The following is a 43233-nucleotide window of genomic DNA, read 5'->3' on the forward strand; positions in this document are numbered from 1 at the left end:
TGAAAACCGGCGAACGTTAATAGCGTTCCCAGGGTTCGAATCCCTGGTTTCCCGCCAAGATTCATACGAAAGCCTCGCGAAAGCGGGGCTTTTGTGTTTTTGGGGTTTGGGTGGAACGCGACGGTTTTTCAGAGGCGTTCCGAAACTTTTGGGTAGGCGTTCCGAAACTTTGCCTATTTTGATGGTTTAGCAGTGGCGCCAATCCTCCTGTAAACCCGCTTCGTGATCTCCTGCTTGCTGTGTCCCAGTAGCAGGCTTGCATCGCCAATATCGATGATTTCCGATGCTGCTTTAGGTCGGATGTCGCGAAACTGAAAACCGCCAATCTTTGCGGCGAGCAGCGGATCGCCCTGTTCGATTGCTTTGGCGCAAGCTTTTTCCCGCGCCTTGTCCCAGCGCAAGCGCAGCATTCCCTTCGTCATCCGCTTTCCGTGCCTGTTTATCAGCAAGTACTTCGAGAGGTGACCGGCATTCCTCTCCGTAATTTCCCGAATCAACCTACCCAAGCTGTTTTCTCCCTCCTCTGTGCACATCAGGATCCTTAGCTTCAGCCCTGTCTTGCCTTGCGTGACCAAGAAGTAATCCCCCTCAACGTCGTCCCTGCGCATGACGATCACGTCTGCTGGCCGCTGGCCTGTCAGGTAGCCCAGGTCCATGGCTTCCTTGAGTTCCGGTTCAGCCATCCCGTAGACCGCATCCCAAACCGCGGCGTTGGCGTAGTAATCACGTGGTGTTTCCTTGTTCTTGCGGATGCCCTGGCACGGATTCTCCCGCTCGGTCAGGCCCCATTCGCGTGCCATGTTGAACACGTGGGAGAGTAGGGCGATTTCCCGATTGGCCCGTACCCTGGCGGTGCGGGCGTCGCGGTATCCGGCGATGCTGGCTGGTGTGATCGAGTCGATGGGCGCCCCGTCGAACATGGGCCGCAATTGTTTGAGCTCGGCCAGGTTGTCTTTCTGGGTACGCTCGCCTTTTTTCGGAATGACATCGCGGACGTATCGATCAAAGATCCCCTTCATCATCGTCAGATCGGCTGGCTTTTCCTTGGACTCAAGCTCTGCCCACTTCAATCGGGCTTTGCTCAAGTCTCCCCCAAGCGGGATCTCCTTTCCCGTTGAGTCTCTATAGTAATAACCAACCCACACCTTACCGTTCTTGCGAGGGCGTTTTCTACGCACCATTCCCGGCGGTAAGTCCCTGTTTTCAGTGTTTCGAGGTCGCATCTCAGTTCACCCTGGAGAAGTCAGGGGTCCAAGCTGGTCTCGCCTGCGGTGTGCTCTGTTCTGCGAACGTTGGACTGGTCATGCCAAGCTTCATGCGAGCGTACATGCGCCCGACCAATGGCCGACCACCACGGCTCTCAACGAATACCCAATTGCGGTCGTTGAGCCATCTCCGTTGATGGGCACGCTGCTTGTATCCAGTCAGGTCGGCCAGTTCTTCGTCCGAGAAAATTTCAGTTTCTAAAGTTCTGGTGAGTGAGTGGTGCGTATACCCCACAACAGGCTGCGCGAGCGGGCGTTCCTGAGCGTTTAGCGTTGCATCAGCGAGCGCTGCCCCGCGCAGCTTTTCGTGGGGTATAAGTGCCTCGGCAGTGGCGCTGAGAGGAGCAATAATGCCTGCTGCTGCGCAGCAGAGACTGTTTGTTTCTAGCGTGTCGCCACCATTGGCTGTGCGGAGCAAAGCGGACAGGGCGCTGGTGTTGTCCTGGTGGTTCTTCATGCCGCTTTCCTCCGGTGTTCGATAGCGAGTTGGTCCATAAGGCGCTGGTGGTAGGTGAGTCGGGCTTCTGCGGCAGGCCATGGGCGAATGGTTTCGGCCATGGGTTCGATGCCGACCAAGCAATCCCAGATAGCCGGATCGGTTGGCATGAGGTCGCGGCGCTCTGTCGCCAGTGCAATCAGGTCGGCCTTGTAGATGCAGGCGGGGAGTTCTGGAGCGATGTCGAACCGCTCGCAAACGCGCCACCAGATGCAGTCCTCGAAGTGCTGGAAGGCGCTAATCCACTGCTTGAGGGGCCGAGTCATGTCGCCCACGTACGCCTCGGCGGCATCGTGGAGCAGGGCCGCGAGCTTGTACTCTTCCGGCACCAGCTCGGCGACGATGCAGCTGTGCTGGGCCACGCTGTAGAACTCGCGGGTGTGGCCGTTGAAGCGGCACAAGTGGGCCAGCGAGTGCGAGATGTCCCGTGGGTCGATCATGTCAGCGTCGGGCTCGAACAGGTCGAAGCGTTTGCCGGTGGAGGTGAGGATCCAGTTCATGCGGCTTCCCTCACAAGATCGGCCAGCAGCAGGGCGTTGGCGGTGGTTTTGTGCAGCTGACGCAGGGAGTCATGGCCGATCAGCGCTTTCAGCTGGCGGTCGAGCTCCTTGTTGTAGCGGGTCAGTGCGCGCAGTTCCTGGGTCGCCTTGGTGTGCTGCTGTTGCAGGCTACCGGCGGCTTGGGGTGTCAGGCGTAGCATTGGGACGGCGCGGTTCATGCTGCTTTCTCCTGTGCAATTACCTCCAGAAGAGCAGCCATGCCGAGGGCTTTATCACGCAGGTCGAGGGCTTGAAAGGCCTGGCTTTTGGAGTTCATTGCTCGAAACGTGTCTGCAGCAAGTTTGAGTTTCTCCGCAATCGCCAGAAGGAGCAGGCGATCTGCCTCGCCGAGTTTCGCTGCTGCCAAGGCACGGGTGTAATGCTGGTAGAGGGATTTGTGGTTGTCCCTGGCTTGTTCGAGCAAGAGAGTCAGATTCCGGATCGCCTCTGAGTGGTCCGACTGTTGAATGCACTTTCCCTCCTCAATGCCTTCAGCTCGGCCATCAATAATGCCGCCCTTGTAGCCGACCCAGTAGAGGATCGCGAGCCCGGTAAAGATGGTGATCAGTGCGCAGAGTTGAATCGCAGTCATGTGGTGTGCTCCTGGTAGTTTCGTGGCTGGTGGTGGCAGCCGTCTGGGTTACTGGTCGTGCTCGGTTGAGTCGTTTTGTGGCCGAGGCATGTCTTCGTCCGCTCGGTAAGCGCGGATGTCGATCAGTGCTGCGACGTGTTTGATGTGGGCATACCGGATCGCCTTGACGCTGTGGTCCAGGGTGGTCACCGGCAGCTGAATACGCCCGTTGGCGATCGCCTCGGTGAAGGTCTTTTCGTTGAGGTTCTTGAAGTAATGCACGCGCAGCTTTTCCAGGGGGATAAGCACGTCGCCGAAGAGTTGGTGCAGCATCTCGACGGTGGCACTATCCGGGGCGGGTAGCAGTCGTAGCGGTGTCTGGCTGTTGTTGCTCATGGGCTGCGGCCTCCTTGCGTTTGAGTCGTGAAGGGTGGTTCCAGGCGTTCAGGCAATGGCGTTTGGTCAGCTCCCGCAGATGCTCCGGCACTTCGAGGAGCGCAGCGTTGCGCTCCTCGCGTGTGCCCATGGCGACGATCTGGCGGGCGAACTCCCTAGGCCACGTCACGGTTGTCTGCCGGGATGGCTGGCAGTTCGAGCCCTAACTGGTCAGCGAGCCAGCGGATGCCGGCTTGTCGGACCTTGGTCGACTGGCTGTACTGCATGCCGGCGGTTGCGTGATACCAGTTGCTGTCCTTGACACGCAGGTACTCGCGATCCCGCACCGGGAAGGCCGGCAGGTTGCGGTCGTTCAGCAGACCTTTTTCGCGCATTAGTGCAATCAGCTTTGGGCGTGTCAGGCCGAAGTACTTGGCGGCTTTTTCAAGGCTACGTTCCATCGCGATCTCCTAGGCTGCATGCGCGGCGGGAGTCGCCACGGCAGCCAGGTGGGTGATGGATTCCGCGACCATGGAATAGATCTCCACGTCGCTGCCGTACACCGTGAAGCACTTGGAGCGCGGCTTTCGGACGCCGATGCTCATGATGGTGGTGATGCCGGCGCGGGATTTGTTGCGGTGGATCGCCAGGTTGATTGGTTGCTCAAAACCCATGTCGAGGCTGAGCGCGCCGCCGGTTCGCACTAGGTCGAACACCTGTTGTCGGTGCTCTGTTTCAAACACACCGTAACGGCGGTCTGCGTGCGGCGTGGCAGGTGCTTCGGCAGGGTTGGAAGGTCCGTTGACGATCTCTTCAATGAAGTCCGCAAGCTTGAGGTGCATCTTCTTGCTGTTGGTCAGGGTCAGCGTGTGGCGTTCGCTGCCCAGCTCAACCGTGAAGTGCGTGTCGGCAATGCGGCGTTCGACTTTCAGGCGAAAGGACAGAACCTGGCGCTGTGTCTCGGTGCGCAGGAGGTGGTTGAAGGTTTCGGTCAGGCTGACCTGGGCCTTGAGCAGGGCAAGGGTGCGGTTGTCGAGTTTGTACTTGTTCATGCCGCTTGCCCTCCGCCGTTCGGATCGAACGGAGCAGGCGCGGTGCGCTGTTTCAGCTTGGGTTTGGACGCGATGAAGGCGCAGCCGCAGTCTTGTGCCAGGCGGCGAATTTCGAAGATGCGGGAGGGGTTAGCAGCGGCCGGGTGGACGTGCAGGGTGGCTGTGGTGTGCATGGTGTTGCCTCGCTCTGTGGTGGAAGAGTGAGGCAAATATCAACCAAAGGTTGATCTTATGTCAATCAATAGTTGATTTTTCGTGGGGAGGTGTTCTGATTTGCTTTTTTTGCGATGATGGCAAAGGAATGGCTCTTGTGGCCAATTTATATATTTAAGGAGACATCGGATGTCAACGGTTGTAGATGCCAAACTGAAGAAATGGTCAGAGCTATCAGATATTTCTTGGGACGATCTTCTGCTGGGGAACGGTTTCAGTATAAATATCCATCAGGGATTTAGATATGACAAGCTCAAGGATGTTGCAAGTCTAGATGTACTCGATATTCCATTGAGTGGAGCCTCTAAATCTCTTTTTGATAATTACGAGACTAGTAACTTTGAGGATGTGTTGCGTGCGCTATATCATGCCTTGATGGTTGATTCTTGTTTGAGTTTGGGGAAGAAGGGAGAGTTGTTGGCTGGGTATGATAATGTTAGAAATGCACTGGCGAATGCTGTTAATTATTCTCACGTCCCTGAAGGTATGAGCGTTGCTGGTCGGATTAAATCCCAGTTTTGTAGCTTTAAGAAAATCTTCACGACGAATTATGATTTGATCCCTTATTGGAGTATTAATTCTACAGGTTTAGGGAGTTTTAAAGATTTTATGTGGGGGGAGGGGTTTGATAGTTCGGAAGTAAAAAATTTATGGGGGAATTCAACTTATCTGTATTTTTTGCACGGTGGTTTACACTTGGTCGAAGATCGATATGGTTTCACGACGAAGCGTAGGTCTACAGGCTTTGGCTCCTTGAGAGATTTATTCGACATAACGCATTCGGAATTGTTTCCATTAATCATTACTGAGGGGCATTGGAGTAAAAAGCTTGCAAAGATAAAAAGAAATGAGTATCTCTCTTTTTGTTTTTCGGCTTTTAGTGAGTCGAAAAATAATCTCCTAGTACTGGGGCACTCGCTTCATGCAGATTATGACAAGCACATCGTTGATGCTGTTGCTCAATCGCCTAGAAAACATATTGCTATCAGTGTATGGCCAGGAATGCGGCCTGCAGAGATAATTTCTTTTAAAGCTCGAATCAATGAGTCTGTGTCGGCCTATACGAAATTTGTGTTTTACTTCGACTCTACCACCCATCCTCTGACATCAGCGGATATGATAAACATTCCGGGGGGTGTGTAGTTTTGTGTTGGGCTCATTCGGGGATAAATGATCCAACTACCTTGCCGCAGATATGAGTTTCTTCCGTAATGTCTATTATTGGGTATTGCGGATTTATAGGCCTTAAAAACTGACGCCCGGCGTCCTCCACCAACACTTTGAAGGTTGCTTCATTAGTGCGAGGAACTCGGGCGATTACACGATCCCCTGTCTTGGTTTCAGCTTCAGGATCTACAAAAATGATGCATCCCGTTGGGTAGCTTCGACCGGGCCCTGGATTCGTCATAGAGTCGCCAAGTACCTTCAGCGCATAACCGCTGTCGCTGATAGGCACAGGGCATGACAGCCATGATTCGCCGTCATGCTGCTCAAAGTTAGACTCGCACCATGCGCCTGCCTGTACCCACGAAATCAGTGGGACTTTTCCAAATCGCCGAGTAACCTCACGGACATTGCTCTCACCCACATCACTAAGCTGGCGAACATTACTGTCCCCCGTCTGCTCTTTAGGCAGCACGCCATACTCCAACCACTCCCTCCGAACCTTCAGCCATGAACACAGCACAACCATGCTGTCCGCCTCAGGTATGGACTCGCCGTTCAGCCACTTACTGATCGCCTGAGTGCTTTTTTCAGCCCCAACCTTCACCAAATGCTTATGAATATCCACACCACGTCCCCGGGTGCGTACACCGGCATCGTCGAGTGCTTCGTGAAGGCGCGCCGTGAAAGCTGCCCGTAGCTCGTTCTTATCAACCATGAGTTGATACTCTCACAGGGGTTGCGCAATAGTCAGTTGATGTTAATATCAACCGCGAGTTGATAAATGGAGGTTGCCATGCTGGACCCCGCAGATTTTCCGAACGCCATCGCGTTCGCATTTGAAGCAGTAGGCGGCATTGGTGCCGCCGCCAAGGTGTGTGAAAGGAGTTATCAGGCGCTCAACAAATGGCGCCTGGCAGCCAGTCTTCCTCGCACCGATTACACCGGTGAAACCCACTACGCGAAACTGCTGGCGACCGCCGCAAAGCAGAAGGGCAATGCGTTTGACGCTGCCTGGTTGCTCAATGCATCGGCGCCGCAGAAAGCCACAGTGTAGATAGAAAAAAGGCGACCCAAAGGCCGCCCAGTTCCTCCCGGCACACACCACCACAGTGCTGTCGGGTCGCGACGAAGGTAGGAGGGCACACCACATGCAAACCACCTCCCTTTATCGCGCTGCCAAGACACGGATGTCTTGGGTTGCTGCCTTTTCCACCACAGATTAGGCAGCTGTTGCGCCAGAGGTGAGCAACGGATTGTTCGCCTCAGCACGGTGCCGGTTTCGATCCCTAAGATCTGGCCGGCGTTTGGGCCCTTTCAAGCCACGCGGCAAATGTAACACCACTGCATGTCGCGGGGCACTGGCAACTTAGTAGGATTAATGCCATGAGCCGAGTAGCTTTAAGCTGTGTTGATAGAGCGCAAAGGGAAGTCCTGACGCTCGAATTAGCCCTGTACCACGCCGCACGGGATTATCCCGGCGGTGCCGCTGCAATCGCCGCCACCACCGGCCGCAATGCCACCACCTTGCAGCACAAGTTGTCTCCTACCCATCCCTCCCACGCCATCAACATTCAAGAGTTCGGCGAGATCCTCGAACTGACCAAGGACCGGCGCATCCTCGATGCGGTGCATGCCCTGGTCGGTGATACGACCTGGCAGGAGCTGGCTGAAACCTACACCAGCGACATGCCCGAGACCTTGACCACAGGTATTGCCGCGTACTTCCGGCAGGTGGCCGATCTGGCCGACACCTGGGCCAAGAGCATTGGCGATGGCGTTGTGAGTGATCAGGAACTGGCCGAGATTCGCCTGCAGGTGTTTCGCGGTATTCAGGGGCTGCTGGGGATGTTCAACCGCGCCAAATACGTCAACCAGACAACTCGGGGGACGGACCGTGGCTGACATCGCTGATTTTGCAAATGACCTGGTGCAGGAGCGGATCGACCAAGCCGTGGCTGCACGCCTGGCGCTGATGCCCAGCACGGCACCGCATTCCCTGATGTTCTGTGACGAATGTGACGAACCCATCCCTGAGGCTCGCCGCTTGGCACAGCCGGGTTGCACGCTCTGCATTGGTTGCAAGTCTGCTGATGATCTGAGGGCCTCTCGTTATGCTCGATGAAGTGCTCAATCAGTTCGCCGACTACGGCCTCGAACCCGCCCAACCCCTTATCTTCGGCAAACTCACCCGCTGCAAAACCACCCAGGACAAGGGCAAGGAAAAAAACGGCTGGTACGTCATCCACGAACACCGCACCGAAAAAAATGAGATTCTGATCTTCGGCAGCTTCGGTGACTGGCGCTCCGGCGACACCCAAAAAATCAAGGTCAAGGCTGGGCGCATGAGCCCGGAAGAACGCGAAGTCATGCGCGCTCGCCAGGAAGAAGCCAAGCGCAAGGCCGCCGAGATCGCGGCCAACGCATCGCGCCGAGCGGCGAACCGTGCTGCCGGCCTGTTCAAGCGCATGCCCGAAAAGGGCAAGAGCGCCTACCTGGATCGAAAGCAGATCGTCGGCTTCAAGGTCCGCTATGCGCCCCGTACCGGCGCATTTTTGGTGCCCATGTGCAACGTGCGCGACCAGATCGTCGGCCTGCAGGTGATTTTCCCCGCGAAGCAAGAGGACACCGGGCGCGACAAAGCGTATTGGCCCTACGGCATGTCGAAAGAGGGCGCCTTTCACCTGATCGGCCCGCACCCTGAACCAGGTGAGCCGGTGCTGGTGTGTGAGGGCTACGCCACCGGCGCAAGCCTGCACATGGCGACCTCGCTCACCGTCGCCATCGCCTTCGACGCAGGCAACCTGCTGCCGGTCTCCAAGGCCATGCGCGAGCGCTTCCCCGGCTGCCCGCTGATCATCTGCCGCGACGACGACTGGAAGACCAAACGCCCCAACGGTGACGCCTGGAACCCAGGCGAAGAGAAGGCCGCCAACGCCGCGCTGGTCGTCGGCGGTCAAGTAGTCGCCCCGGTGTTCTCCGGCGAGCGCGAGATCAAGTGGACCGACTTCAACGACCTGCACGTCGCCGAAGGTTTGGAGGCCGTCCGCCGCCAGGTGCTGGCGGTGGTCAAGCCACCTGCAGCGGGTGGCTGGAAAGACCAGCTCGCCCGCTCCGAAAACGGCTCCCTGATCGCGCACATGCAAAACGTCGAACTGATCCTGGGCAACGACGAGCGCTGGGCCGGCGTCATTGGCTACAGCGTGTTCAGCTCCAAGATCGTCAAGCTGCGGTCTGCGCCCTTCGGTGGCGGTGCCGGCGATTGGGCCGACATCGACGACATGCGCGTGATGAAGTGGCTCGCGCAGCAATACAACCTGCGGGTCAAAGCCTCCCATGTGATCGAGGCGGTTAGCGTTGTCGCCCACGATCATGCCTTCCATCCAGTGCGTGAGTACCTGGAGAAGCTGGAGTGGGACCGCGTGCCTCGCATCGAAACCTGGTTGACCGACGTGCTGGGCGTCAATGCCAGCGAGTACTCGGCCAAGGTCGGCAAGCGCTGGCTGATCTCCGCAGTCGCACGGGTGATGCGCCCAGGCTGCAAGGCCGACTCGGTGATGATCCTTGAAGGCGGGCAGGGCGCGGGTAAGTCCACGGCCATGGGCGTGCTCGGCGGCGAGTGGTTCATGGACACGCCGTTTGCCCTCGGCGACAAGGACAGCTTCCAGGCGATTCGCGGCAAGTGGATCGTAGAGCTGGGTGAGCTGGACAGCTTCAACAAGGCCGAAAGTACCAAGGCTAAGCAGTTCTTCTCCGCGTCCACTGACACCTACCGCGAGAGCTACGGCCGCAGAACGAATGACGTGCCACGCCAGTGTGTTTTCGTGGGCACCACCAACCAAGAGGAATACCTCAAGGACGCCACGGGCAACCGTCGCTACTGGCCGGTGTTCTGCAACAAGGTCGACCTGGAGCAACTGCGCGAGATCCGCGACCAGCTGTGGGCCGAGGCGTTGTTCTGCTTCGAGGCGGGCGACATCTGGTGGGTGAACAAAGACGAATCCAAGATGTTCGCCGAGGCCCAGGAAGAACGCTTCGTCGTCGACGAATGGGAAGGGCCGATCCTGGCCTGGATGGAAGAGTCGCAGATCGGCGAGACCGCTACCGGCAACGAGATCCTGACCCAGGCGCTGAAGCTGGACTTCGGGCACTGGGGCAAGCCCGAGCAGATGCGTGTCGGCGCGATCATGCACCGGCTGGGTTGGCGCAAGCGGCGTATGCCGGCATTGCCGAAAAGCGGGGTGCGGCCATGGGCCTATGAAAAACCTGCGGGCTGGGGACGTGCGTCTGCGTTGCGGCAGTCGGTGATCGAGGAGCCTTGCTTTGATTAAGCGAATCGACGAGATGCTCAAGCTGTGGGCTCAGGATCTGCATTCGCCTGTGCCGGAAAACGTGGGCGGGCCGAGTGGCGGCAACATGATCGCCATGCTGATGGACTGCAAAGGGGAGTTGATACGTGGCACGCGGGGTAGTCGGGTGCTGCTGGATGAATCGGCGGACATCGAGCTGATCGTCAACAAACACCTGCCGCCGCAGCTGTCGGTCGTCGTGCGCGAGCACTACTGCAATCACGAAAGCTTCCTCTCTCAGAAGATGCTGCACTGCGGGTGCAGTGCGCCGACCTATTACCGACGTCTTCATGAAGCCCACGTCTCCATCGACGGCATGCTGATGGGGAAAGCTGCATGACCCTCGGCATTAATCCGCGTGCTGCTGTCCTACTGTCCGGCCTTGTCCGACTGCCGTTTAGTGCAGTCGGACAGGCGCAGGCCGCGCCGTTGTTGGCCTGTCCTACCGTCCAACCTTCACCCGCCCCACGCACACATAAGCATAGCGGGCACGTAGTCGCGCCCATGGCGCGCACGCGTGCTTTTAGCTTTCTCTCTATACACAAGAAAAAGGAAGTAAAGGTAGGACAGTAGGGCAGAGCCCCGAATTCAGGCGCCTGTAGCTGTCCTACTTCGATCCAGAGTAGTGGGACAGGTCAGGCAGGGCACCAGAAGCGATAGCCGATTGAATGCGTTGTCCCTCCGTTGTACCTGCGTCACACCCACGTCACACCCGTATTGCTCCATGGCATTAAAACCTGCTTGCTGCCATGATAATCCACCTGTAAAAAGTACCCATCTTCGATAGGTGCGACCGCAAGCAGCGGGACACACCACCACACTGAACCCGGCCATTGCGCCGGGTTTTTGCGTTTATGGGGTAGGGCGTTTAGGTCGGAGGGCTCCGCAATGGAAGTACAGATTCGTAACGAAAAGGGAATGTTGATTTGGTCTAGGAATTGCGTAGGCGGATTTACGTCCCCGGCCTACGCATTCGACACGACACTGGAACAGATCAGGGACGCGCTGAACTCAGCACTTGAGGAGTGTATTGGGGAGTTAGCTGTTTCGGATGATGTTGATCGAGTGGCGGATGTTTCCGCTGCCGCCACCTAGATCAATCGTAATGTTCCAATGGCCCGTGCTTGGAGCTGGAATGCGTGCCGGCAACATCTTGTAGAACCCCCCGAAGTATTCGTGTGCTCCACCCCGTTTGAATTTTGAAAAATTCGTATCAGTGGTCAATCGAACATTGCATTGGTGTGAGCATTCGACAACCACGATATCGCCTTGCTCAAGGTATTCACGCGTGTGCAGAAAGTTCATATGGCCTCCTAGCCATTGAGATGTGCGCATTGAAGTTAGCAGAACAATCTTAAAGTGCCATTACGCGGTATCAGTGGCTTGTCCTTATGGAGACAGTTGATGACAAACGAGCAGCAAGCGCTTATTGAGATGCCGATCTGGATGGTGATCGTACTGTCCCTGGTCGGCGGGATTTCCGGCGAGGCATGGCGGGCCGACAAGGCGGGGGTGAGCGGTTGGTCTTTGGTTCGCCGCTTGCTGCTTCGCTCCGGGGCCTGCGTGGTCTGCGGGGTTTCCACCGTGATGTTGTTGCACGCATCGGGCATGTCGGTCCTGGCGGCGGGGAGCATTGGCTGCCTCACCGCGATGGCCGGCGCCGATGTCGCCATCGGCCTGTACGAACGCTGGGCCGCCAAGCGGTTGGGCGTGTGCGATGTGCCTCCCTCGGGGGGAGGTCAAGGGTGAGACGCTGGAGGCCACGGATTACGTGGCCCGCATGCCTTTGCACCAAAATGTGGCGCCGAAAAGTCGCCGGGGACCCTGGCGATATTCGAGGGACACGGGGCATGAAACCCGCGGGAAAGCGTTAGCGGATGGGCTGCCAGCTTACTGAAATTCAATCCATTGAAATTGAAAGGTTTCCATTGAAAACCCGTTGAAAAGGAGGGCTTATGACGGATCCACTGTTCCTGTCTAAAAGCGCTTTCGCGGTTCGCATCGGCAGGACGCCGAGTTACATCACCTGGCTCAAAGGCAACAACCGCCTGGTGCTGTCGCCGGACGGCAAGAAGGTCGATGTGCTGGCAACCGAAGCACTGATCCTCGAAACCGCCGACCCCAGCAAGGCCGCCGTCGCGGCTCGCCACCAGCAAGACCGGATTCAGCGTGACGTTTACAGTCAACTTTCGCCCCTGGTCGAGCCGACTAACACGGCTGCGCCGCAGCAGCCAATCACCGTCAAGGGCCACGACTTCCAGAAGGCTCGCGCCATGCGCGAACACAACCTGGCGCAACTGGCCGAGATTGAGTTGCACAAGGCGCAGGGCTCGCTGGTTGCCAGGGATGCTGTGGAGCTGGGGGCGTACAACGCGGGTCGCCATCTGCGTGACCAGCTGTTCGGCCTGCTGCCCCAGCTGTCCCACAAGCTGGCAGCCATGACGGACCCTTGGGACATCGAAAAACACCTGACGGCGACACTCCGTAAATCATTGGAAGAGGCTGAGCGCATGTCCTCGTCCGACCTTGAACGAGCGATGACAGCGAGTTGACCTATGAACACGGAGTTTCCTGACGGTGACCGTGCGTACCGTGAGGCGTATTTCCGTGGGCTACGTCCCGACCCAGACCTCTGGATCGACGAGTGGGCCGACGAGTACATGCGCATTCCGCGTGATACCGGTGCCCCTGAACCGGGCCAGTACCGCACCGACCGCACGCCGTATGCCCGCGAGCCGATGCGTTGCCTGTCACCGGCCCACCCGTGCCGGCGCGTCGTCACCATGGTGGCCTCGCAACTGATGAAAACGCAGATCGCCTTGAACTGGATGGGTGGCCTGATCCACATGGCGCCGTCCAACATCCTGGCGCTGCTGCCCAGCCTGGGCTTGTCCAAGCGGGTTTCCGGGCGGATCAGCAAGACCATCAAGGCGACCCCGGAGTTGGCTAAGCGCGTGGCTGCCAGCCGCTCGCGGGATGCCCGCAACACCATGGACACCAAGGAGTTCGAGGGTGGCTCGCTGTACGTGACCACGGCAGGCTCGGCGGCCAACTTGTCCGAGCTGTCGGCGCGCTACATTTACGGTGATGAGGTCGACCGCTGGGAAAACGATGTGGGCCAGGAAGGTGACCCCATCGTGCTGGCGGAAACGCGAGCGACCAACTTTGGCCGCAACGCCAAGATCTACTTCTCCAGCTCGCCGACCATCAAGGGTGCCTCGCGGATCGCGGATCTGTTCGAGTCCAGCGACCAACGTTACTACTACGTGCCGTGCCCAACCTGCGGGCACATGCAGGTGTTGGAATGGGAGCGGCTGCATTACAACAAGGACTACAGCACGGTTCACTACGAGTGCGCTGCGCCTGAATGTGACGTCCTGATTGAGGAACATCACAAGACCGACATGCTCGCCCGTGGTGAGTGGCGCGCCCATGGCAGCGGCGATGGCAAGACGGTGGGCTTCCACCTCAACGCCCTGTACTCGCCGATTGGCTGGAAGGACTGGCCCTCGCTGGCCGAGGAGTTCGAAGACGCCAAGAAGGCACAGGCCAAGGGCGACATGGGCCTGATGCAGGTGTTCTACAACACCCGCCTCGCCAAGGTCTGGGACAGCGCGCAAGAGCAGACCAAGGCCGAAGTGCTGGTCGCTCGGGCACGGCTGGAGACCTACACCCTCGGCAGCATGCCGGTGGGCGTGCTGATGCTGACCGGCGCCGTCGACGTCCAGGCCAATCGCCTGGAGCTGATGGTGATGGGCTTCGGAGTCGGCATGGAACGTTGGGTGGTCGACCACCAGGTGATCTGGGGCGACCCAGCCGACGAGCGCACCTGGGCGGTGTTGGACGAAAAGCTCAAGGTTCGCTACCGGCATCCGTGCGGCGTTGCGTTGGCGATCCTCGCGACGGGCGTCGACTCTGGAGGTCACCACACCGACGAGGTGTACCAGTTCTGTCGTGTGCGGCGCTGGCGCAACGTGTTCGCCATCAAGGGCGCGAGCAAACCCGGCAGGCCGGTGATCGCTCAGCGGCCATCCATGGTTGATGTGACCTGGAAAGGCCAGACCGAACGTGGCGGCGCCGAGTTGTGGTTTGTCGGTACCGACACCGCGAAGGACTGGATCTACAACCGCTACGCCTTCGAAGACGGCCCAGGCGCGCTGCACTTTGCCAATGACCTGCCGGACGAGTTCTTCGCCCAGTGCGTGGCCGAGCGCAAGGTCGCTCGATACGTCAAAGGCTACAAGCGTATCGAGTGGGTCAAGGGCAAGGCCGAACGCAACGAGGCGCTCGACCTGATGGTGTATTGCCTGGCGATGGCGCATTACCTCGGCATCAACCGCTACCAGGAACATGACTGGGAGCGGGTGCGACAGGCTCTGGCTCAGTCCGGTTTGTTCGACGATGCGTTGGGCGTCAAGCCTGTGCAGGGCGAGCGTGTCACTGCTGAAGAAACACCGGTACCGGTAGCGGCACGTCAGTCACAGCCTGCACCGCCGCCTTTTGCACCCGTTGCCCAACAGCGACCCGCCGCCCCCCCACAACGCCGCAGCTCCACGAGCGGTTACCTGAAGAGACGCTGATATGTCGTTTACCCCGAAGCACCTCGACGCCATCGAGCGCGCCATCGCACGCGGTGAAAAGACCGTGCGCTACAGCGACCGCACGGTGGAGTACCGCTCCATCGACGAACTGCTCAAGGCCCGCGACGAGATCCGCACGTCGTTGAGCCAAGCCGCCGGGCCGCGCTCTCGCGTGGTTCGGCTTACCCACGGAGGCAAGGGACTCTAATGGCCCGACATTATCCGACGCTGACCCGTAATGGATTCTTGCTGCCGTCGAACATCAAGGCCAGTTACGAAGGCGCCGGGGAGGGCCGGCGTTCGGCCAGTTGGGAAGCCACCGACAACGGCATCAACAGCATCAACACCCCGGCCCTGCGTAACCTGCGGGCACGTTCGCGGGCGGCGGTGCGCAACGACCCGTATGCGTTCAACGTCATCGACAAGCGCGTCAGCAACCTGATCGGCACCGGCATCACGCCCAGGCCGACCACTGACGACGCGGCGCTGCGCAAGCTCAAGCAGCAGCTGTGGGATGACTGGGTGGACGAAGCGGACGCCGACGAGCTGACCGACTTCTACGGCATGCAGGCCCTGGTGGCGCGCACCGTTGAAACGGCCGGTGAGTGCTTTGTGCGGTTGCGGCCGCGCAGCCCGAGCGACGGCTTGGCGGTGCCGCTGCAGCTGCAGGCGCTGGCCCCTGAGTTTGTCCCGCATGACAAATTCGAAACGGCCAAAAATGGCAACGTGATCCGCGCCGGGATCGAGTTCAACCCGGCCGGCAAGCGCGTGGCGTATTGGATGTATCTGTCGCATCCCCGCGATTCATCGTCGCTGAATGCCGGTTACAACCAGTTGGTGCGTGTACCGGCAGCGCAGGTGCTGCACATCTTCGAACCGATGGAGCCGGGTCAGTTGCGCGGTGTACCGCGTCTGGCCCCGGTGTTGAAGCGTCTGCGCAGCCTGGACAACTACGATGACGCGGTGCTGTTTCGCCAGGAAGTGGCGAACCTGTTCGCGGGTTTCATCAAGCGGCCGGCGCCGGAATTAGGGCCACAACCGCGTGATCCGGTGACGGGGCAACCTCTGACCACCGACCGCGACGGCTTCACGCCGATGGTCGCCCTGGAGCCCGGCACCATGCAGGAGCTGGGGCCAGGTGAAGAGGTGGAGTTCTCCAAGCCACCGGACGCCGGCAACAACTACCCGGACTTCATGCGTCAGCAACTGATGGCGGCAGCGGCGGGGTCGGGCACGCCTTACGAGATCCTCACCGGCGACATGCGGGAGGTCAACGACCGGGCGCTGCGGGTGGTGCTCAACGAGTTCCGACGCCGCCTGGAGCAGCTGCAATTCGGCGTGTACGTGCATCAGCTGTGTCGCCCGGTGCGGGCTGCCTGGATGGACATGGCAGTGCTGTCCGGTGCCCTGGTGCTGCCGGACTACGCACAACGTCGGCGCGAATACCTGCGCACGCGCTGGGTGCCGCAAGGCTGGGCCTACATCCAGCCGGTGCAGGACGTACAGGCGCGGCGGATGGAAGTGCAGGCGGGCTTTGGTTCGCGCAGTGAGATGTGTCTGCGTAACGGTTACGACGCGGAAACCATCGACGCTGAAAACGCCGCCGACCTCGCCCGGTCCACGGACCTCGGCCTCAACTACACGACTCTTGATGCCATCGAGACGATTGATGACAAGGAACTACCATGAGCAAAAAAGCCAAACCTCGCGTTTATGACAAGGCTGGCAAGCAGGTCACCGTCGCGGACAAAAGCTGGTACACGCTCCAGGCCAGCGGCGAAGCCGAGCAGCGCAACATCGAGATTTTCGTCTACGGCGAGATCGGCGCCTGGGGCGTCACCGCCAATCAATTCGTGCAGGATCTGCGCGCAATGGATGACGGCGTGTCGCCGGTGATCGTTGCGTTCAACAGCATCGGCGGTGATCTGTTCGACGGCCTGGCGATCCACAACGCGCTGTCGCGTTTGGGCGAGCGCTGCACCGGCCGCATTGATGCCCTGGCGGCGAGCGCGGCCAGTGTCGCGGTGTGTGGCGCTCACCGCGTGGTGATCGCGGCCAACGCCATGCTGATGATCCACAACCCCTACACCTTTACCGGCGGCGACGCCGAGGACTTCCGCCGCGTCGCCGATGTGCTGGACCAGACCCTGGAAGCGATCATCGCGGCCTACAAGGCCAAGGCGCCGGACATCGACGAAGCCGAGCTGCGGCGCATGGTCAACGCTGAAACCTGGCTCACGGCCAACGAGGCGGTAGCGCTGGGCTTGGCCGATGAAGTGGGCGACGGCCTCAAGGTCAGCGCCTGTCTCGGCCAGGGCAGCGTGTTGCAGCGTTTCCAGCATGCCCCGCCTGAATTGCTCGCCCAGCTGGATGAAGAGCCTGACGTCGAGCTACCGGAGCCCGATTCGGCCCCGGTGCTGGACGCGGCAAAACTCGCGCTGATGGTCACGCAAGGTTGTGCAGCAGCGGGCATCAGCAACCTGGTGGATCCGCTGCTCGCTGTCACCAAGCTTGAAAGTGAGGCGGTGATCCAGGCCGCACTGACCAATGCCAAAGCGCTGCACGGTCTGTGTGTCGCGGCCCGACTGCCAGAGCTGACCGGCGAATTCATCACGGCCGGCCTCGACGAAGCCGCCGTCCGCGCTCGTCTCTTCGACAAGCTGGTCGGCAGCGGAGGTGGCTTTGAAATCAACAACAGCCTGCCGCTGGACGATGACCCTGTACCCAAGGTCAATGCCAAGCAGGTTGATACCCACTCGATCTGGGCTACCCGTCAGGCGGCGCAGAACGGAACCTCGAAAGGAGCAAGAGCATGAAAACCGAATCGATGCACGCAGGTGAGTTCCTGCTGTCCGAGGGCGCCGGCAATATTTCCCGCGAGGCGATCAACGTCGCAGCGGGTGCGGCCCTTGAACCGGGCCAGATCCTCGGCCTGATCACCGCCACCAGCGAGTTTGCCCCGTACCAGCCGACCGCCGAAGACGGCACCGAAAACGCCGTCGCGATCCTGTACGGGCCGCTCGGCGAGTCGGATGTTGTCCGTCGCGGTCGCGCCGTGGTGCGCTTGGCGGAGGTCAGCGAAGCACACCTGACCGGCCTCGACCTCGCCGCCGAAAAGGCCCTGGCCGCCCATTTCCTGATCGTCCGCTAAGACGCTCATCCCCGTTTATCCATCCCGCCGCGTGCGGGATTTTTCGTTTCTGGAGAGTACCCCCATGGCCGAGATCGCCATTTTTGAAGACGATGCGTTCAGCGTCTCCTCGTTGACCGCTGCAATCAATGACCAGGAATACCTGCCGGGCCGCATCAGCAGCCTGGGCCTGTTCCGCGAAGAGGGCATCAGCACCCTGACCGTGCAGATCGAGAAGGACGGCGACACCCTGGCCCTGGTGCCGGCGGGTGAGCGTGGTACGTCGGGCCTGGTGGTCGGCGCGACCAAGCGGACGCTGATCCCTTTCAACACCGTGCACCTGCCGGAACGTTTCACCATCAAGGCCGATGAGATCCAGGGCATCCGCGCCTTCGGCACGCGCACCGAGTTGCAGGCGGTGCAGGATGTGGTCAACAAGCGTTTGGCGAAGGCCCGCCGACAGTTGGATGCGACCCATGAATTCCAGCGCATGGGCGCCCTGAATGGGCAAGTACTGGACGCCGATGGCAAGACAGTCCTGTTGGATATTTATAAATCCTTCGGCGTGAATCGCCAGAAGCTGCAGATGGGCTTGAACAGTCCAGACACCGAGCTGCGGGTCAAATGTGGCGAAGCGCTGGATATGCAAGAGGAGGCGCTTGGTAGCGTCACCAGCAGCGGTTCCCGTGGTCTGTGCGGCAAAAACTTCTGGAACAAGCTGATTGCCCACAAATCGGTCAAAGACACCTACCTCAACACCATGCAGGCCGCTGCGCTCCGTGGCGATGCGCGTGAAAGCTTCGAGTTCGGCGGAATTGTCTGGGAGCGCTATCGCGGCAAGGTGGCGGGTGTTTCGTTCGTCCACGACGACAAGGCGCTGCTGATCCCCGAAGGCGTGCCAGACCTGTACATCTCGTGCTTTGCACCGGCTGACTACATGGAAACGGTCAACACCCAGGGCATTCCGTACTACAGCAAGATCGAGCCATTGCAGTTCGGCAAGGGTGTGGCCGGTGAGGCCCAGTCCAACCCGCTGCACCTCTGCACGCGGCCTCGAGCGCAGATCCTGCTGGAGATGTGACCGTGGCCTTCCGCGAGCTGATCGACGACATCGACGACGTGGTGTTTGAAACCCTCGGCGACAGCGCCTTGATCGAAGGCCGCGCCGAGCCGGTGCTGGGCATGTTCTCGGCACCGTGGAAGCAACCGGCGTTCGGCAAGGTCCAGACCGCCATCCGCGAGCCACGCTTCGAGATTCGCGTGAAGGATTCGGAAGGTCTGAGCAGAGGTCTGCGGGTCACGGTCGATGTGCCAGCCCTGGACGGCGGCGGTGACTACGACCTGCTGCAACTGGAACCCAACGGCAACGGCCTGGTGGCCCTGATCCTGAGGAAGCGCCCATGAGTATCGGCAGCTACGTACACCAGACCCGCGACAGCGGGATGCTCAACATTCAGCCATCAGCGGTGCATTCCCAGGCGTTGCGCGAGTTCGGGCAGTTGGTGCCCAAGGCTGCGGCAGCGGCGCAACGTCGTGCGATCAACAAGACGCTTGGCTGGCTGCGCACCCACATCGCCCGCGCCGTGGGCAAGCAGGAACGCATCGCCATCGGCGCCGTGCGGCAACGCCTACGGGCTTACCCGGTCAGCGGCGGGGCGATGCGCGGCAAGTTGTGGTTCGGGGTCAACGCCATCGAAGCCAGCCGCGTCGGCAAGGCTCGGCAAACCCGCGCCGGGGTTTCGGTGGCGGGGCGGCGTTACCAGGGCGCGTTCTTCAAACAGGTCTATGGCGGCAGTCCTGACATCTGGATTCGCACGTCGAGCAAGCACTTCAACGCCACGGACTACCCCGGCAGCACGCAGGGCCGACGCAGCTCCGGCTTCATCGCGGAAAGCGACAACCGCTTCCCGCTGGCGAAAGCCAAGGTCTCGCTGGACCAGGTGCGGCCGCACTTCGACAACTGGGTCAAACAGGCCGATGAGCGCTTGCTGGAGATCCTCAAGCAGGAACTCAACTTTGAACTGCAGAAGTACCTCAAGGGGACCGCCCGTGCCTGATCAACCTTTCAGCCTCGACCGTTTGTATGAGGCCATCGAGCAGCACCTGCAGGATCAGTTGCCGGGCCTTCAGGGCGTTTCGTTCTGGCCGGACCTGTCAGCAGACACCAGCCTCCCCACACCCGTGGTGCTGCTGGAGATGGCCGAGATGGAGCCCGCGCAGGATCTCGGCACGGGTGAAACCGCGCTCACCTGCAAGTTCGAAGCGCGGATTGTCGTCGATTCCATCAGCGTGGATCCGCAGCGTCAGGCGGTGCAGCTGGCCTCCCAACTGGCCGTGCTTTTGCGCGGACAGAGCTGGGGCCTTGAGGTGGATTGCGCACAGTTCATTCGCTCCACCCAGGACTGGACCAAGCCTGAGCTGGACGGTTATTTCGTCTGGCTGGTGGAGTGGGACCAGACGGTTTACCTGGGCGTCGAGGAATGGCCGTGGCCGGACGAACCGCCGGGCACTTTGGTCATCGACCTCGGGCCGGGTGTTGGGCAGATCAAACCGGAGGATCTGCGATGAGCTACGCCACGGCCCAGCATGATCGGATGATCGCTTCCACGGTGATGCCCTGCGTTGTTGTCGCGGTGGACTTGCCAGCTGCCATGGTGCGTGTGAAGTCGGGTGACTGGACCAGCGCCTGGGTGCGCTGGCACAGCCAGGCCGCTGGCAAGGCGCGCCACTGGCGGGCGCCGAGCCTGGGCGAGCAGGGCGCATTGATCAGCCCCAGCGGAGAACCGGCGATGGGCACATTCATCGCCGGCCTGTACGGCAATGCCGGCGCGCAACCGGACAACCGCGACCATGTAGAGGTCTGGCGTTTCGATGACGGTGGCTCGCTGGTCTACGACTGGGCGGCACACAGCTACACCATCGATCTGCCGGCGGGCAACGTCACGGTCAAGGTCGGTGACTCGGTGTTGGAGATAACGCCGGACAGCATGCGGCTGGCGTCGGGCCAGATCCACTTGGTGGGCGTGGTCACAATCGACGGCGCGACCCAGATCAACAGCACGTTGAACACGACCGGTGACATCAACAGCGACGGCAAGGTCATCGATGTCGGTGGCAACACGCCGAACCACAAACACTGACCCATGCCCGCCTTGTGCGGGTTTTTCGTTTTAGGAGCCTCCGTTCATGAGCAAGACCAAACCCGACAGCCAGGATGAGGTGGTGCCCGGCCGCGTTTTCCGCGACACGCTCTTCACCTCGCGCACCCTGATCCTGCCCGATGGCAGCACCCTGGCGGTGACCAAGGCCCACGTGACGGCCACCACCGACGAGCAGCTCGCGTTCCTCAAGGCTCACCCGGAACTGGTGCAGGAGTAACCCGATGATCGGAATGGATCGCCGCACCGGCAAACCGATGTCCGGGCTCGACCATCTCCGGCAGTCCATCGAGGACATTCTCGCCACGCCCGTGGGCAGTCGGCGGATGCGACCCGAGTACGGCAGCCAGATCCGGCGCTTCGTCGACCTGCCGGTTAATGGCGGCTGGAAAAGCGCCGTCCAGGCCGAGGTGGCCCGTTCGCTGGGTCGCTGGGAGCCGCGGCTAAAGCTGGAACAGGTGCAGGTCGTCGCCATCGTCGGTGGCCGCATCGAATTCAAGTTGACCGGTGAATATCAGGGCGAAAGCCTGTTGTTGGAGGTGTCGGCATGAGCACGGTGGATTTATCGGCGTTGCCGGCGCCGCAGGTGCTGGAGACCCTGGACTACGAAGCACTGTACGACGAAGGGCTCGCGGCGTTTCGAGGGTTCATGGGCGACAACTGGTCGGCGGCGCTGGAGAGCGATCCGGTGGTCAAGCTGGTGGAACTGGGCGCCTACGGCAAGATGCAGAACCGGGCACGGGTCAACGATGCGGCCAAGGCCTTGCTGCTTGCTTACGCGGAAAAGGAAGATCTCGATCAGCTCGCGGGCAACGTCAAGCTGCAGCGCTTGGTCATTCAACCGGCCAACCTGCTGGCGGTGCCGCCGGTCGAAGAAGTCCGGGAATCGGACGACGCACTGCGCGAGCGGATCCAGCTGGTGTACGAAGGACTGACCACGGCCGGCCCGCGTAACAGCTACATCTTCCACGCACGCAACGCGTCGGCGTTGGTGGCCGATGCCACGGCGGAAAGCCCGTCACCGGCCGTCGTGGTGGTGACCGTGCTCAGCCTGATCGGCAGCGGTCAGGCGGATCAGCCGCTGCTGGATCAGGTGTACGCCACGCTCAGCGACGACGACATCCGCCCGGTGGGCGACCGCCTCACCGTGCAGAGCGCGCAGATCCTGGAGTACCGGATCGACGCAGTGCTGCACATGATCGGCGCCGGCCCGGAAAACGACGCGATTTTGTCCGAAGCCATCAAGCGCCTCGCTGCCTGGATCAACCCGCGCAAACGTCTCGCGCTGGAAATCGCTCGCTCCGGCATCGACGCTCAACTGCACATCAGCGGTGTCGGGCGGGTCGAGTTGAAAAACTGGGTCGACCTGAAACCGAGCAAATCCCAGGCGGCGTACTGCACTGGCTTCAGCGTGGTGCTCGGAGGATGACATGAACAGCTTATTACCCCTCAACAGCACGCAACTGGAGCGCGCCGTTGAAGTGGCGTTCGCCGAAAAGACCGAGATCCCGTTGCGCTCGCTGTACAACCCGGACACCTGCCCGGTGCAGTTGTTGCCGTGGTTGGCCTGGACCTGGTCCGTCGACCGTTGGGACAACAAGTGGTCGGAAGCGGTTAAGCGCTCGGCCATCCGTTCCGCGTTCTACGTGCATGCGCACAAGGGCACCATCGGCGCCCTGCGGCGAGTGGTCGAGCCGCTGGGTTACCTGATCGAGGTGATCGAGTGGTGGCAGACCACACCGAAAGGCGTCCCCGGCACCTTCGCCTTGAAGGTCGGTGTGCTGGACACCGGCATTACCGAAGATATGTACCTGGAGCTGGAGCGCCTGATCGACGACGCCAAACCCGTCAGCCGGTCCCTGACCGGGCTGGCGATCAGTATGGAAACCCAAGGCGCCATAAACATCGGTGTCGCTCTCTACGAAGGCGACGTAATCGACGTGTACCCACCTGTGCAGCGTGACATCGAAGTCACGGGCTACATCAGCATGGTCGGGCGCGAACACAGCATAGACACTCTGGACGTTTACCCATGATTGATCGCAACTCGCAATTTATGGCGATCCTCACCAACGTGGGGGCCGCGAAACTGGCTAACGCCAACGCTCTGGGCATTCCCTGGAACCTCACAGCGCTGGGTGTTGGCGATGCCAATGGCACCGACCCGATTCCCAACGCGAGCCAGACCAAACTGATCAACGAGCGGCGACGGGCACCTCTGAATCAAGTGATAGTCGATCCCGTAAACGCGGCGGTGATCATCGCCGAGCAGGTAATCCCGGCAGATATTGGCGGCTGGTGGATCCGCGAGATCGGCTTGTACGACGCTGACGGCGATCTGGTCGCGGTTTCCAACTGCGCGCCCAGCTTCAAGCCTGCATTGGATCAGGGGTCAGGTCGCACACAGATTGTGCGGATGAACTTCATTGTTTCCAGCATCGCCAATATCGTGTTGAAGATCGATCCCGCGATTGTGCTGGCAACACGGGAATATGTGGATCGAGCGATTGACGCGGTATTGCCGGCGAATAAAAAAGCCGGAACCTACACCCAGGTCACGATCAACAAATATGGCATCGTCGTATCTGGTGCAAATCCAACGACACTTGCTGGGTACGGCATCACCGATGCGCTTCGGGTAGGCGTGGTAAGTCGTCAGTTGCCCGCGCTTTCTGCACCGCAACCGGGTGGAACCGATGGTTCTGGCGGCGGTGGTGCGCTGCTGATTCGCGAAGCGCAGGAAGTCGAAGGCAGTAAGACTGACTTGGCATATGCGCCGCGTATTGTCTTCACGTGGAAAGGATTGTTCGCCAGGGACATGGCGATGTCGCCTATTGGCGACTTGCTCTGGGGCGGATCGAAGGTATGGACGACCGCCAACCTCAACCTTGACTCGAAGGCCGATAAGGCAACAACACTCGGCGGTTATGGCATCGGCGATGCTTTTACCAAAACTCAAACAACCGCAGCGATTCAAGCTGCCACTACTGCATTGGTTGGTACTGCGCCAGGTGTCTTGGACCAGCTGGGTAAGATCGCTCGGGCGCTTGGCAATGATCCGGACTTTGCCAATGCCATGAACAGCGCTTTGGCTGCGAAGCCTGACAAAGCTACAACGTTGGGTGGTTATGGGATTGTTGTTCCAACTCAATTGCAAGCCGAGACCGGGACAGACAATGCTCTGCCGATGACGCCTTTACGTGTTCTCCAGGCCTTCAACAAGTTTTTAGTTCAAGCCACAGAAGCGACACTAGGTGCGGCAAAGGTAGCTAGCCAGGCACAAGCCAATGCTGGGCTTGACGACAGCGCCATGATGACGCCGCTCAAAACTGCCAAGGCAGCCCCCTCGGTTCGTGGAGCGAGCGGAAATCTGAGGCTCTCCACTACGGGTTCAAATGCCGTGGTTTCAATCACAGCAGATCAGTTGGTGTTGCAAGGCCCGTCAGGTGCAGCATCGACCATAAAGTTGGTCAACCTTGCTGCATCTACAGCCGTTACGGGCGCTGGTGGTCTTGACGTCGGCGTCATTGCTGCCGGTACGTGGTACAGCGTTTGGGTTATCTACAACCCGGCTAATGGTGATCTGGCAGCTCTCCTGTCGACCGGCGCAACGCCTCCGACGCAGCCCTGGGCAGGTGACATTCGCTATGCGCGCGTGGGCTGGATCATGACCGACACGACGGCCAATAAATTTCCACTGGCTATGGTTCAGTTTGGAAATCGGGTGCAGTGGAGGCTTGGAACCAACATTCCGTTTACACGCGGGATGGCTTCAGGGGTTCAGGGGGTGGCGAACCATCCTCCCACTTTCGTGACCGTCAGCGTGGACCCTTTCATACCGCCAACAGCGCGGGCAATTGCTTGCACCGTGCATATTCAGACGGGTCCAGCGGGTGTCATTGCGGCGCCCAACAATGCCTATGGGGGCTATGACTCAGCGACCAACTTGGCACCGCTGTGTGTCACGACGCCGGGCAGCACGCCAATGAATATGAACAGCAGCGCGTTGATCCTGCTGGAGTCGAGGAATATCTATTACGCGAGCGGCAGTTCTTCTGGACAGCTTGTCGCCACGGGCTGGGAGGACAACCTATGAATGGTTTTGCGGTGCGTAACGATGGGATGCCGGGCTGGCGGGCAGTAGGTAGCGATGACGAACTGCTCCCCAACGAAGTATTCACGGAAGTAGAACCTCCGCCACTCATTCAGATTCCGCCCGGCATCGGCGAACTTACCCTCCAGGCCAAAGAGGCTCGCGACAAGTTACTGGCAATAGCGGCCAATCGCATGGGGCCGCTGCAAGATGCTGTGGACACCCACACTGCTACCGAAGAGGAAATAGCGTGCCTGGCGCTGTGGCGGCAATACCGCATCGCCCTGAACCGTATCGAAGGGCAGTCGGACTTCCCGACCGAAATTCTGTGGCCGTTGTCACCTGACGAAGCCAGCACAACGGATTAACCGTCCGTACATCCCGTTCAACCATTAAGCCCCGCCAGTGCGGGGCTTCGTCATTTCTGGAGACCGCACAATGAGTGCAAGTGGATTCTTTCACGGTGTCACCGTCAGCAACGTCGACACCGGTTCGCGGCCTATCGCGGTGCCGTCGTCGTCGATCATCGGCCTTTGCGACACCTTCACCCCCGGACCCGCTGCCAGCGCGTTGCCCAACCAACTGGTGCTGGTCACCCGCGAAAGCGAAGCGGTTGCCGCCTGGGGCCCTGACGCCGCAATCACCCAGGCAATCAAGGCGATCTACGTTCGCGCCAAAGCGGTGATCGTTGCCTGCGGCGTGGCGAAGGTTGAAGACGCCGCCGCGCAGACCTCGGCCATCATCGGCGGCGTCCTGGCGAACGGCACCCGTACCGGCATGCAGGCGCTGCTCGACGGCAAGAGCCGCTTCAACGCACAGCCTCGTTTGCTGGCCGCGCCAAAACACACCGCGACCTTGCCCGTCGCCACGGCGTTGGTTGCCTTGAGCGACAAGCTGCGGGCCATGGCGATTATCGACGGCCCCAACACCACCGACGAAGCCGCGATGGAATACCGCGAAAACTTCGGCAGCAAGCGCGTGTTCCTCGTCGACCCCGGCGTGCAGTACTGGGACACCGAGAAGAGTGCGACCGTCAATGCACCGAGTTCCGCGTGGGTCGCTGGGCTCTTCGCCTGGACCGACTCGGAGTACGGCTTCTGGGCCTCGCCGTCGAACAAAGAGTTCGTCGGCCTCACCGGCACCGGTCGCCCCATTGAGTTCCTGGACGGCGACGAAACCTGCCGGGCCAACCTGCTCAACAACGCGCAGATCACCACGATCATCCGCGATGACGGCTACCGCCTGTGGGGCAACCGCACCTGTTCCAGCGATCCGAAGTGGGCGTTTGTCACCCGCGTGCGGACCATGGACATCGTCATGGACGCGATCCTCTACGGCCACAAATGGGCGGTCGACCGCTCGATCACCAAGACCTATGTCAGCGACGTGACCGAAGGCCTCGCGGCGTTCATGCGTGACCTGAAAAACCAGGGAGCGGTGATCAACTTCGAGGTGTTCGCCGACCCCACGTTGAACACGGCCAGCCAACTGGCGCAGGGCAAGGTGTATTGGAACATCCGCTTCACCGACGTCCCGCCGGCAGAAAACCCCAACTTCCGGGTCGAGGTCACTGACCAGTGGCTGACCGAAGTCCTCGACACCAACGCATAAAGGAGAGCCGCCGATGGTTCCGCAAACGCTCTACAACATGAACGCCCATATCGACGGCGTTGCTTTTAACGGGGAGATGACCAGTGTGACGCTCCCCAAGCTCACCTTGAAAACCGAGGAGCATCGCGCCGGTGGCATGGATGCCCCGGTGGAGATGGACCAGGGCATGGAGAAACTGGAGGCCGGTTTCGCTGGCAAAGGTGCGCGCCCTGAAGCCATGAAGTTTTTTGGGCTCGCCGATCAGACGGCGTTCAACGGTGTGTTCCGGGGTTCCTTCAAAGGCCAGAAAGGTGCGACCACGGCAGTGGTCGCCACCCTGCGCGGCATGCTCAAAGAGATCGATCCGGGCGACTGGAAAGCCGGCGAGGCGGGGGAGTTCAAGTACTCCGTGGCAGTCAGCTATTACAAGCTCGAAGTCGGCGGCCGCCTGATGTACGAGATCGACCCAATCAACTGCGTCCGGGTTATCAACGGCGTCGATCAACTTGCCAGCGTCCGTCGCGACTTGGGCATGTAAGGGAATTAGCTTTCATGAAAACACTGAAAAAGCTGCCGTCCTGGCTTACCGTCGAAGCGGATAGCGCGACGATCACGTTGACGCGCCCCAGCGATATTAACGGCGTAAAGGTCGACCAACTGACCCTGCGTGCTCCGACCTTGCGTGAAGTCCGCGCCTCCGACGCAATCGGTGGCGACGACGAGGTATTGCGCGAAGTGACGTTGTTCGCATCCCTCGCGGATGCCGGCATTGTTGACCTCGACGGACTCAAGCTGACGGACTATTCACGCTTGCAGTCCGCCTACTCGCGGTTGTTGCAAGACGCCGGTATGCCCGAAAACAAGGGCGACACGCCGACCTGGTTAGTCGTTGGCTCCGATGGCGCAGTGGTCACGCTGTCCAAGGCGTATGACATCAACGATATCAAACTCGACCGCCTGACGTTCCGGGCGCCCACGGTGCGCGACGTGCGTACCGCAACTTCAGCTTCCAATGGCGACGACGAACAGCGCGAAACCATCCTGCTTGCCAGCCTCTCTGAATCCAACACCAAGGATCTGGAGGGGCTCAAGCTGACGGACTACCAGCGGCTGCAAGCCGCCTACTTTCGCCTGGTGCAGGATGACGGGGTTTAGCGCCTCCCTGCAGCGACAGGTCGCGAAGCGTTTGGCGACGCAGTACTCATTCGCCGCCAATGAAATCGAGACCATGCCCTTTTCCACGATGATCTGGTGGCTCACGGACTGAGCCCCGCATCCCTGCCTGGAGTGTTCTCATGGCAAACAACCTGGCGCTCGGCCTGGTCATCGGCGGCGTCGTCAGCTCCACGGTCGGCGCCGCCTTCAAGGACGTTGAAGGCCGCATCAAGAAACTCGGCGAAACCGGCACCAAGGCCCGCGTGCTGCAAAGCACCATCGGCGACACGATCCGCCTGCGCGACGAATGGAAAAAAGCCCACGACACCGGTTCAGCTTCGGCCGGTGACCTGCTGCGGAAGCTGGAAGGCAACCTCAAAACCCTGAAAGAGCAGGGCATTGAAGTCGGCAAACTGCGCAAGGAATACCAGGCCCTCGGCCAGGTAGCGCGGGGCGCCGAACTCAAGGCGCTGGGCCACACGCAGATCCAGCAGGGCAAAGAGGGGATGAAGAACTCCCTCGGCAAAGCGGCGGCGCTCACGGCGTCGTTGGCGATCCCGACCAAGGTCTCCGGCGATTACCAGGCGCAGATCCGCCAGATGTCGTTGTGGGCACACACTGCCGGCACAGGCGATGAAGCCGAGCTGGCAGCAAGCATCAGCAAGGTCGCGGCGGAAAAGGGCATCAGCCAGCAACTGTTGGCGAAGTCGGTCGGCGCCTTGATCGAAAAGGGTGTTGAGTGGGACGTGGCTGCCGGTTACGCCGGGCAGATCGCCGACTTGATCGACGGCCAGGGGATGGAGCCCGAAACCATCGCCACGCTGATCAACGCCTTCAAGGAGGCCGGGGTAAAGCAGGCTGACATGGCCGCCTCGCTGGGGCAGGTGGCCGCCGCCGGTGACATCGGCGCGTTCGGTCCCAAGGAGATGGCCAAGTACCTGCCGGCCATGCTCGGCAACATCAAGCGCCTGGGCATGGAAGGCCCCGAGGCGGTGCGCTTCCTCGGTGCCAGCCTGCAATCGCAATTCTCGCAAACCCAGGACGCGGCGGCTGCGGCCACCAACATGAACAACCTGCTCAACGCAGTGATCAGCAGCACCAGCCAGGAACGCTTCGCCAAGGAAGGTTATGACTTGGCCGGCTCGATCCTCGCCGCGACCAAAAGCGGCAAGGCAGCGAACCCGGTCGATGCGTTCATCATGCTCAGCGAGCAGTTGATCAAGAAGCAGGATCCGGCCAAGGCCAAGAAAATCGAGGCGTTGAAGGCCAAGATCAAGGGCTCGGTCGATGGTAGTGCGGAGGAAGCGCAGGCCATGGTCGCGCTGACTGAAGCGGCGGGGTTGGCGACGATTGTCAGCGATCAGAGTGCCAGTGCGGGTTTGCTTGCGCAGATCAAATACGGCGACAAGATCAAGGCCGACATGTCGGTGATCAAGGGCACGGATGGCAAGGCTAAGATCGAGGCGGATGCGGCGAAGGCGCGGGAGACGTCCAACAGGAAGTGGGCGACGGCGACTGCTGGCATTGAATCGTCGATGACGCGGATTGGAGATGCGGTGCGGCCGTTGACTGACCTGGCTGCCGATGGGTTGGCGAAGGTCGCGTATGGGCTTGGGGAGTTGGCCGGTAAGTTTCCAACGGTAATCAGCGGGGCGACGGTGCTGGCCGCTGGTGTGGTCGGACTGGGTGCCGCGATCAATGCGATCAAGATCGGCAAGGGCTTGGTGAATGTGGCCCGTGGTTCGCTGATGGGCAACCCGAATGTGATCCAGCGGGTGTTCGTCACCAACCCTTCCGGCGGTGCTGGTGGGGTCGACGTCGGGGACGGCAAGCGGCGGCGGGGCAAGGGCAAGCGTGGTCGCGGTGGTCGAGGGGCTGTTGGTAGCGCTGCTGCGGCGGCTGCGCCGATTGGTGCGACGGCCAGCCGATTTGCACCCAAGGCGATGATGGGCAAGGGGCTTGGTTTCGCTAAGGTCGGTGCGCCGATGGCGCTGATCGAGGCCGGGTTGATTGCCGCTGACACTTATCAGAACGCCGAAACCCGCGACGAAAAGGCCGAGGGTTATGGCAATGCCGCTGGCACGCTGGCCGGGACACTGGCCGGTGCAGCAGCTGGGGCAGCGATTGGTTCTGTTGTCCCGGTGATCGGCACCGTGGTCGGCGGGTTGATCGGCGGTTTCCTTGGTAGCTGGGGCGGCGGTGAGCTGGGCGGTGCAGTCGGCAAGGCTGCATTCGGCGGGCCGGACGCACCGGCTGAACGATTGGTGCTGCCGGTTCAGCCTTCGCCGTTGCTGCTGCCACCACCTGGTACATCGCCCATGCCGCGATTGGCGCAGATGGCGCCGCCAATAGCGGCAGGTCCATTGAGGCTCAGGGCTCCCGCAGCACCTGGGCCAGCCTTGGGCGACGTGTCGCGTTCGTTGGGTGCTGCCCCGGCAGCGGCGGTTGCTCCTGCCTTGCTCAGTGCCGGGGTTGCCGCGAAGTCGGAACCCCCTCGGATTGATCAGCAGTGGCAATTCTCCCCGACCGTGGGTGTCACGGTGCAGGGCGACGTCAAGGATCCACGGCAACTGGCGCAGGAGATGATGCCGCACATGCGTCAGCTGTTTGAGGAATTCAGCCGGGAGCAGGCACGACGCAACCTGTTCGACGCGCCACATGTTTAAGGGGGAGCAATGATCTATATGGAGCAATTGCAGGCCGGCTTTAAATCCCTGGTCAAGGCCGGGGAGGCTGGCCGGCACAGCATTGACGACATGATCGGCCCGGTGAATGGCGCGATCAGCGAGATCACCGGGGCGGCTGAGGAGATCGCCAGTCTTCCCGGTGTACCGCCCGAGGTTGGTGCAAAGCTGCAGCGCGTCATGCGCGGGATCGGCGCCGCTCAATCCAAAGTCGGGACGGTGCTGGCAACCTACAATAAAGCCACCCGAACGATGACGGGCATTGATGAGCGTATGGGAACGCTCAAGGAACAAGCCTACCGGGCCGGGACGGCAATCAACCAGGTTGCCGGGAAGGTCGATCCCCGGCTGGCAAACATCCTGCCCACCAGCGCCCTGGCGCCCAATGCCACGCCGATGGCGGAAGCGGTCAAACCGTTCCCGCATCTGCTGATTTTGCAGCCGCTGCAAACCAACGCGCAGCCGTTCTACTTCAACTTGGACACGGCAGCGTTCGACGAACTTCGCCGGCAAACAGAGTTCCGCTGGGCCTCGCAAGAGCGCCTCAGTCGTCGGCCGGCGCAGCAGGCCGTGGGCATGGGGGAAGAAAAGCTGAGCCTCAAGGGCGCGATCTTTCCTGCGTTCAAAGGCGGGCTCAAACAACTGGATACCTTGCGTTCCATTGGTGCCCAGCTGCTGCCGTTGAACCTGACCACTGGCTACGGCTTTGTCCTGGGCACCTGGTGCTTGCGCAGCCTGGAGGAAGAGCAGGGCGCGTTGCTGGCAGGCGGGATCCCGCGCAAGCAAACCTTCAGTTTGGAGTTCACACGCTATGGCGATGATATGCAGAACGTCTGACGGCGACCTGCTCGACACGCTGTGTTACCAGCATTACGGGCACCTCAATGGCACGGTTGAAGCGGTTCTGGCTGCCAATCGCCTGCTGGCGGATGAGCCGCAACCCTTGCGTACGGGGCTGCTGATCACTTTCCCCGACATCGAACAGTCGGGTGCCGAGCAGGTGCAGTTGTGGGATTGAGGAAGACAACGGCTGCGCAAGATTGGTAGCATCCGGCCATTACCTAATATGGGTTTTCATAAGGAAGTGATGTGATGGGAAAGAAGTTGATCGCAGGCGCTCTTCTGGGAATGGGCCTTCTGGCTACCTCCTGGGGCGCGATGGCAGCAGACAACCTGTTCAAAAACTACACGTACGGCACTTCGGTCACTGACTTCAAAGAGTCCCAGGGTTACTACGACTGCTCCGAAGACGTGGGGGGCGTTGCTCGCTGCATTGATGATGTGGATTTTATCGGGCACAAGTTTACAGCCGCACTGATTTTTTCCGGATCCAAACTGATCATGCTTTCATTGATCAGCGATTACGATTCTGACCTTCTTGCAACCTCGGTAGGCACGTTGGCAAAGACGTTTAAGCTCTCGATATTGTCAGATGATAAATCTCAATTTGACGTTATTCAGGCCACTGCTAATGCGAAAAGTAGAGATGACCTTTCATCTAAACTATCCAGTTACGAAGGCGGCGCAATGAACAGCGGTACGTTGACGTATACCTTCTATGAAGGCGTCGACAAAAATAAGAAATATCCAACCGTGACCAGTCAGGTTGCAGATTTGCCCGATAATGTGCGCTCGGCTGAAATAATCATAACGGGTGAAGGGCCGGAAGCCGCGCTACTTATCAGGTTTGGTTTTCCAAAGCTGGAGGGGAAGAAAGTGGCTGAAGCCGCAAAGAAACCTATCGAATCGTTCTAAACCATCTGTCACAGAACTAGCCTCGCACTCGCGGGGCTTTTTCGTCTCTGGGGATCTATCTTTGAAACCTGTCTTCAAGATTATTGCTGATGGCGCTGACATTACGGCCTTGATCAATGACCGCCTGTTATTGCTACGTACCCTCGACAAGCCCGGCATGGAGTCCGACGAATTCGAGTTGCGTATCGACGACCGTGACGGCGCCGTCGCGCTCCCCAAAAAGGGCGCCGGGATCGAGGTCTACCTCGGCTACGACAGCAAGGCACTGGCACGCGTGGGCCGTTACACCGTCGACGACATCGAGGTCTCCGGCCCGCCCGACACCCTGGTCATTCGCGGCAAGGCCAGCGACATGCGCGGCAGCGGCAAGACCACCCGCAGCGGTAGCTGGGAAAACGTACCGCTGTCCAAGATCGTCAGCGACATTGCTGCACGTAATGGTTGGAAACCCGAATGCACGGTCGCCACGGTCGTACCTCGGGCCGACCAGTTGAACGAATCGGACTACAACTTCATCACCCGGCTCGCCAAAGGCTACGACTGCACAGCCAAGGTCGCCGACAGCAAGCTGCTGGTGCTGCCTCGCCAAAGCGGCCAGACCGCCAGCGGCAAGAGCCTGCCAGCGATCACCCTCCGGCGCAGTGACGTCAGCCGCTGGCAATTCCGCTTCCTCGACCGCACCACCCAGAAGGCCGTCAAGGCCAAGTACCAGGACAAGAAAACCGGCGAGCTGGTCAACCTGACCCTGGACAACGACGACGCGCCTGCCGGTTTGCCGCCGGTTCACACCGACCGCCACATCCACCCGAACAAATCCGCCGCTGAGCAAGCCGTGAAAGCCCGGCTCGCCGCGTTCAACCGATCGACCGCCGAGGTGCGGCTGGAGATGGTAGGGCGCACGGACCTGTTTGCAGAACGGCAGATCAACGCGCAAGGCTTCAAGGACGGATTGGATGGGGAGTTCCTGGTCGACTCCGTGGAGCAGGTGTTCACCCAGTCCGGCTGGAGCACCACGGTCGAGTGCAACGCAGGGAAGAAGGGCAAGGCCAAGGCGGCCGGCAAGAAAAAGAAGACGTCCAAGGAGGTGAAAGTCCTGGAGTTGTAACTGGCCGTACCTGCTTCACCACCCGCCGCCATCGAGCGGTATTTTTTTGTCTGGGAAAAAGCGATGTCCATTACCGAGCAACAACTGCAACGCATCATGCCCAACGCCCGCCGCCAAGCGGGCGTTTTTGTATCCGCGCTCAACGCGGCCATGACCAACCGCAAGATCGATACGCCGAAGCGGCAGGCAGCGTTCCTCGCCCAGATCGGCCACGAGTCAGGCCAACTGCAATACGTGCGTGAACTGGGGGGCGATCAGTACCTCAGCAAGTACGACACCGGCCCGCTGGCCGCCAAGCTGGGAAACACGCCGGCAGCCGATGGCGACGGCCAACGCTATCGCGGTCGCGGGCTGATCCAGATCACCGGCCACGACAACTACCTGCGCTGCAGCCTTGCGCTGTTCGGCGATGAGCGATTGCTGCGCACGCCGGAACTGCTCGAACTGCCGCAATGGGCCGCTGAGTCGGCCGCGTGGTTCTGGTCGATAAACGGATTAAACGCGCTCGCGGATCAAGAGCAATTCAACACCATCACCTGGCGGATCAACGGAGGCCTCAACGGCCTGGAGGATCGGCTGCAACTATGGGCCAGGGCGAGGGCGGTGTTATGCGTCTCTTCGACCTGATCCCCACGCAATACCGGATTGCGGCGGTCGGCCTGCTGCTGGTGATGTTGGCCGCCGGATCCGCTGCCTTGGCCTGGACCGCCCAAGACTGGCGCTACGGCAAGCAGCTTGAGCACCAGGCCCGGCTCCATGCCGACACCCTCGGCGAGTTATCCCAAGCCGCTGCCGCCCTGCAACGCAAAGAGCAGGACAAGCGCTTCGCCCTGGAGCAGCGTCTGCACAACAACGACGAAACCCACCACAAGGAATTGACCGATGAGCAAACGAAGCAGGCTCGTCTGCGTGATCGCCTGGCTACTGCTGATCTGCGGCTGTCAGTCGTTCTCGCCGCCACCGAAGCCACCAGCAGCTGTGCAGTGCCAACCACCACCGCCACCGGCCGCGTGGTTCATGGCCCCACAAGAGCCCAACTTGACCCAGCGCATGCTCAACGAATTATCGGCATCACCGATGCCGGCGACCAAGGACTGATTGCGCTGGGTGCATGCCAGAGTTATGTACGTGAACTCATAAGGATTCAGTAATAGTGTTTTTCGCGGCTCAGGTGATGTCTTTTAGCTCGTCGAGAAACGTCAGCTCGTTCTCAAGCTGGATGAAGTTGAAGTCTCTGAGTAAATGAGTAGCGTTTTTTCTAAATTGCAACTCAAAGGCTTCGTCTTGTTCAACCCTGCGCCAGAGAGTGTTGAAGCTATCAACGGCAATTATTTTTATGTCGTTGGTGTCCATAAGATAAAAGTTTTCATAGCCGCGTGCGGAAATTGCAGCATGAACAACGTCTTTTTTCTCAGGCCATGAATAATAAAAAATCGTCTTGGGTGGGTTGACCCTGGTTGCGTGGTCTCCGAGAGGAGAGTACGCGTGCAGCAGAGAGCTTCTGGCAGCCCAGAGATCGTAAGGAGAATATTGGCTCCATTTGGAGTGGTGATATTTAACTAGAAAATTTTTGAATCTGTCCTGATTTGTGGTTTTGCCATCGCCTTCTTTGGCTAGTGTTGCGCAAATGTCGATGAATGAATAAAACAATAATAGCGCAGGCATCTTATGACGCTTTGCGAGCGCTTCATAGGCGGCACTTTTCAGGTCGTTAAGCGTTACCAGAGCCAAGAGAGTTTGAGGATTCAATTTTACTTCCTGTTATTTCGTAGCCTACGAGGAGATAGAGTTGATCTCATAGCAAACCAAAAGAGCAACCGGTTTGATGCGTCAACATCTAAACCGGTTGCTGTACCCGCAGATCATCCCTGCAAGTCCAGCCAAGGCTCCTGCTTCGTGCACAAAGCGGAGCGAGCCTAGCACTGTTTATCCATACAGCAAAGGTCTTGCTTTTATATGTCTACACCCATCATCCCTTGGATGGGCGGCAAACGCCGCCTGGCCGACCGCCTTATCCCACTTTTCCCACCTCACGAATGCTACGTCGAAGTGTTTGCCGGCGGAGCTGCGCTGTACTTCATGCGCCCCCAGGCCGCGCCGGTTGAAGTCCTCAACGACATCAACGGCGACCTGGTGACGCTGTACCGCGTCGTGCAGAACCACCTGGAAGAATTCGTGCGCCAGTTCAAATGGGCGCTCAGTTCTCGGCAGGTGTTCGAGTGGCAGAAGATGACCCGTCCTGAAACCCTTACCGACATTCAGCGCGCCGCCCGGTTCTTTTATCTGCAGCACCATGCCTTTGCCGGCAAGGTGACAGGGCAGACTTTCGGCACCGCGACGACCGGGCCGGCAATCAACCTGCTGCGGATCGAGGAAAACCTGTCAGCAGCGTGGCAGCGGTTGTCCGGCACCTACGTTGAAAACCTACCCTGGCTTGCTTGTGCTGAGCGCTACGACCGTGCCCATACCTTCCACTACATGGATCCACCCTACTGGCAGACCGCCGGGTATGGCGTGGATTTTCCCTTTGAGAATTACGAGCGCATGGCGGACTTCATGCGTCGCTGCAAAGGCAAGGTCATGGTCAGCATCAATGATCACCCGGACATTCGGCGGGTCTTTGATGGCTTCCATTTTGAAACCGTTGATATTCGCTACAGCACTACCAACCAGCGGCAGGGAAGGGCCGATGTCAGTGGAGAGTTGGTGATCATGAACTGGGAGCCAGCCGCATTAGGGGGACTGTTTTGATGGTCGCCATGTTCGATCTGATTGGCTTGCTATGTGTTTATGGTAGAGCGTTACTGTGGTCACGCAAACGAAGGATGAACCCCATGGAAACTGCCTCCCACCATTTGAATGTCCTGCCCTCTCAGCTTCTTGCGGCGGCCTCGCGAGGAGAGATTGACCTTAACGAATTGGCTGCTGTTGTGTTGGCTGGCCGTGGGCTTGATCACAACGCAACCTGGATAGGCTTCCCGGCGGCCGCTCAACTGCTCGAGCAGCGCTTGCAGGGCTAATCATCCTCTGATGACAACGGGAGCAGTAGCTCGGCTCCCTGATGTTTCACGTTCCCTACCTCTTTGCCAACGGCATACCACTCAAAATCCTCGGTTGGCTGGCAGCATTCAGTGGCTATTTCTTGAGCGCGCTCTGGCGCAAGACCTGGATCCAGCCACTCCCTGGCATGCTCAGGCGTTAGCACCAAAGGCTTGCGATCATGGATGTCCACCATCCCTTGGTCGCTGGCGGCGGTGATGATCACGAAACCGTCTCCTTCGTTGGGCTCCAGGCCAAGGCTTACTTGGGCGAGCGCGCCGAAAAACATGGGTTTCTGACTTTTCAGGCGAATGAAGTAAGGCTGTTTCTTCTTCGGATCGTCGGGGTCTTTGACCCACTCATACCACCCCTCGCTCGGCACCACAGCTCGGCCAGTCGGCCACAGTTGCTTAAAGAATTTGCCGGTGGTGACCGTCTCCACACGGGCGTTGATCGGATCGGGGCGTTTGCCCTTGGCCCAGAAGGGCGCCCATCCCCATTTGACTGCATCGATATGCAGGCCATTCTCTGCGGTGTGCAGCACTTGCACCCGTGTCGTTGGAGCGACGTTGTAGCGATTGATCGGCACGGCGTCGTACCCACTGAATAGCTCGATCTGTGGGTTTAGCTCTTCGATAAAAATCGCCATCCCTTCGTACTGCACGAATCGCCCACACATACGCACCTCTCCGCTTGTCGAAATCCCCTACAGAAAAATTGACCGCAAGCGTCCTACAAAGTTAACTGTACATTCGTACAGTATATGTAAAAGGTCGCGCCATGAGCTTTACCATTTTAGGTCCCATCGCTGAAGTCGGCGCGAAGCTGCCGTTGTGCTCGTTCCAGGTTCCGGCCGGCTTTCCATCGCCGGCAGCGGATCACATCGAGCAGCACATCTCGCTGGATGAGGTTTTAAACATCCGTGCGCCTCATGTGTACCTGGTAGCTATCACCGGTGAAAGCATGCAAGGCGTCGGGATTTTTGATGGAGACCTCGCCGTGGTGGATCGTGCCATCGAGCCGATCCACGGGCATGTGGTGGTGGCACTGCTCAACAATGAGCCCGTGTGCAAGCGCCTATGTAAGCGTGGCCAGGAGGTGATACTGCTTTCCGAGAACCCAAAATTCCCAGCACGCTACGTTCTCGAAGGCGACGAGCTGTCGATCTGGGGCGTGATCACCAGCACAGTGCGCAGCCATGTTTAAGCAAGAGCCGGCCTTTGCACTGATCGACTGCAATAGCTTCTACGCCAGCTGCGAGCGTGTATTCCGGCCCGACCTCGCGAAGGTGCCCATCGTGGTGCTGAGCAATAATGATGGCTGTGTCATCGCCCGTAGTTACGACGCCAAGCCTTTCATCAAGATGGGCGAGCCGTATTTCCAGATCAAGCACAAGCTCAAGCAGCACGGCATTGTCCCGTTCTCCTCGAATTATGCGCTGTACGGCGACATGAGCGAGCGCGTGATGAGCCTGATTGAGGCGATGGTGCCGGCAGTTGAGGTGTATAGCATCGACGAGGCGTTTGCCGATCTGACCGGTATTGGTGGGCTGGATGCCTTAGGCCGTCAGATTCGCGCCCAGGTACTTCGCTGCACGGGTATCCCTGTCGGTGTTGGTATCGCTCACACAAAGACCTTGGCGAAGTTGGCAAACCACACCGCGAAGCGCCTGCAGTCCCAAACCGGTGGGGTGGTCAACATCACCGACCCGGTGAAGCGTGACTGGGTGCTTCGTAATACGGACGTGGCGGAAGTGTGGGGTGTCGGTCGAAAGATGAAACTCCATCTTGATGCCATGGGTATCAAGTCGGCTATGGACCTGGCTAAGGCTGATCCGTGGACGCTCCGCAAGAAGTTCAGTGTTGTGATCGAGAAGACGGCCAGGGAGTTGAGCGGCACGCCTTGCCTGGAGCTGGACGAGCCTGACCCGCCTAAGCAGGAGATCTGCTGCAGTCGCATGTTCGGAAAGCGGCTGACGGAGCTGGCGCCCATCAAGGAGGCTGTGGCCACTTACATGATGCGGGCTTCTGAGAAACTTCGTGCCCAGGGCTCGCTGTGCAAGAAGGTTCGCGTGTGCATCCGCACCGGCATGTTCAACGCGGAGGAGGCGAGGTATGCCAATGGGGTTGTGATGGATATGCCGTATCCGACTGACGACGTGCGCGTGCTCACGCAGGCGGCGTTAGGTGCGCTGGAGTGCATATTTCGGCCAGGGTTTAAGTACAGCAAGGCTGAGGTGATGCTGCTCAACTTGTGCCAGCCTGGCGAGTACACCGATGATTTATTTGCTACATCGCAGTCGGTAGACGCAACTCGATTAATGACAGTGCTGGATAAGGTCAACCAAAGATGGGGCAGGGGCACACTGCGGTCTGCCAGTGTGCCGCTAGATTCCGACTGGGGAATGCGTCGGGAGATGATGAGCGACAGCTATACTACCAATCTTGATCAGCTTTGGAAGGTAGATTGTAGCTAGCTGTCGGTTATATATTTGAGCTGCGCTCTCAATGTTTACCAGGGGTTTACTCTAAGATCCCTATCTGAGGTGTGCTGTTTTTTTAGGTGTGATGTAGATATGGCTTGGGGGGTTAGAGATAAATTACCAATATATCTGGTGCGCGAAAAGTGGAAATAAGGTGATATTAAATTAATGCTTAAGGAGTATGTAGATGCAAAGAGAAGTGGGGGATGTGTATTCGGGTACTATTTCTTATATTCATTCGAGCAAGCTTCCGGGTGAAATAAATGTATTTGACCTCTGTAGTCGGTTGGTGAAGTCGCCGATTTTTGAATTCGCTTTAGGTGATGATGGTAAGTTGTTTTATCAGGCTGATGGCATGCTTCGTATTGATGAGCTTGATTTGAGTGTTAATGTGGCGGGGACAAGCCTGGATATACGTGGTGAGAGTGGGTTTGTTTCACTATATAAAGGCGGTCCTATTAGATTTATGTACGAGCATGCTTTGAAATTGCATTTGTCCGGGAGAAAGATATTTGGGGATGATGTGATTTTTCCTGCGGTTAGTGCAAGGTTGTTTATGAAGCCTGTATGTGTCAAGGCGTCATCGGATCCACGATATGTGTGGGTTAATCCTTATGTTACCGTATATGCTAGTGGTGTTGTAACTGTTACTTTGATGCGCATTTCTGGGTTTGTATCCGCAACTGTTGAGCAGGTAGTGAATTGCGAGGTTAATCGGCCCTATGCCAGTTTGGATTCGGTGTTATGTGATAAGCACTTTTTCCTGAGTTGCGCAGATCTTCAAATATCGGAACAAAGCTTTTTTGAGCGCTTGAGAACGTTTAAGGGAATGAAGGCGCATATTGAAAGTCGTTTGAGTAGTTGCCAAGAGCTTGATGCGGGTGGGGACAAAATACAAGGAGTTGAACTGGTGGCGGTTCAAGGTTTTTCACTTAACAATTTTTCCGACTTGATATTTAAAATAGTGCATCGTGTTGTGGTGACGGGGAGGGTTCCTGGTAAGATAGGATGGTTTTCTCGGAAATATTCAGGTGAACAATTTATAGGCGATATTTATAGAAAGCCTATAATTTGTGTGGCAAGTCATACTAATCAGAAAGCGAATTCTATAGAAAACTCAGGTCTGCATAAAAGATTTATTGATAGTGTTTTGTCGAAGGTGGTTCATGCTGAGGGCTCGATTTATAAAAATTCTGATTATGTCGATTTACGCTCTTTTGATGATTTTAATCACTTTTCTCAGGAGGGTGTATCTTTAATTCTTATGTCTTCAAAAGAGTTGCAAACCTCAGACGGTAAGCCAGGTGCGATTTTCGAAAACGTAGTGTCTGATGTGGAGGTATTGAGTTCTGTAATTCACTACATATTGACTTATCGGTCAGCGGTTTTGGATGAGGTAGGCAATTGCGTTACGGCGGTTGATTTGGCAAGATTAGAGCTTGAGGTAATGGTTTTTGAAGAGTCATTGGGAGCTGTTAATCATTATGAGGAGATTTCAGACTTTTTTCAAAAAGCGTTACGCGGAAAAAAATCTGCAAGGCTCGAAACGTTGACGCAAAAGAAAATGGATGTAGTGCGAAAGGCACTGGAGCTAGATGAAAAAATTTCGTCTGAATCAGATATGAGGAGGATGACAATTGTGTTTGGTATAGTTGCGTCGGCAGCACTTTCACCAGAGTTAATACAGCCAGTAGCCATTTTTTTTGGTGGTAACAATACTAACGAGCTAAAGATTGTAAGTATTTTAATCTCCTTCGTGTTGGTATTTTTTATGGTGGGGCTTGTCCGGTTTCTTCCGAAAATTAGAGTGAGGAGATAGTGCTTGCGCTTGTGGGTGCTTGGTTGTATTAAGTCGATTGTGGTTGGGGGCGGTGAGAGTGCATGGTTTTGTAGATTATAGATCTTGTGTGAGTTCCCTATACTCGCAACACCAAATATCTGAGGTGTTACGTGTCCCGTCTTGTTGGATTTCGTCGACTCGAAAACACCTGACTGAGCAACTGGCGGCCCTGGAAGCAATGAAAGCCTGAAAAAGGAAGTCGATTTCGAGACCTCGCTTCGCGGGCTCACAACCATGATGGCAAAGCAGTGTAAGTTTAAATGCTAATAATCAGGCCCCTGCGGGGGTATTATATTGTGATCGCGGGAATAGATAGCAATGTTGGATTGGTGGGATAAGTATCGAGATAGGGCATTACTGTGCGGCTCCGTAATTGCGCTTGGGCTGCTGATGCTAGTCAAGTTGAAACTGGATGTCCCCGACTATATGAGAGGGTCTGATTGGAAAAACTGGGTTGAGTTTTTTCAGTCCAAAGCCTTTGAAGATATCGTTGGGGACATGCTCACTGGCTTGGTGGCGGCATACATTTTCTATGTTTTTATAGACTGGATGCCGAGGGTGAACGCTGAGCGAAAAGCACGAAAGCTCTTGAATTCACTCGTGGCTGGTCACGTCGAAAGCTTTCAGCGTGCTGAGATATTCGGGCACTCTAAATCTCTAGCTGAATTCAAAGCGCTTCGAATCGAAGATCTAGAGCACAATATAATAACGCTTGGTGGAGAGACCGAAGTGGCTAGCCTTCTGGCTATTGCATACATGAGTAAGTGGAGCCATCAAATGATGTCGGACTCATTGCAGGTCTCTCTTGTTCTAGGAATTCCTCAGGCTCAAATTTGGATGGAGTTGACATCCAGAATAGCTAAAGTCAAGTATTTGTCTGAGAAGGCTGAAAAGTCTGGGGTCTTGGACCGCCTGCGTAGTAATGTAGAAACAATTGGGGCATACGTCATTGGTGAAATATCATTTGTGGACGACCGTGAGTGGAACGATGAAATCAAATTTCAATCGAGGAAGTTCTTCGAGGGTGCGCGGAAGTGGATTGAGATAAATAAGTAGTGTTCAATGACCAGGTTCGAGTCCTGATGATCGGCGGTACTCACTTACCTGTGGGCCTCGCAGATGTCTAACCTGGTTGGGTTTCATAAGACTAGCGCCGAACAAGCACCGATTATTATCTAGTCCTAATCTGTCCTGATCCGTCTGTGGATTGCTGCAGTTGAGAGTTTTCCATTCTCTCGATATGGATCGTATTGTATGTGATCGACTGCGCGAGCTGTTCCTCAGCCTTGCTGAAGCGGATACCTTCGCCAAGAATCCCTCGCGCTTCCAAATCCAGGGCGAAGTCCATGATCTTGGTTTTTGTAACGTCCAGAATGCGAACTAGCTTGTGTACAGGTACGTGCAGAACCGGCTCGTAATCTGTCCTCATGAAGTTTTTGAAGGCCGCGTTGAGATCGGCAGAAAATTTCACCATCACCGTTCCGGTCTCAGTGCGCTCTACTAGGTCAATGAGCTGGCTCACTGAGTCTCGTGCAGGTTGTTCACACATGGACGCGTGGAGTTCGCCGCCCATGTCGACAGGGATCCATCCTCTATACGGATTGAAGGCTTTCAGTTCGCCCGTGACAATCCGGTAGCTGGGCACTGAGCGTGCATCGTATCCGTTGAGTTCGTCATTGAGCCATTCTTCGATGTCCTTGATCTTGAGTTTTCTGGATACGAGCAATGCTTTACGCAACAGATCTGGAAGGTGGATCGTCCGGTCAAGTACGTCACTCTGTAGTTCCAATACTAGGCTGTCCATGGAGTCATAGCGCTCCCATGAAGGTGATAACTGCAGGTAGGTATGAGGCAAGCACGTTGCCGGCAGTGCCTTCCAAGACGTTTTTGATCGAACCCAAGCACTCCTGGATGACGCCCTTCTTCGGAGCCGGCGAGCTGTTCTGCGCCTTAATTATATCGACGTCAGATCGCAGCCTTTGTGCGACAACCTGATCGTTGACCTTCGAAATGTCTTGTGAGAAGGCGTTCAAGAAGGCGTTCAGATCAAGGTGCTGAACACTCTGGTCATAATGCTGACTGGAGTGCTGAGCATCTTGCTGCACTTGAGAGCTGTGCATGGATCCGATAGAGATGTTATTCGTTTTGCTCATATGAGGCGGCCTCACTCCGAGATGGCGACTTGATACTGCATCATCCAGTTTCGCCAGAAGCATGGCAACTTCGAAACTCCACCGGGCAGTGTTTCGTCTCCCCTATGTGGTAACGGCCTAAGGCTGTAAACGTGTCAGATTTTGCCCGAAAGCAGTCAAGATGTATTTCGTAAAACTTTGGTGTTTCTGTGGTTTGCGTTCGTTCGGCGGGACGCCGGGGGAGGGCAAAATAGTTCCCGAACTCAAAAAGCACCCCATGCAGAATGCGGCCTGTAGCTTGATAGAAAGCCGTAAGTAATGGAACGCCAACGGCCTTCAGGACGCTGGCCCGCGTGAATTTGCCTATCGGTCTTGAAAACCGGCGAACGTTAATAGCGTTCCCAGGGTTCGAATCCCTGGTTTCCCGCCAAGATTCATACGAAAGCCTCGCGAAAGCGGGGCTTTT

The 43233-nt window shown here is 58.2% G+C and carries 56 protein-coding genes and 1 pseudogene; 41 read left to right on the top strand and 16 right to left on the bottom strand.

Annotated elements, in window-relative coordinates:
• Positions 1-173 precede the first annotated feature (173 nt).
• From ACZRMO_RS29260 to ACZRMO_RS29305, 10 genes are all read right to left on the bottom strand, one after another.
• On the bottom strand, positions 174-1223 hold the full coding sequence (locus ACZRMO_RS29260; RefSeq protein WP_463975165.1) for a tyrosine-type recombinase/integrase: 1050 nt from the start codon (positions 1221-1223) through the stop codon (positions 174-176).
• 1 nt (position 1224) lies between these two features.
• Complete coding sequence (locus tag ACZRMO_RS29265) at positions 1225-1500, bottom strand: DUF4224 domain-containing protein (protein ID WP_463975213.1); 276 nt, start codon at positions 1498-1500, stop codon at positions 1225-1227.
• A gap of 218 nt (positions 1501-1718) precedes the next feature.
• Positions 1719-2261, bottom strand: a complete 543-nt coding sequence (locus tag ACZRMO_RS29270) for a phosphohydrolase (RefSeq protein WP_463975166.1) — start codon at positions 2259-2261, stop codon at positions 1719-1721.
• Positions 2258-2479, bottom strand: a complete 222-nt coding sequence (locus ACZRMO_RS29275) for a hypothetical protein (protein WP_463975167.1) — start codon at positions 2477-2479, stop codon at positions 2258-2260. Before ACZRMO_RS29275 ends, ACZRMO_RS29270 begins: the two co-directional genes overlap by 4 nt.
• Positions 2476-2892, bottom strand: a complete 417-nt coding sequence (locus ACZRMO_RS29280) for a hypothetical protein (RefSeq protein ID WP_463975168.1) — start codon at positions 2890-2892, stop codon at positions 2476-2478. The genes ACZRMO_RS29275 and ACZRMO_RS29280 overlap by 4 nt, the downstream gene beginning before the upstream one ends.
• Positions 2893-2940: 48 nt before the next feature.
• On the bottom strand, positions 2941-3267 hold the full coding sequence (locus tag ACZRMO_RS29285) for a pyocin activator PrtN family protein (protein WP_463975169.1): 327 nt from the start codon (positions 3265-3267) through the stop codon (positions 2941-2943).
• The gene (locus tag ACZRMO_RS29290) at positions 3218-3436 is read right to left on the bottom strand and encodes a hypothetical protein (protein WP_463975170.1); all 219 of its coding nucleotides are present in this window, start codon (positions 3434-3436) and stop codon (positions 3218-3220) included. The genes ACZRMO_RS29285 and ACZRMO_RS29290 overlap by 50 nt, the downstream gene beginning before the upstream one ends.
• The gene (locus tag ACZRMO_RS29295) at positions 3423-3707 is read right to left on the bottom strand and encodes a phage antirepressor KilAC domain-containing protein (protein ID WP_463975171.1); all 285 of its coding nucleotides are present in this window, start codon (positions 3705-3707) and stop codon (positions 3423-3425) included. The genes ACZRMO_RS29290 and ACZRMO_RS29295 overlap by 14 nt, the downstream gene beginning before the upstream one ends.
• 9 nt (positions 3708-3716) lie before the next feature.
• Positions 3717-4298, bottom strand: coding sequence for a hypothetical protein (locus ACZRMO_RS29300; protein WP_463975172.1), 582 nt, complete (start codon positions 4296-4298; stop codon positions 3717-3719).
• Complete coding sequence (locus ACZRMO_RS29305) at positions 4295-4471, bottom strand: hypothetical protein (protein WP_163001876.1); 177 nt, start codon at positions 4469-4471, stop codon at positions 4295-4297. The genes ACZRMO_RS29300 and ACZRMO_RS29305 overlap by 4 nt, the downstream gene beginning before the upstream one ends.
• Positions 4472-4640: 169 nt before the next feature.
• Here ACZRMO_RS29305 and ACZRMO_RS29310 point away from each other — a divergent pair, with 169 nt between their 5' ends.
• A complete protein-coding gene (locus ACZRMO_RS29310) occupies positions 4641-5654 on the top strand; it encodes a DUF4917 family protein (RefSeq protein ID WP_463975173.1) in 1014 nt (337 codons plus the stop codon).
• Positions 5655-5667: 13 nt separating this feature from the next.
• Here ACZRMO_RS29310 and ACZRMO_RS29315 read toward each other — a convergent pair whose 3' ends face one another.
• Positions 5668-6393, bottom strand: coding sequence for a LexA family protein (locus ACZRMO_RS29315; RefSeq protein WP_463975174.1), 726 nt, complete (start codon positions 6391-6393; stop codon positions 5668-5670).
• 78 nt (positions 6394-6471) lie between these two features.
• Here ACZRMO_RS29315 and ACZRMO_RS29320 point away from each other — a divergent pair, with 78 nt between their 5' ends.
• The 5 genes from ACZRMO_RS29320 (at position 6472) to ACZRMO_RS29340 (ending at position 10364) form a co-directional block, all read left to right on the top strand.
• Positions 6472-6732: a hypothetical protein gene (locus ACZRMO_RS29320; RefSeq protein ID WP_122426250.1), complete on the top strand. Its 261-nt coding sequence runs from the start codon at positions 6472-6474 to the stop codon at positions 6730-6732.
• Between the two features lie 329 nt (positions 6733-7061).
• The gene (locus tag ACZRMO_RS29325) at positions 7062-7580 is read left to right on the top strand and encodes a phage regulatory CII family protein (protein WP_463975175.1); all 519 of its coding nucleotides are present in this window, start codon (positions 7062-7064) and stop codon (positions 7578-7580) included.
• Entirely contained in the window at positions 7573-7800 is a 228-nt protein-coding gene (locus tag ACZRMO_RS29330; RefSeq protein WP_463975176.1) for a TraR/DksA C4-type zinc finger protein, read from the top strand. Before ACZRMO_RS29325 ends, ACZRMO_RS29330 begins: the two co-directional genes overlap by 8 nt.
• On the top strand, positions 7790-10006 hold the full coding sequence (locus ACZRMO_RS29335; RefSeq protein WP_463975177.1) for a VapE domain-containing protein: 2217 nt from the start codon (positions 7790-7792) through the stop codon (positions 10004-10006). Before ACZRMO_RS29330 ends, ACZRMO_RS29335 begins: the two co-directional genes overlap by 11 nt.
• A complete protein-coding gene (locus ACZRMO_RS29340; protein WP_463975178.1) occupies positions 9999-10364 on the top strand; it encodes a PA0613 family protein in 366 nt (121 codons plus the stop codon). Before ACZRMO_RS29335 ends, ACZRMO_RS29340 begins: the two co-directional genes overlap by 8 nt.
• A gap of 698 nt (positions 10365-11062) precedes the next feature.
• Here ACZRMO_RS29340 and ACZRMO_RS29345 read toward each other — a convergent pair.
• A complete protein-coding gene (locus tag ACZRMO_RS29345) occupies positions 11063-11329 on the bottom strand; it encodes a DUF1883 domain-containing protein (protein WP_463975179.1) in 267 nt (88 codons plus the stop codon).
• Between the two features lie 99 nt (positions 11330-11428).
• On the opposite strand from ACZRMO_RS29345, the gene ACZRMO_RS29350 reads away from it, so the two are divergent.
• The 29 genes and pseudogenes from ACZRMO_RS29350 to ACZRMO_RS29490 all read left to right on the top strand — a co-directional run bounded on the left by ACZRMO_RS29350 (position 11429) and on the right by ACZRMO_RS29490 (position 34425).
• The gene (locus tag ACZRMO_RS29350) at positions 11429-11773 is read left to right on the top strand and encodes a phage holin family protein (protein ID WP_122426255.1); all 345 of its coding nucleotides are present in this window, start codon (positions 11429-11431) and stop codon (positions 11771-11773) included.
• Positions 11774-11979: 206 nt separating this feature from the next.
• Positions 11980-12576 (top strand): terminase small subunit, encoded by a 597-nt coding sequence (locus ACZRMO_RS29355; protein ID WP_463975180.1) that lies wholly within the window; start codon positions 11980-11982, stop codon positions 12574-12576.
• A 3-nt stretch (positions 12577-12579) separates the two neighbouring features.
• Positions 12580-14604: a phage terminase large subunit family protein gene (locus tag ACZRMO_RS29360; RefSeq protein WP_463975181.1), complete on the top strand. Its 2025-nt coding sequence runs from the start codon at positions 12580-12582 to the stop codon at positions 14602-14604.
• A 1-nt stretch (position 14605) separates the two neighbouring features.
• A complete protein-coding gene (locus ACZRMO_RS29365) occupies positions 14606-14812 on the top strand; it encodes a phage head-tail joining protein (protein ID WP_124527927.1) in 207 nt (68 codons plus the stop codon).
• Entirely contained in the window at positions 14812-16293 is a 1482-nt protein-coding gene (locus ACZRMO_RS29370) for a phage portal protein (protein ID WP_463975182.1), read from the top strand. The genes ACZRMO_RS29365 and ACZRMO_RS29370 overlap by 1 nt, the downstream gene beginning before the upstream one ends.
• The gene (locus ACZRMO_RS29375; RefSeq protein WP_463975183.1) at positions 16290-17420 is read left to right on the top strand and encodes a head maturation protease, ClpP-related; all 1131 of its coding nucleotides are present in this window, start codon (positions 16290-16292) and stop codon (positions 17418-17420) included. The genes ACZRMO_RS29370 and ACZRMO_RS29375 overlap by 4 nt, the downstream gene beginning before the upstream one ends.
• Positions 17417-17755, top strand: a complete 339-nt coding sequence (locus tag ACZRMO_RS29380; protein ID WP_124527930.1) for a head decoration protein — start codon at positions 17417-17419, stop codon at positions 17753-17755. The genes ACZRMO_RS29375 and ACZRMO_RS29380 overlap by 4 nt, the downstream gene beginning before the upstream one ends.
• A gap of 64 nt (positions 17756-17819) precedes the next feature.
• The gene (locus tag ACZRMO_RS29385; protein WP_463975184.1) at positions 17820-18815 is read left to right on the top strand and encodes a major capsid protein; all 996 of its coding nucleotides are present in this window, start codon (positions 17820-17822) and stop codon (positions 18813-18815) included.
• 2 nt (positions 18816-18817) lie between these two features.
• Entirely contained in the window at positions 18818-19138 is a 321-nt protein-coding gene (locus tag ACZRMO_RS29390) for a head-tail joining protein (RefSeq protein ID WP_463975185.1), read from the top strand.
• Positions 19135-19791, top strand: coding sequence for a hypothetical protein (locus ACZRMO_RS29395; RefSeq protein WP_463975186.1), 657 nt, complete (start codon positions 19135-19137; stop codon positions 19789-19791). Before ACZRMO_RS29390 ends, ACZRMO_RS29395 begins: the two co-directional genes overlap by 4 nt.
• Positions 19784-20302 carry a hypothetical protein gene (locus ACZRMO_RS29400; RefSeq protein ID WP_463975187.1) on the top strand — a complete coding sequence of 173 codons (519 nt, stop codon included), beginning with the start codon at positions 19784-19786 and terminating at the stop codon, positions 20300-20302. The genes ACZRMO_RS29395 and ACZRMO_RS29400 overlap by 8 nt, the downstream gene beginning before the upstream one ends.
• Positions 20299-20874, top strand: coding sequence for a phage baseplate assembly protein V (locus ACZRMO_RS29405; protein WP_463975188.1), 576 nt, complete (start codon positions 20299-20301; stop codon positions 20872-20874). The genes ACZRMO_RS29400 and ACZRMO_RS29405 overlap by 4 nt, the downstream gene beginning before the upstream one ends.
• Before the next feature lie 46 nt (positions 20875-20920).
• A complete protein-coding gene (locus tag ACZRMO_RS29410) occupies positions 20921-21112 on the top strand; it encodes a hypothetical protein (protein ID WP_463975189.1) in 192 nt (63 codons plus the stop codon).
• 4 nt (positions 21113-21116) lie between these two features.
• Positions 21117-21443, top strand: a complete 327-nt coding sequence (locus ACZRMO_RS29415; RefSeq protein ID WP_463975190.1) for a GPW/gp25 family protein — start codon at positions 21117-21119, stop codon at positions 21441-21443.
• Positions 21440-22321 carry a baseplate assembly protein gene (locus ACZRMO_RS29420; protein ID WP_463975191.1) on the top strand — a complete coding sequence of 294 codons (882 nt, stop codon included), beginning with the start codon at positions 21440-21442 and terminating at the stop codon, positions 22319-22321. Before ACZRMO_RS29415 ends, ACZRMO_RS29420 begins: the two co-directional genes overlap by 4 nt.
• Position 22322: 1 nt before the next feature.
• Positions 22323-22928 carry a phage tail protein I gene (locus tag ACZRMO_RS29425; RefSeq protein ID WP_463975192.1) on the top strand — a complete coding sequence of 202 codons (606 nt, stop codon included), beginning with the start codon at positions 22323-22325 and terminating at the stop codon, positions 22926-22928.
• Positions 22925-24988, top strand: coding sequence for a phage tail protein (locus tag ACZRMO_RS29430; protein ID WP_463975193.1), 2064 nt, complete (start codon positions 22925-22927; stop codon positions 24986-24988). Before ACZRMO_RS29425 ends, ACZRMO_RS29430 begins: the two co-directional genes overlap by 4 nt.
• Complete coding sequence (locus tag ACZRMO_RS29435; RefSeq protein WP_463975194.1) at positions 24985-25353, top strand: tail fiber assembly protein; 369 nt, start codon at positions 24985-24987, stop codon at positions 25351-25353. The genes ACZRMO_RS29430 and ACZRMO_RS29435 overlap by 4 nt, the downstream gene beginning before the upstream one ends.
• 70 nt (positions 25354-25423) lie before the next feature.
• Entirely contained in the window at positions 25424-26596 is a 1173-nt protein-coding gene (locus tag ACZRMO_RS29440) for a phage tail sheath subtilisin-like domain-containing protein (RefSeq protein WP_463975195.1), read from the top strand.
• A gap of 13 nt (positions 26597-26609) precedes the next feature.
• The gene (locus ACZRMO_RS29445; protein ID WP_124527942.1) at positions 26610-27113 is read left to right on the top strand and encodes a phage major tail tube protein; all 504 of its coding nucleotides are present in this window, start codon (positions 26610-26612) and stop codon (positions 27111-27113) included.
• A 14-nt stretch (positions 27114-27127) separates the two neighbouring features.
• Positions 27128-27400 (top strand): annotated as a pseudogene (locus tag ACZRMO_RS29450) (phage tail assembly protein); the annotation flags it as partial.
• A gap of 24 nt (positions 27401-27424) precedes the next feature.
• The gene (locus ACZRMO_RS29455) at positions 27425-27730 is read left to right on the top strand and encodes a phage tail assembly protein (RefSeq protein WP_256659369.1); all 306 of its coding nucleotides are present in this window, start codon (positions 27425-27427) and stop codon (positions 27728-27730) included.
• 140 nt (positions 27731-27870) lie between these two features.
• Positions 27871-30396 carry a phage tail tape measure protein gene (locus ACZRMO_RS29460; protein ID WP_463975196.1) on the top strand — a complete coding sequence of 842 codons (2526 nt, stop codon included), beginning with the start codon at positions 27871-27873 and terminating at the stop codon, positions 30394-30396.
• Between the two features lie 9 nt (positions 30397-30405).
• Positions 30406-31251, top strand: coding sequence for a phage tail protein (locus ACZRMO_RS29465; protein ID WP_463975197.1), 846 nt, complete (start codon positions 30406-30408; stop codon positions 31249-31251).
• The gene (locus ACZRMO_RS29470; protein ID WP_463975198.1) at positions 31226-31432 is read left to right on the top strand and encodes a tail protein X; all 207 of its coding nucleotides are present in this window, start codon (positions 31226-31228) and stop codon (positions 31430-31432) included. Before ACZRMO_RS29465 ends, ACZRMO_RS29470 begins: the two co-directional genes overlap by 26 nt.
• Positions 31433-31506: 74 nt before the next feature.
• Complete coding sequence (locus tag ACZRMO_RS29475; protein WP_463975199.1) at positions 31507-32169, top strand: hypothetical protein; 663 nt, start codon at positions 31507-31509, stop codon at positions 32167-32169.
• A 61-nt stretch (positions 32170-32230) separates the two neighbouring features.
• Positions 32231-33274 (top strand): phage late control D family protein, encoded by a 1044-nt coding sequence (locus ACZRMO_RS29480; protein ID WP_463975200.1) that lies wholly within the window; start codon positions 32231-32233, stop codon positions 33272-33274.
• 63 nt (positions 33275-33337) lie between these two features.
• A complete protein-coding gene (locus tag ACZRMO_RS29485; RefSeq protein WP_463975201.1) occupies positions 33338-33901 on the top strand; it encodes a glycoside hydrolase family 19 protein in 564 nt (187 codons plus the stop codon).
• Positions 33883-34425: a lysis system spanin subunit gene (locus ACZRMO_RS29490; RefSeq protein WP_463975202.1), complete on the top strand. Its 543-nt coding sequence runs from the start codon at positions 33883-33885 to the stop codon at positions 34423-34425. Before ACZRMO_RS29485 ends, ACZRMO_RS29490 begins: the two co-directional genes overlap by 19 nt.
• Before the next feature lie 16 nt (positions 34426-34441).
• Here ACZRMO_RS29490 and ACZRMO_RS29495 read toward each other — a convergent pair whose 3' ends face one another.
• Positions 34442-35023 (bottom strand): hypothetical protein, encoded by a 582-nt coding sequence (locus tag ACZRMO_RS29495; protein WP_463975203.1) that lies wholly within the window; start codon positions 35021-35023, stop codon positions 34442-34444.
• A gap of 207 nt (positions 35024-35230) precedes the next feature.
• Here ACZRMO_RS29495 and ACZRMO_RS29500 point away from each other — a divergent pair, with 207 nt between their 5' ends.
• Together ACZRMO_RS29500 and ACZRMO_RS29505 are read left to right on the top strand one after the other, a co-directional pair.
• Positions 35231-36025, top strand: a complete 795-nt coding sequence (locus ACZRMO_RS29500; RefSeq protein WP_463975204.1) for a DNA adenine methylase — start codon at positions 35231-35233, stop codon at positions 36023-36025.
• Positions 36026-36108: 83 nt separating this feature from the next.
• Positions 36109-36294 (top strand): hypothetical protein, encoded by a 186-nt coding sequence (locus tag ACZRMO_RS29505; protein WP_463975205.1) that lies wholly within the window; start codon positions 36109-36111, stop codon positions 36292-36294.
• Here the strand turns inward: ACZRMO_RS29505 and ACZRMO_RS29510 are convergent.
• On the bottom strand, positions 36291-36992 hold the full coding sequence (locus ACZRMO_RS29510) for an SOS response-associated peptidase family protein (protein WP_463975206.1): 702 nt from the start codon (positions 36990-36992) through the stop codon (positions 36291-36293). The genes ACZRMO_RS29505 and ACZRMO_RS29510 overlap by 4 nt on opposite strands.
• Positions 36993-37093: 101 nt before the next feature.
• Here ACZRMO_RS29510 and ACZRMO_RS29515 point away from each other — a divergent pair, with 101 nt between their 5' ends.
• The 4 genes from ACZRMO_RS29515 to ACZRMO_RS29530 all read left to right on the top strand — a co-directional run bounded on the left by ACZRMO_RS29515 (position 37094) and on the right by ACZRMO_RS29530 (position 41691).
• Positions 37094-37519, top strand: coding sequence for a LexA family protein (locus ACZRMO_RS29515; RefSeq protein ID WP_463975207.1), 426 nt, complete (start codon positions 37094-37096; stop codon positions 37517-37519).
• Entirely contained in the window at positions 37512-38789 is a 1278-nt protein-coding gene (locus tag ACZRMO_RS29520) for a Y-family DNA polymerase (RefSeq protein WP_463975208.1), read from the top strand. The genes ACZRMO_RS29515 and ACZRMO_RS29520 overlap by 8 nt, the downstream gene beginning before the upstream one ends.
• Before the next feature lie 193 nt (positions 38790-38982).
• Positions 38983-40614: a hypothetical protein gene (locus tag ACZRMO_RS29525; RefSeq protein WP_463975209.1), complete on the top strand. Its 1632-nt coding sequence runs from the start codon at positions 38983-38985 to the stop codon at positions 40612-40614.
• Positions 40615-40953: 339 nt separating this feature from the next.
• Positions 40954-41691: a hypothetical protein gene (locus ACZRMO_RS29530; RefSeq protein ID WP_463975210.1), complete on the top strand. Its 738-nt coding sequence runs from the start codon at positions 40954-40956 to the stop codon at positions 41689-41691.
• Between the two features lie 115 nt (positions 41692-41806).
• Here ACZRMO_RS29530 and ACZRMO_RS29535 read toward each other — a convergent pair whose 3' ends face one another.
• Positions 41807-42439, bottom strand: coding sequence for an AbiTii domain-containing protein (locus ACZRMO_RS29535; RefSeq protein WP_463975211.1), 633 nt, complete (start codon positions 42437-42439; stop codon positions 41807-41809).
• A 4-nt stretch (positions 42440-42443) separates the two neighbouring features.
• Positions 42444-42788: a hypothetical protein gene (locus tag ACZRMO_RS29540; protein WP_463975212.1), complete on the bottom strand. Its 345-nt coding sequence runs from the start codon at positions 42786-42788 to the stop codon at positions 42444-42446.
• Positions 42789-43233 lie beyond the last annotated feature (445 nt).

The organism is Pseudomonas sp. B611, from assembly GCF_055407965.1.

Excerpts from the sequence above, each read along its gene's own strand:
- ACZRMO_RS29520 (WP_463975208.1), top strand. The coding sequence starts at position 37,512 with ATGTTTAAGCAAGAGCCGGCCTTTGCACTGATCGACTGCAATAGCTTC.
- ACZRMO_RS29465 (WP_463975197.1), top strand. The coding sequence starts at position 30,406 with ATGATCTATATGGAGCAATTGCAGGCCGGCTTTAAATCCCTGGTCAAG.
- ACZRMO_RS29470 (WP_463975198.1), top strand. The coding sequence starts at position 31,226 with ATGGCGATGATATGCAGAACGTCTGACGGCGACCTGCTCGACACGCTG.
- ACZRMO_RS29275 (WP_463975167.1), bottom strand. The coding sequence starts at position 2,479 with ATGAACCGCGCCGTCCCAATGCTACGCCTGACACCCCAAGCCGCCGGT.
- ACZRMO_RS29440 (WP_463975195.1), top strand. The coding sequence starts at position 25,424 with ATGAGTGCAAGTGGATTCTTTCACGGTGTCACCGTCAGCAACGTCGAC.
- ACZRMO_RS29360 (WP_463975181.1), top strand. The coding sequence starts at position 12,580 with ATGAACACGGAGTTTCCTGACGGTGACCGTGCGTACCGTGAGGCGTAT.
- ACZRMO_RS29500 (WP_463975204.1), top strand. The coding sequence starts at position 35,231 with ATGTCTACACCCATCATCCCTTGGATGGGCGGCAAACGCCGCCTGGCC.
- ACZRMO_RS29405 (WP_463975188.1), top strand. The coding sequence starts at position 20,299 with ATGAGCTACGCCACGGCCCAGCATGATCGGATGATCGCTTCCACGGTG.
- ACZRMO_RS29370 (WP_463975182.1), top strand. The coding sequence starts at position 14,812 with ATGGCCCGACATTATCCGACGCTGACCCGTAATGGATTCTTGCTGCCG.
- ACZRMO_RS29410 (WP_463975189.1), top strand. The coding sequence starts at position 20,921 with ATGAGCAAGACCAAACCCGACAGCCAGGATGAGGTGGTGCCCGGCCGC.
- ACZRMO_RS29510 (WP_463975206.1), bottom strand. The coding sequence starts at position 36,992 with ATGTGTGGGCGATTCGTGCAGTACGAAGGGATGGCGATTTTTATCGAA.
- ACZRMO_RS29515 (WP_463975207.1), top strand. The coding sequence starts at position 37,094 with ATGAGCTTTACCATTTTAGGTCCCATCGCTGAAGTCGGCGCGAAGCTG.
- ACZRMO_RS29485 (WP_463975201.1), top strand. The coding sequence starts at position 33,338 with ATGTCCATTACCGAGCAACAACTGCAACGCATCATGCCCAACGCCCGC.
- ACZRMO_RS29375 (WP_463975183.1), top strand. The coding sequence starts at position 16,290 with ATGAGCAAAAAAGCCAAACCTCGCGTTTATGACAAGGCTGGCAAGCAG.
- ACZRMO_RS29415 (WP_463975190.1), top strand. The coding sequence starts at position 21,117 with ATGATCGGAATGGATCGCCGCACCGGCAAACCGATGTCCGGGCTCGAC.
- ACZRMO_RS29395 (WP_463975186.1), top strand. The coding sequence starts at position 19,135 with ATGAGTATCGGCAGCTACGTACACCAGACCCGCGACAGCGGGATGCTC.
- ACZRMO_RS29505 (WP_463975205.1), top strand. The coding sequence starts at position 36,109 with ATGGAAACTGCCTCCCACCATTTGAATGTCCTGCCCTCTCAGCTTCTT.
- ACZRMO_RS29270 (WP_463975166.1), bottom strand. The coding sequence starts at position 2,261 with ATGAACTGGATCCTCACCTCCACCGGCAAACGCTTCGACCTGTTCGAG.
- ACZRMO_RS29365 (WP_124527927.1), top strand. The coding sequence starts at position 14,606 with ATGTCGTTTACCCCGAAGCACCTCGACGCCATCGAGCGCGCCATCGCA.
- ACZRMO_RS29350 (WP_122426255.1), top strand. The coding sequence starts at position 11,429 with ATGACAAACGAGCAGCAAGCGCTTATTGAGATGCCGATCTGGATGGTG.
- ACZRMO_RS29260 (WP_463975165.1), bottom strand. The coding sequence starts at position 1,223 with ATGCGACCTCGAAACACTGAAAACAGGGACTTACCGCCGGGAATGGTG.
- ACZRMO_RS29325 (WP_463975175.1), top strand. The coding sequence starts at position 7,062 with ATGAGCCGAGTAGCTTTAAGCTGTGTTGATAGAGCGCAAAGGGAAGTC.
- ACZRMO_RS29490 (WP_463975202.1), top strand. The coding sequence starts at position 33,883 with ATGCGTCTCTTCGACCTGATCCCCACGCAATACCGGATTGCGGCGGTC.
- ACZRMO_RS29295 (WP_463975171.1), bottom strand. The coding sequence starts at position 3,707 with ATGGAACGTAGCCTTGAAAAAGCCGCCAAGTACTTCGGCCTGACACGC.
- ACZRMO_RS29285 (WP_463975169.1), bottom strand. The coding sequence starts at position 3,267 with ATGAGCAACAACAGCCAGACACCGCTACGACTGCTACCCGCCCCGGAT.
- ACZRMO_RS29380 (WP_124527930.1), top strand. The coding sequence starts at position 17,417 with ATGAAAACCGAATCGATGCACGCAGGTGAGTTCCTGCTGTCCGAGGGC.
- ACZRMO_RS29315 (WP_463975174.1), bottom strand. The coding sequence starts at position 6,393 with ATGGTTGATAAGAACGAGCTACGGGCAGCTTTCACGGCGCGCCTTCAC.
- ACZRMO_RS29540 (WP_463975212.1), bottom strand. The coding sequence starts at position 42,788 with ATGAGCAAAACGAATAACATCTCTATCGGATCCATGCACAGCTCTCAA.
- ACZRMO_RS29425 (WP_463975192.1), top strand. The coding sequence starts at position 22,323 with ATGAACAGCTTATTACCCCTCAACAGCACGCAACTGGAGCGCGCCGTT.
- ACZRMO_RS29320 (WP_122426250.1), top strand. The coding sequence starts at position 6,472 with ATGCTGGACCCCGCAGATTTTCCGAACGCCATCGCGTTCGCATTTGAA.
- ACZRMO_RS29430 (WP_463975193.1), top strand. The coding sequence starts at position 22,925 with ATGATTGATCGCAACTCGCAATTTATGGCGATCCTCACCAACGTGGGG.
- ACZRMO_RS29445 (WP_124527942.1), top strand. The coding sequence starts at position 26,610 with ATGGTTCCGCAAACGCTCTACAACATGAACGCCCATATCGACGGCGTT.
- ACZRMO_RS29355 (WP_463975180.1), top strand. The coding sequence starts at position 11,980 with ATGACGGATCCACTGTTCCTGTCTAAAAGCGCTTTCGCGGTTCGCATC.
- ACZRMO_RS29525 (WP_463975209.1), top strand. The coding sequence starts at position 38,983 with ATGCAAAGAGAAGTGGGGGATGTGTATTCGGGTACTATTTCTTATATT.
- ACZRMO_RS29385 (WP_463975184.1), top strand. The coding sequence starts at position 17,820 with ATGGCCGAGATCGCCATTTTTGAAGACGATGCGTTCAGCGTCTCCTCG.
- ACZRMO_RS29435 (WP_463975194.1), top strand. The coding sequence starts at position 24,985 with ATGAATGGTTTTGCGGTGCGTAACGATGGGATGCCGGGCTGGCGGGCA.
- ACZRMO_RS29455 (WP_256659369.1), top strand. The coding sequence starts at position 27,425 with ATGCCCGAAAACAAGGGCGACACGCCGACCTGGTTAGTCGTTGGCTCC.
- ACZRMO_RS29305 (WP_163001876.1), bottom strand. The coding sequence starts at position 4,471 with ATGCACACCACAGCCACCCTGCACGTCCACCCGGCCGCTGCTAACCCC.
- ACZRMO_RS29280 (WP_463975168.1), bottom strand. The coding sequence starts at position 2,892 with ATGACTGCGATTCAACTCTGCGCACTGATCACCATCTTTACCGGGCTC.
- ACZRMO_RS29530 (WP_463975210.1), top strand. The coding sequence starts at position 40,954 with ATGTTGGATTGGTGGGATAAGTATCGAGATAGGGCATTACTGTGCGGC.
- ACZRMO_RS29535 (WP_463975211.1), bottom strand. The coding sequence starts at position 42,439 with ATGGACAGCCTAGTATTGGAACTACAGAGTGACGTACTTGACCGGACG.
- ACZRMO_RS29475 (WP_463975199.1), top strand. The coding sequence starts at position 31,507 with ATGGGAAAGAAGTTGATCGCAGGCGCTCTTCTGGGAATGGGCCTTCTG.
- ACZRMO_RS29310 (WP_463975173.1), top strand. The coding sequence starts at position 4,641 with ATGTCAACGGTTGTAGATGCCAAACTGAAGAAATGGTCAGAGCTATCA.
- ACZRMO_RS29420 (WP_463975191.1), top strand. The coding sequence starts at position 21,440 with ATGAGCACGGTGGATTTATCGGCGTTGCCGGCGCCGCAGGTGCTGGAG.
- ACZRMO_RS29300 (WP_463975172.1), bottom strand. The coding sequence starts at position 4,298 with ATGAACAAGTACAAACTCGACAACCGCACCCTTGCCCTGCTCAAGGCC.
- ACZRMO_RS29335 (WP_463975177.1), top strand. The coding sequence starts at position 7,790 with ATGCTCGATGAAGTGCTCAATCAGTTCGCCGACTACGGCCTCGAACCC.
- ACZRMO_RS29460 (WP_463975196.1), top strand. The coding sequence starts at position 27,871 with ATGGCAAACAACCTGGCGCTCGGCCTGGTCATCGGCGGCGTCGTCAGC.
- ACZRMO_RS29345 (WP_463975179.1), bottom strand. The coding sequence starts at position 11,329 with ATGAACTTTCTGCACACGCGTGAATACCTTGAGCAAGGCGATATCGTG.